This is a genomic window from Streptomyces sp. NPDC026659, from assembly GCF_040638245.1.
Classification (GTDB): domain Bacteria; phylum Actinomycetota; class Actinomycetes; order Streptomycetales; family Streptomycetaceae; genus Streptomyces.
On sequence record NZ_JBEZXY010000001.1, the window covers coordinates 223,486 to 277,870 of the forward strand.

The window sequence follows — 54,385 nt, forward strand, 5'->3', positions numbered from 1 at the left end:
GCGGCGGGCGAGCCGGGCGTGCACGACGGAGGCGCGGACGGCAGCGCCGAAGGTCCCGGCGACGGCGGTGCCGCGGGCGAGCCCGGCCACCACGACGGAGGCGCCGACGGCAGCGCGGACAGCGGCGCCGAGGGACCGGCGGACGGTGGCGCGGCCGGGGTACCGGGTGTCCATGACGGCGGTGCCGATGGCGGGGCAGAGGGTCCAGGCGACGGCGGCGCGGCGGGCGAGCCCGGCCACCACGACGGAGGCGCCGACGGCAGCGCGGACAGCGGCGCGGACGGCAGCGCGGACGGCAGCGCGGACGGCGGCGCGGACAGCGGCGCCGGCTCTTGACCGACTTCCGGCCCGGCTCCCGGAATCCCGGCACCCCCACGGGCGCCGGGATTCTGGAGCGCCGGCTGACCGGCCTCGGCTTCGAGGACTTCGCGCGGAACGTCTGGTCGCGGACCGCGCTGCTCACCCGGGGCGCGAGCGACTTCTCGGACGTGTTCGACGCCGGTGCCGTGGACGAACTGGTCTCGCGCCGGGGGCTGCGCACCCCGTTCCTGCGCGTCGCCAAGGACGGCGCCGTGGTACCCGAGTCGTCCTTCACGTCGCCCGGCGGAGTCGGTGCCACCATCTCCGACCAGCTCGACGACACGGCGCTGTGGCGGCTGTTCGCGGATGGCGCCACGCTCGTCCTCCAGGCGCTGCACCGCACATGGGCGCCCGTCGGCGACCTCTGCGCCGCGCTGAGCACGGAACTGGGACACCCGGTGCAGGCCAACGCCTACGTCACTCCCCCACAGAACCAGGGCTTCGACCATCACTACGACGTCCATGACGTCTTCGTCGTCCAGATCCAGGGCAGCAAGCGCTGGCTCGTCCACGAGCCCGTCCACCCGGACCCGCTGCGCGAGCAGCCGTGGACCGATCACCGGGCCGCCGTGGCCGAGGCCGCGAAGGGGCCCGCGTACATCGACACCGTGCTCGAACCCGGAGACGTGCTCTACCTCCCGCGCGGCTGGCTGCACGCCGCCCGGGCGAAGGGCGAGGTCTCGGTCCACCTCACGCTGGGCGTCCACGTGTGGACGCGCCACGCGCTGGCCGAGCAGCTCGCCGAGGCCGCGCTGACGGCATTGCGCGAGGACCCGGAGATGCGCGCCTCGCTGCCGCTGGGCCTGGACGGGACGGCGGAGGCGATCGACGCGGTCCGCGAACGCCTCACCGCCGCCGTCGCCGGAACGGACTCCGCGCCGCTGCTCCACCGGAGCAGACGAAGCCAGGGGCGTCCGGCACCCCTGGGCCCGCTGTCCCAGCTCGCGGCCGTCGAGAGCCTCACTCCCGACTCCCCGCTGCGGCTGCGCGAGGCGCTGGAAACCCGGCTGGAGGGGGAACGCCTGATGACACGGGTCGGCTGGCTCGACTTCCCGGAGACCGACCTGCCCGCCGTGACCGGCCTGCTCGACGGTGAGGTCCGTACGGCCGGTGAACTCGGCCTCGCGCTCGCCGGGCGGCTGCTGCGGGCGGGCGTACTGGTACCCGCCGGACAGTAGCCACTCCGGTGACCGGCACAGACCGCTTCTTCTGCGCGGACGCCGCCCGGATACGCGGCGACTCGCTCGCGGGCACCGCGCCGCGCGGTGCCGTCTGGGTGCTCATCGAGTACCGCGGCGGCTGGCCGTCCAACGGCTTCGACGGCCTCGGCCTCGCCCCCGAGGTCAAGGCCCTCGTCTGGTCCGCCGCCCACGCCGTCCGCGCCCGGATCCTGCTGGTCAGACGCCTCGCCCGCCCCAGACCCGACGGCCCCGGCCGGTGGGCCGTACTGCACTACGAGCGCACCGGCGCGTACCGCCAGCGCTGGGGCACCTGGACCCGCGACGAGGACCTGGCCGAGACGGCCGACGCCCTCCAGAACCCCGGCCAACTCGACCACCCGCCCGTCGTCCTGGTCTGCGTCCACGGCCAGCACGACATCTGCTGCGCCGTACGCGGCCGTCCCGTGGCCCGCGCGCTCAGCGAGCGCTGGCCGAACCTGGTGTGGGAATCCACCCACGTCGGCGGCGACCGGTTCGCCGCCAACGTCGTCCTCCTGCCCGACGGCGTGTACTACGGCCGCCTCGACGCCGCGTCGGCCGTCGAGGTGGTCGGGGAACACCTGGCGGGCCGCGTCCAGGCGGACCACCTGCGCGGCTACACCGACCTCACTCCCCCACAACAGGTCGCCGTCGCGGCCCTGCTCGCCCGCTTCGGCCCGGCCGCCCGGCACGCCTACACCGTCACCGACACCACCCGCGACGGCGACGACTGGCGCATCCGCGTCGAACTCCACGCGCCCCGCCCCACGGCCTTCGACCTCACGCTGCGCGCCCGCCACACGGCGCCGTACCGGCTGACGTGCCGGGGCCTGGCGCCGCACCCGACGGTCGGTTATGAGGTGACGTCGATCAAGTCCGTCTGACGAACAGGGCTGTTACGGCCGGGGCGGCGACGGCGACGGCGACGGCGACGGCGACGGCGTGGAGCGTACGACGCGGAATCCCACGTCGTCGATCCGGAACGTCGGATGACTGCGCCGCCGCACCGATGCCCGGCAACTCCAGTGCTCGTCGGCCCATCCACCGCCACGGAGCACCCGATAGGTGCCGTACACCTCGGCGTCGTAGACGTCCCAGCACCAGTCCCAGACGTTGCCCAACATGTCGTACAGGCCCCAACCGTTGGGCCGCTTGCCGCCGACGGGGCGGAGCTGGCCGCCCGAGTTGCCCTGGTACCAGGCGACTTCGTCGAGCGGGCCGTACCGCGGGCCGGTGGTGTCCGCGCGGCAGGCGTGCTCCCACTCGGCCTCGGTCGGCAGCCGGTAACCGTCGGCGGAGGTGTCCCATTCGGGGGCATCGGCATGGGCATCGGCGTCTACGGGGAGGCGATAGGCAGATGTCAGCCCTTCACTCCGGGACAGCGCGTTGCAGAACCGGACCGCGTCCCACCACGAAACGCCCTCGACGGGCAGCCGGTCACCCCGGGCGCTGCTCGGCCGCCGACCGGTGACCTGCGCGTACCACGCCTGCGTGACCGGGAACGCCGACATCCGAAACGGCGCGACCTCCACCGCCCAACTGCGCCGCGTCCGCCGGTCCGACAGAGTCACCCGCCCCGCCGGGACGGCCACCATCGGACTTTCTGCCCCCATGTCCACGACGGAGCACCCTACCGACGCCGTCGACGGGGATCACGCCCGGCGTTCACCGGGTGAGCTTGAGCCCGATCACGCTTCCGACGATCAGAGCCAGGAACACCAACTTCGGCGCACTCACCGACTCACCCCCGGTGAGCATCGCGTAGAGCACGGTGAGCACGGCGCCGATCCCCACCCACACCGCGTAGGACGTACCGATGGGCAGATCCCGCGTCGCGTACGCCAGCCCGCCCATGCTCGCGGCGAGCGCCACGACGAAGACCAGTGACGGGACGAGTCGGCTGAAGCCCTCCGACTTCCCCAGGGCGGTGGCCCAGACGGCCTCCAGAGCACCCGATACACAAAGAACGAGCCATGCCACGACAGCCTCCCGTGGGCCGTCTTGTCGCACACCGGGTACGGCACCCCTCGTCCGGAAGCTCCCAGTTCGGGGCTCCGGCTCAAAGTTTCACACCGGGCGCGGGTTGGCAATCCGACGCCAGGACCGCTGGAAGCACTCGGCCACCGGACTAGGTTGAGCGCATGACGAGCCTCGCTCACCCCCAGCTGTCCGGACTGGGACGGAACCCGGCAGCCCCTCAGGACGTCCTGGTCCGCCTGGCCGCACACAAGGCCGGCCGGCACGGGATGGCGCTGCGTCAGGGGCGGCTGGCGGACGCCGTGGTCGAGGCCCTGCTGACGCACGGAGACGGCGACACGGCCGTGGGCCTTCACGGTGACCGGATCTCCCCGGAAATGCGCCGAAGGATCGCGGAACATCCCGACCCGGCGATCCGTGACGCGTACGCCGACTTCGTCCGCGACATGGTGGACCGCAAGGTGCCGATGGGCGTCGACGACCTGGAGGAGGCCTACGGCCTGCCCCGGACGGCACTCGTCCGCGCACCGAGTCCGAGCCTGCGCGCCGCGGTCGCACGAGCCTGGCACGACCGGCCTCTCGCCGTACAGGCGGACCTGCTCGCCGACCCGGAACCACAGGTCCGCGCAGCCGCCACCGAGCACGGGCTACCGGGTGTCCCGCCCGAGTGGAGGGAGCGCTGCCTCGCCGACCCCGCCGTGCGCGTCAACGTGGCGCGCTACGTCCCCCTCACATCGGAGCAGTTCGCGCGGCTCATGCGGAGCGAGGACGAAGAGGTCGTTCAGGCTGTCGCCGGAAACCCTCATCTGCCGGCGGAGACGGTCGCTCGCCTACTGGACATCGACGACCCGCTCGTACGGGTCGCGGCCGCGCAGAGCCGCCACGTGGACGCCGAAACCCGGGACCGCCTGTACGCACGCGTGGAGGCGGAACGCGCCGACGGAAACACCGATGCCGAGATCGCCCTGTGGTGGAACTTCGCCGAACCGTCCTGGCTGCGCGAAGCGCCCCTCGACGAACGGCTGACCTACCTGGACTGCCCGCACACACCATTCCGGCGCGTACTGGCCTCCTGCCACGACCTCCCCGAAGAGGCATGGAGTCGGCTGGACAGCGACCCGGACCTCGGCGTCCGCCGTACGGCCGCGCGCCGACCGGACACGCCACCGGAAGTCCTGGAAGAGCTGGTACGCGCACACGGGGACGTATTCCACATCCGACCGCTACTCGTCGACCACCCCAACTTCCCCCGTCACACACTGCGCACGTTCGTCGACGAACCGAACCCGAATGTGCGCTGCGTCGCCCTGCAAGACCCTGCACTGCCTGTGCAGGACCTTCAGCAACTCGCCGCTGCCGCCGAGCCGTTCCTGCGCGGCGGGGTCGCCCGCCATCCCAACATCCCGGACGCGCTGCTGGAGCAACTGCTCTCCGACCCGGACCCCCATGTGGCGGACGATGCGGCTGCCAACTCGGCGCTGGGGCTGGACCGGATGTATCGAATCCTCGCTGCTGCGGACTTGTAACCGCCGGGGCTTCGCTGCGTCCTGGGTGGTCACGTCTGGTCGTCGTCCTCCGGCTCTCCGCCGAAGGGGGGAGGGTCGGATTCAACGAGGGCCGTACTGATCCGCAGGCACCCGTCCGTGCCGAACAGCTCGATCAACTGCGACAGATGGGCTCGGGCCGCGCTGCGACCAGGGGCCACTTCGTCACTCACCCGCGCCCCTCCAGCTCCGCCCACACGACCTTCCCCCAGCGGCGCTCATCCGTCCCCCAGTTCGCCGCCAACGCCGCCACAAGGGCCAGGCCACGCCCGCCCTCCTCGTCGTCCTTCGGCGTACACGGCTCGGGCAGCACGCGCGAGAAGTCCGCCACGGCCACACGAACCGTGCCCGGCGCGGTGCGCTCCACCACCACGCGGATGGACTCCCGCCGGGCATGCCGCACGGCGTTGGCCACCAACTCGGAGACGACCAGGGCGCCGTTCTCGGCCAACTCTTCCAAGCCCCAGCAGGAAAGGGCGGCATTCGTGAGGCGCCGGGCGGTGGCGGCGCTCTCGGGTTCGCGTGGCAGGTTCTCGCTGTAGCCGGGGTGCCCTGTCTGGCGGGCGCGCGTTGTGGGTTGCGGCATGTCGGTCTGCTCCCTGGGGACGGCCGGGCGCCGGGACCGGTCGCACAGCCGCCGGGGCGCTGTCCGCTCATGTAAGCGACATGCAAAGAGCGTTGACAGGGGCGCAACGTCCCACTTTCTCCACTTTATTCGCCGACCCCCAGGAACTCCGCCAACAGCCGTAGCCCCGGCGGGTGGTTGGGGAGTGCCCACAGGTCACGCACGATGGCGACGGCCAGCGTGTGGTGTTGCATCCACGTCGGCGCCACCCGGCGCAGGGACTCCAGGGTCTTCACCGCCCCGGCCGCGTCCCCGATGTCGGTGTGGGCCCGGGCCACGTCCAGCAGCAGCCACGTCCGCCAGGACGGCGGGGTGTCCTTGCTCAACCGCATCCCCTTGGCCAGGGCCAAGGCGTCTTCCGGGTGTCCGTACTGAACGGCGAGACGGACCCGTTCGATGCGTACCGACGACGGGCTGAAGACGCTGACCATGCGGTTGTCGCCACCGTCGGGGAGCTTGGAGACGCGAGCGGCTTCCTTCTCCGCCGTCTCCATCATCGCCGCCGCGCGCTCGTAGTCACCGCTCCGCGCGGCCGACGTAGCGGCGCTCATGATCAGGGCGCCCCACACCTTCAGGCCGTCGGCAGTCTCGTCGCGGCCCGCGTTCACCATGTCGTCAGCGGCACGGAGGGCGATACTCAGCGCGTCCTCCAGGCGTCCCTGCCTCTGATAGGTCCACGCGGTCGAGTTGACGATCATCGGCAGAAGCAGCGGGTCGGACGAACGCCCCGCGGCGTCCATGGCGCGCTCCAGACTCGTCAGCGCAAGGTCCGTCTTGCCCATCCGCACCGCGACATGTCCGGCGAGCTGAAGCGCCTTGCCCAGGGCCGCGAAACCGGCCCCTCGGCCGTCCTCGTCGTCCGACGCCGTGGCAGTGCGCGCATCCGCGAGCAGGTCCGGCAGCGCCTTCATCACCGTGTCGAACTCGGCGGCGTGATACCGCGTCCAGCCCTCCGCGATCCGCTCCCGGAGCCGGTCCAGCGAGAAGTCGGAGCCCGGCGGCTCAGGTTCGGGCCCCCACAGCACGGGCATGACGGCCCTGCGAACAGCCACGAAGCGCGGGCCGTCCGTCTCACCCGTGGAAACGGCGGGCGGGTCACCGAGCAGCGTGGTCAACTCGACACCGAGACCGTTGGCCAGCGCGTGCAGGATGGGGAGGCGGGCCGAGTGCCTCCGCCCCTCTTCGAGTTGGCGAACCACATCGACGGACACCTGGGAGCGCTCGGCCAGCTCTTCTTGCGTCAAGGAGGCCAAATGACGCAAGCGGCGCAGGGTCCGTCCCAGGTCCTCGTTTGCCACGCAGTCACCGTACGCTGCCACGATCGACGGAGAGCGCCGCCGAGGACAACGCCCGCAGCGTCGCCCGTACCGCCCACGCCCCGTCCGCCAGACCGACCGAATGGAGCCAGGCCCGATGACCTCCACAGTGCGCTTACGCCACTACGGCCACGACGACTTGCCCAAGATCCGGCAGACGTTGCTGGACGTGCACGACGATGTCTACGCCGCCGAAATGGAGAACGAGTTCAACCAGCGCTTCGCCTGGTTCGTGGATCACTGGGGTGGTCACCCGGACTTCTCCTGCGTCATCGGCTACGACGGCGACGAGGTGGTGGGCTTCGCCTACGGGGCTCCCGCGACCGACGGCCGGGAGTGGTGGCGGGACCACATGGAGACGGCTCCGGCGCGTACGGCCACCTTCCACTTCTCGGAGCTCATGGTGCGTGAGCAATGGCGGAAGACGGGTACCGCCGAACAACTGCACCGGGCGCTGATGGAGCCCCGGGCCGAAAGCCTGGCGGCACTCCTGGTGGACGTGACACACCCGAAGGTGGAGGCCCTCTACGCGTCCTGGGGGTACCGGAAGGTAGGCGAGCGTCAGCCGTTCCCCGACTCCCCGGTGTACGCCGTGATGATCGCGGACCTGCCGCTGTCCTGAGCGGAGCGGAACGGCTGCACGACGGAAGTGAGCCGCGTTCTCGGTAACGTGATCACCTGCCGCATGGAGTTCCCATGTGCCGGAGATTGACGAGGCCGCGATGAGTGAACCGACGAAACCCAAGGTCGACATCCCGGAGGGCGACGCTCCGACCGAGCTGACCGTCCGGGACCTGGTCGTCGGTGACGGGCCCGAGGTGAAGCCGGGCATGGTGGTCAGGGTCCACTACGTCGGGGTGACCTTCGAGTCCGGGAAGGAGTTCGACGCCTCCTGGGACCGGGGTGAGCCGTACAAGTTCGCCCTGGGCAGCGGCAAGGTCATCAAGGGCTGGGACCGGGGGGTACGGGGGATGAGGGTCGGCGGTCGCCGCGAGATCATCATTCCCCCGCGCCTCGGCTACGGCAATCAGTCGCCCTCGCCATTGATCCCGCCGGGCTCGACCCTGGTCTTCGTGGTGGATCTGCTGGACTCGTACTCCAGCACAACGGGGTGGAGCAAGGGTCAGTAGCCCTGACCGCTCCTGCCGACGACGTGCTGCGCCACCCTCCCGGGGGGGCGCGGCCGCCCCGGCCCTCTGGGCCCGATGGCCACGCCCATACAGATGGCCACGCCCATACAGGGAGGCCATGCCCCGCGGGCCCGCGCCCACGGCCCCGGTCGACGTGCGGCGACGGTCACCGCCCGCCATGCTGGTGACAGGCCCCGCGGCGTCCGGCCGCTCGTACGGCGAAACCCGTACGAGCTGCTCAAGGCTGTGGACGAGAGACAGCTGTCGGTGAGGATCGTTCACCGGCGGGCCCGTTCGCGGTCTCGCACGGAACTCGTCAGCGGGTCGGGGTCGGCATCGACGACGGACCGCGCCCCGGCGGTACTCCGACGTCACGGCCGTGTCCTTGCCGATCCGTCGCGTACCTCGCGCGTGGGGCCGAAGCCGGTTCGTCGAGGAAGGACAGGCCATGCCCCAGGAAGTGCGCGGCGTCGTCGTGCTTGCGAAGAACGATCCCGTTCGGGTCGAGACGATCGTGGTCCCGGACCCCGGGCCCGATGAGGCCGTGGTGAAGATCCAGGCCTGCGGTGTCTGCCACACCGACCTGCACTACAAACAGGGTGCCATCACCGACGATTTCCCCTTCCTGCTCGGCCACGAGGCCGCCGGTGTCGTGGAGTCGGTCGGAGAGGGCGTCACAGAGGTGGCGCCGGGGGACTTCGTCATCCTCAACTGGCGGGCGGTGTGCGGAAACTGCCGCGCCTGTCGGCGTGGCGAGCCCCAGTACTGTTTCAACACCCACAACGCGAAGCAGAAGATGACCCTCGCCTCCACCGGGCAGGAGCTGACCCCGGCCCTCGGTATCGGCGCCTTCGCGGAGAAGACCCTCGTTGCCGCCGGACAGTGCACCAAGGTGGACTCGGCCGCGTCCCCGGCGGTGGCCGGACTCCTCGGCTGCGGCATGATGGCCGGCATCGGAGCCGCGATCAACACCGGAAACGTCGGCCGGGGAGACTCCGTCGCCGTCATCGGCTGCGGTGGCGTCGGTGACGCGGCGATCGCCGGAGCGCACCTCGCCGGTGCGTCGAAGATCATCGCCGTCGACCTCGACGACCGGAAGCTGGAGAAGGCGCGCACACTGGGTGCCACCGACACCGTCAACTCCTCGAAGACCGACCCGGTCGAGGCCATCCGGGAACTCACCGACGGCCATGGCGCCGACGTCGTCATCGACGCGGTCGGCCGCCCCGAGACGTACAAGCAGGCGTTCTACGCCCGCGACTTGGCCGGCACCCTCGTCCTCGTCGGTGTCCCCAGCCCCGAGATGACGCTCGAACTGCCGCTGCTGGACGTCTTCTCGCGCGGCGGCTCCCTCAAGTCCTCCTGGTACGGCGACGCGTTGCCCTCCCGGGACTTCCCGACGCTCATCGACCTGCACCTGCAAGGACGCCTGCCCCTGGACGAGTTCGTCACCGAGACCATCCAGATGGACGAGGTGGAGAAGGCGTTCGAGCGGATGAAGGAGGGTGACGTCCTGCGCTCGGTGGTGGTGCTGTGATGGCTCCCCGCATCGAACGCCTGGTCACGTCGGGCCAGTTCACCCTCGACGGCGGCACGTGGGACGTCGAGAACAACGTGTGGATCGTCGGCGACGACGACGAGGTCGTCGTCATCGATCCCGCCCACGACGCGGAGGCCATCCTCCGCGCCGTCGGCGACCGCAGGGTCACCGACATCATCTGCACCCACGCCCACAACGACCACATCAACGCGGCCCCGGCCCTCGCCGAGCTCACCGGCGCCCCCATCCGGCTCCACGCCGACGACGTGCCGCTGTGGCAGGAGACCCACCCCGACCGCGCCCCCGACTCCCACCTCGTCGACGGCCAGGTCCTTCAGGCCGCCGGCACCGGCCTCACCGTCCTCCACACCCCCGGACACGCGCCCGGCGCCGTCTCCCTGTACGCCCCCGACCTCGGCGTCGTCTTCACCGGCGACACCCTCTTCCAGGGCGGCCCCGGCGCCACCGGACGGTCGTACTCCCACTTCCCGACGATCATCGACTCCGTCCGCGACCGGTTGCTCAGCCTGCCCCCGGACACCAAGGTCCTCACCGGTCACGGCGATTCCACGACCATCGGCGCCGAGGCACCCCACCTGGAGGAGTGGGTCGCACGCGGGCACTGACCGGCCTGGCTACGGCCCCCACGCCCCGGGCGCACGAAAGGCATGGCTCGACGGACGCGACGGCTTTCCGAAGGCGCGCGCAATCAGTCGTTCGCGCTCGGAACGGCCGTCCCCGTGCTCGCCCAGCTGGCGAGCAGGCCCAGGGCCTCCCTCGCCGGGGAGTCCGGTTCGGGGGTGTAGAAGTTGAGGCGCAGCCCGGGATCGGCCGGCAGTTCCATCGCCTCGTAGGGCAGGGCGAGATCGCCGACCAGCGGGTGGTGGAGGTTCTTGACGCCGGTGCGGTGGAACTTCACGTCGTGGCGGGCCCACCGGCGAGCGAAGTCGCCGCTTCTGGAGGTCAGTTCACCGATCAGGTCGGTGAGCGCCTTGTCGTGGGGCGCCCGGCCCGTCTCGGTGCGCAGGAAGGCGACGGCGTCGTCGGCCCCCTTGTCCCAGTCGACCCAGAAGTCCTTGCTCGCGGGGTCCAGGAACATGAAGCGGGCGCTGTTGGCCGGCCCGCGCTGGGCGAACAGCGGCGAGTCGAAGAGAGGTGCGTACAGCGCACGTCCCAGCGTGTTGGCGGCCAGGATGTCGAAGCGCGCGTTGCGTACGTACGCGGGCACGTCGGTCATCGAGTCCAGCAGTCGCAGGATGGTGGGCCGCACACGGGACGCCGTCACCGTGGGGCGCCGGCCCGAGGGCGTCGCCGCGCGGGCCAGGTCGTAGAGGTGGGTGCGCTCGGCCTCGTCGAGTTGCAGGGCGTGGGCGAGGGATTCCAGCACCGAGTCGGAGGCGCCGGAGAGATTCCCGCGCTCCAGACGGACGTAGTAGTCGACGCTCATGCCCGCGAGCAGCGCGACCTCCTCTCGCCGCAGGCCGGCGACGCGGCGGTTGCCGCCGTAGACCGGCAGTCCGGCCTGCTCGGGGGTGATCCGGGCACGCCGGCTGCTCAGGAACTCGCGGACCTCGGCGGCCACGCTCTTCTTGCTGCTGTCTGCCATGGTCAGATCCCTGGGACTTCTTCCCGTAACGGTGTTCACGGACGGCCCCGCGCCTCGGCCCGTCCCCACGTGACGAACCGCCGACCAGTGCCGGGCCCGGGGTCGGCGGCGCGCGAGGACTCCACTCGTCCGGCGCGGGCCTCGCGCTGCCCACTTCACCGTAGATCCGTCGGCGAGGACCTGCGAGGTACTGCCATTACCTGGAAGAGCAGTGACTCTCACCTGCGTGCCGGTGCGCGTTTCCATGGAGAAGGCCGAGGACGGGAAGTCCGGGCCCGAACCCGAATCCGACCCGAAGGAACACCGTGCGCGCAGCACTCATGTACACGGCAGGCGACGTCCGCGTCGAGGACGTGGCCGACCCGGCTCTGAAGGAACCCACCGACGCTGTCGTGCGCATCACCACCGCCTGCGTGTGCGGCAGTGATCTGCACCCCTACCACTCCATGCCGCGCTCCGGCGGCCCGGTCCGCATGGGGCACGAGTTCATCGGAGTGGTGGAGGACATCGGCCGTGAGGTCGGCACGGTGAAGAAGGGTGATCTGGTCGTCGCGCCGTTCGCCTACTCGGACGGCACCTGTGAATTCTGCCGGGCCGGGCTGCAGACCTCCTGCGTGCACGGCGGCTTCTGGGCCAGGGACGGTGTCGACGGCGGCCAGGGACAGGCGGCGCGGGTACCGCTGGCCGACGGCACCCTGGTCAAGCTCCCCGTCGGCGCCGACGACGCGCTCATCCCCTCCCTGCTCACCCTCTCCGACGTGCTGGGCACCGGTCACCACGCGGCCGTACGCGGCGGGGTGAAGCGGGGCAGCACCGTCACCGTGATCGGGGACGGCGCGGTCGGCCTGCTCTCCGTGCTCGCCGCCCGGCGGCTGGGCGCCGAGCACATCGTCCTCATGGGCCGGCACACGGCCCGCACCGACCTCGGCCGCGCGTTCGGTGCGACTGACGTGGTCGCCGAGCGCGGCGCCGAGGGCATCGAGAAGGTCCGCGAGCTCACCCGCGGCGGCAGCGGGATCGTCATCGAGGCGGTCGGACACCGGCCCGCCTACGAGCAGGCCTACGGCGTGGTCCGCCCCGGCGGCACCATCAGCCGCGTGGGTGTACCCCAGTACGAGGAGGCCCCGGTCGGCTTCGGCAGTCTGTTCGGCGGCAACATCACCCTGACCGGCGGCCCCGCCCCGGCCCGCGCCTACATCGACGAGCTCCTCCCCGACGTCCTGGAAGGCCGCATCGAGCCCGGCCGGGTCTTCGACCGCACCGTCGCTCTCGACGACATCGCCGAGGGTTACCGGGCGATGGACGCGCGTGAGGCCCTGAAGGTGCTGGTGCGGCCGTGAGCCACTCGGTGACCACCACCGCACGACGCGTGCCGGGGGCTGCGGCCGACGAGCCGGAGCGGGGACCGGTCCATGCGAAGCTGATCCTGGCGATCATCTGCGTCAGCTACTTCATGGTCATCCTCGACAACTCGATCGTCTTCACCGGGCTGCCGCAGATCCGCTCCGCCATGGGGTTCTCCGAGACCGGCCTGTCGTGGATCACCAACTCCTACGTCCTGGTCTTCGGCGGGCTGCTGCTGCTCGGAGCCCGGGCCGGTGACCTGTTGGGACACCGCAGGGTGTTCGTGTTCTCCCTGGCCGTCTTCGCTCTCACCTCGCTCCTGGTCGGTGCGGCGCAGAGCCAGTGGTGGCTGATCGGCGCCCGGGCGCTCCAGGGCGTCGGGGCCGCGGTCCTGGCCCCGTCCGCGCTGTCCCTGCTCACGCGCAGCTTCCCCGAGGGCCGGGCACGGAACCGGGCGATGGCCGCCTACAGCGCCGTGGCCGGTCTCGGCGCCGCCCTCGGCCTGGTCGTCGGGGGACTGGTCGCGGACCTGATCTCATGGCGCGCCGGGTTCTTCCTCAACGTACCGATCGGCATCGTCATGATGGCGCTGGCTGTACGGTTCCTGCCGGAGACCGACCGCCGGCGCGGCCGCTTCGACCTCCCGGGGGCGCTCCTGGCGACCGGGGGCTCCACCGCTCTGGTCTTCGGCATCGTCGACGCCTCCGACATCGGCTGGACCGCCCCGGCCACCCTGATTCCGTTGGTGGCGGGTGCTGTGATGCTGGGGCTGTTCGTCCGGGTGGAGCGGCGGGCGGCGCAGCCGATCGTGCCGCTGCGGCTGTTCGCGAGCCGGGAGCGCAGCGGCGCCTATGTGATCCGGATGCTCTACATGGGCGCGATGATGGGCTTTTTCTTCTTCACCGCCCAGTTCGTGCAGAGCGTCTACCACTGGACACCGCTCCAGGCCGGTCTCGCCTTCCTGCCGATGACGCTGGTCAACTTCGTCTTCGCCGTCCAGGTACCGAAGCTGCTGGAGAGGTTCAGCAGGCCGCGGGTGCTCACCGCCGGGCTCGCCCTGACCCTGGTGGGCATGGTGTGGCTCAGCCGCCTCGGCCTGCACACCCCCTACCTGACCGGAGTGGCGCTGCCGATGGTGCTCATCGGTGCCGGCCAGGGACTGGCGCTGGCCCCGCTGACCTCCAGCGGCGTGGACGGTGTCGCCCCCGCGGACGCGGGGGCCGGCGCAGGCCTGGTCAACACCGTGCACCAGATCGGCAGCGCCCTGAGCCTGAGCATCCTCACCGCCGTGGCCGCCACCGTGTCCACCGGCCACGCGGCCGCCGACATCGCAGCCCGCTCGGGCGCCGCCCTGACCGGCTCGGCCGTCCTGCTCGCGCTGGCGGTCGTGGCCGTCCTGACCCTCGTCGTCGTGCCCTCACGGGCCACCCGTACCGAAAGGTCCCTGTGATGCAGAATCTCACCCTCAACAACGGCGTCCAGATGCCCGCCCTCGGACTCGGTGTCTTCCAGACCCCGCCGGACGAGACCCGGGCCGCCGTCACCGCGGCGCTCGACCTCGGCTACCGGCACATCGACACCGCCGCCGCGTACGGCAACGAGCGTGAAGTCGGCCAGGCCATCCGCGACTCCGCCGTACCCCGCGACGACATCTTCGTCGAGACGAAGATCTGGATCAGCGACTACGGCTACGACGAGACCCTGCACAGCTTCGACAAGAGCGCCGCCAAACTCGGCGTCGACCGGATCGACCTGCTGATCCTGCACCAGGCCCTCCCGTCGGACTTCGACAGGACCCTCGCCGCCTACCGCGCCCTGGAGAAGCTGCTGGCCGACGGCAAGGTCCGCGCCATCGGCGTCAGCAACTTCATGGTCGACCACCTGACCGCGCTGCTCGACGCCACCACCGTCGTCCCCGCCGTCAACCAGCTGGAGATCCATCCCTACTTCCAGCAGCGCGCCGTCCTCGACTTCGACGACCGGCACGGCATCCTCAACCAGGCGTGGTCGCCCATCGGCGGCATCACCTTCTATCCGGGGTACGGCGAGGACCGCCGCAGCGTCCTGGAGGACCCGGTCGTCACCGCGATCGCCGCGAAGCACGGCAAGAGCCCCGCCCAGGTACTGCTCCGCTGGGGCGTCCAGCAGGGCCGCTCGGTGATCCCCAAGTCGACCAAGCGGCACCGCATCGCCGAGAACATCGACATCTTCGACTTCGCACTCACCACGGACGAGATGGAAGCCCTCGACGCCCTGGAGACCGGCCGTCGGGGCGGCCCCGAACCGGCGGACGTCACCCTCGCCGCCTACGGACGCGCCATCCCCGAAGCCTGAAACCTCCCCCTGTCCCACTGAAGGAACCACCATGCCCACCACCGTCAACGCGTTCGGCGCCCACGAAGCCGGCAAGCCGCTCGCTCCCGTCACCATCGAGCGCCGCGATGTCGGTCCGCACGACGTCAAGCTCGACATCCTGTACTGCGGCATCTGCCACTCCGACATCAGCTTCGCCGGCGGCGCGTTCGGCCCGCTGCCCGTCAGCCCGCTCGTCCCCGGCCACGAGATCGTCGGCCGCGTCACCGAGACCGGCGCCGAGGTCACCCGCCACCGGGTCGGCGACCTGGTCGGCATCGGCTGCATGGCCAACTCCTGCCGCGAGTGTGAGAACTGCCAGGCAGGCCAGGAGCAGTACTGTCTCAAGGGCCACACTCTGGTCTTCGGCAGCCCCGACCCCGCCGAGCCCGGTACCCACACCCAGGGCGGCTACTCCGAAGCGATCGTCGCCCCCGAGGACTTCGTACTCCGCGTACCGGAAGGTCTCGACCCGGCCGCCGCCGCTCCCCTGCTGTGCGCCGGCATCACCGTCTACTCCCCCCTCAAGCGCTTCGGCGCCCGGCCCGGCACCAAGGTCGCGGTCGTCGGCCTCGGCGGCCTGGGCCACCTCGGCGTGAAGATGGCCAAGGCCATGGGCGCCGACGTGACCGTCCTGTCCCAGTCCGAAAGCAAGCGCGAGGCCGCAGCGGCACTGGGCGCCGACCACTACGCCGTGACCGGCGACGGCTCGGCCTTCACCGAACTGGCCAACACCTTCGACATCATCCTCAACACCGTCAGCGCACCCGTGTCCCTCCCCGACCACCTCGGCATGCTGCGCCTGCACGGCACCATGGTGAACGTCGGAGTGACGACGAAACCGATGCCGATGGAGGTCTTCCCCCTTCTCCAGAACGGCCGTTCCTTCGCGGGATCGCTGTTCGGCGGCATCGCGGAGACCCAGGAGATGCTCGACTTCGCCGCCGAGCACGGCGTGAGCGCCGACATCGAACTGATCGGCGCGCAGGACATCAACACCGCCTACGAGCGGATCCTCGCCTCCGACGTCCGCTACCGCTTCGTGGTCGACGGCGCGACCTTCGCCGGGCCGTGGCAGGCATGACCGGTCACCCACGTGAACTCCCGTACGAGGGCGCTGAGAGTCGCCCTCGTACGGGAGTGACCTGCGGCGGCGGTACCTCGGAGCGAAGCGCTGCACGCGGCGCGTGACCGCGGCGCCCGAGTGAGACTGACGGCATGGGTGCTCATACGCCCACCCCCTGGCAAGGAAACGAACATGGCAGTACAACCCCTGACCGTCCTGGTGGTCGGCGCCACCGGCAGCATCGGACGGCTCGTCGTGGCCGAGGCGATCGCCCGCGGACACGCCGTCCGGGCACTGGTACGTGACGTCGCGAAGGCCACTCAGGTGCTTCCCGCCGACGCCGATTTCGTCGCCGGCGACGTCACCCGGCCCGGGACACTCCCCGACGCGGTGGCCGGTGCCGACGCGATCGTGCTCACCCTCGGCTCCTTCGGCACAGGCGAGTCCTCGCCGGAGACGGTCGACTACGCAGGCGTACGCAACGTACTCACCGCCGTGACCTCCCTTGCCGACCCGCTGCCCCGCGTGGCGCTGATGACCTCCATCGGCGCCACCACCCGCAGCAGCGGCTACGGCCACCTGCTGGAGTGGAAGCGCCGCTCGGAGCGTCTGGTACGGGCCAGTGGTCTCGTCTACACCATCGTGCGGCCGGGCTGGTTCGACATGAACGGACCCGACGAACATCGGATGGTGTTCCTCCAGGGCGACCGCCGCCGCTCCGGCGGCCCCGCCGACGGACGTGTCGCGCGCACCGACATCGCACGGGTGCTGGTGGCAGCCCTCACCGCTCCCGGGGCGGCCGGCCGAACGTTCGAGATGGTGGCCGAACAGGGAGGCATGCAGGGCAACTTGGGGCCACTGTTCGCGGCACTGGACCAGGACCCGCCCGGCTCCCTGGACGCGGTGCGGGACGAGGCCAACATGCCGCTCGACGCCGAGCCGCAGCGGGTCCGCGACGACCTCGACGCCGTCCGGGCGCGCACCGCGTCCTGACGACAGCCCGGTCCTGCCGCGCAACACCCGCCACACAACAAGGAGTCAGCATGCCCCCCACACCCAGCCGGACGGACCGGGAGGACATCCTCCAGGTCCACCGCGCCTACCTGGACGCCATGGCCGAAGGAGACACACCGTCACTGGACGCCCTGCTCGACGACGGTTTCACCCTCACCCACATGACCGGATACGTGCAGCCCAAAGCCGAGTGGCTGGCCGGGATGAGGGCCGGGCAGTTCGTCTACCACTCCATCGACGAGGTGGACACGGCGCTCGATGCCGGCAACGAGGACGGCACGGCCCGGCTGACCGCCCGGACCGTGACCGACGCCAAGGTGTACGGAAGCCGGGCCCACTGGCGGTTGCTCCTGACCACCGAGTACGCGCGCCGCGACGACACGTGGATCCCCCTGAGAACGGTCGCCACGACGTGGTGAACGCCGACGGGCAACGATCCGTCGAATCCGGTGGACCCTTCCCCGACCGCGACACCATCGGCTGCGGGCCCAGCTGGATGCGGACGAGGTCCGCCCGGTCCCGGTGACAGATCGTGGTCGCAGACAGCGAGCAGCACGGCCACCCCCAAGAACGATCAAGGGGCCGTTTCAGATCTCCTCTGAAACGGCCCCTGAACCGCGACTTCGTAAAGTCGGGACGACAGGATTTGAACCTGCGACCCCTTGCCCCCCAGGAGTGGGGGCCAAGGGTATTTTCTGGATATAACAGACTTAATCAGGGTGGACAACGTGTGCAGCAGGCGCCGTCGTGCACCGTCGCGCACACCGTGTGGTCCCCAACTGGTCCCCACACGCGGCATGGCCGCAAGCCTGTACAGCCCTCCACCTGGCGCCGGACATCGAGGGATCCCTTGTCCAGGTCGGCCAGTCCGGCTGAGCGGCCGGCCCGGACGGCAGACCGTGATCCGTCGGGACGGCGATCGAGGGCTCAGAGGGGAAGGGACCCGATCTGCTGGCGGGCTCCGTCGAAGAGCATGCGGGCACGATTCCGGCGGAATTCCATGCCGATACGGTCGAGGTAGCTACGCCCGAGCGCGGAGGACCCCACGAGGAGCGATGCGGCGAGGTTCTTCGCGATGACGGCCGGCACCACCCACGGCAGCGCGACGGGGAGGCGGAGGTCCTCCAGACTCCGCTTGCCCAGGAAGTACCTCAGCATGCTCAGCAGGCGGGCCTGTGCATACCGTGCGCGCAGTGAGGTCAGCCGGCCGTGGTCAAGGTGTCGTTCACCGTCGACGATCGCCGCAGTCAGGGCCGCACCCGCCGGTGTCTGACCGTCCTGGGCGAGCAGCACGTGGTAGTTGAAGACGTTCTGCTCGCGCTCGGTGTCGAAGAGCCAGTCCTCGTTCACGCCGAGGAGCCAGCCGACGTATTTCCACAGGTGCATCACGGCGAGGGAGTCCTCGGCGCTGACGTGCCAGCCGAGGAAGCGGGCACCTAGGAGGAGGGTGCTGTTGAACAGTCCCAACGTGCCGGCCTGGTCGGCCTGGTTGATGGGGAGCCCCCATCGGTCGTTGTCCCAGCGGCCGTTGGTCTCGAACCGGTCGTTGATCAGGGCGTGCATGGCCCGGACGTGGACGGTGAGCTTGAAGCCCTCTCCACCGCGCCGCATCGCACCCGGCTCAACGACCGCGCGTGTCCAGGTCTCGGTCTCTCCGAGCCGCCGCATGGCCGTCGATCCCGACAACCCGCCCGTGGCGACCAGCAGTTCAGGGGGTCCGCCGTACCGGTAGCCGCCGATCAGGGACAGCTGCAGCAGGACGTCCGTCGCGGTGCGCCCCATGCGCCGGACCACCCCAGCACCCCGCTCCAACAGATCGAAGTCGACCCAGTCCGGCACCTCGTCGACCATCGCGAAGAACCGCACCAGGGCGGGCGGCGCGTCGGGAACGGCCTCGACGCCTTCGTCCAGTGCCTTCCTGAACTGGGCCATGGTGACGCGTTCCGCGTCTGTCCCGGTGACGCCGCCCGCGCGCATGGCGCGGACAAGGGCGGCACCCTGCTCGTCGCGGGCGTACAGGCGTCGGCCGATCAGGTCGAGCAGCCCTTCGTCGACCTCCTCGACGCCGGCTACGCGCCGCAGCACTCTGCCGATGCGGAGATTACGCTCCGGTGCGCCGCGGAAGCGTCGCGGATACGGCGAGGCATCGCGCTCGTCTTGTGCGTGCAGTGGAATCACGTTTGGATGCTGACACGAGCGATTATTCGCGTTCAATTCGCGTTCCGGGAGCGGACCATGACCTTCGGCTCACAGCAACGTGCGGCCAGACGGACGCCCCGACAGGACCGGTCCCGTGCCATGGTCGAACGGATCCTCGCGGCGGGTCGTGAGGTTCTCCTGGTGCGGGGATACGAGCGCACCAGTACCAGCCGGATCGCCGTCAAAGCCGCGATCAGTCCGGGGTCTCTGTACCAGTACTTCCCGGACAAGGAGGCGATCCTGGATCAGGTGCTGGATCGCTACGTCGATCAATTGCACCTTCGCATCACCGACGCGTTCGTATCCAACCTCGAGGCCACCGACAGCGTGCGGAGCACGATCGGGGCCCTGCTGGACGCCCTGGAAGGCGACGCCGGTCTGCTCCGTGTGGTCTACGAGCAGCTGCCGCGCAACGCCAGCCCGCAACGGGCCGAGTTCGTCCGGCGCATCGACGACCTGGTCACCACCGCGCTCCTGTTCCAGGGCCGTCCCGCCGTGAGGCCGGTGCGTGCGGCCGCCTGGATCCTCGTGCGCACCATCGAGTCCGTGACGGTCGGCTACGTCCTCGATCCCCCGCCGATCGACCGCGAGTCGGTCATCGACGAACTCACCCGACTCATCGAGGGCTATCTCATCGCCCCTTCCGCTACCTGAGTCTATCTAGCGTTCGTTAGAATGCGGTCGGATGTCCGTCGACAGCGGTGGCGAGGAGTGGTGGGACTGATGGCGACGAAAGCGCCTCGCGCGGCCAAGCAGAACTCGGCACCCGACTCCGGGGCTCGGATCGACGACTGGCGCGCGTTCGCACCACTCGACCTGCACCCGATCCTGGCGGCCGCCCTGGAGGAGTTCCGCGAGCACGGCTACCACGGGACGTCGGTGCGGGACGTGGCACGTCGGGCCGGCGTCAGCCTGCCGATGATCTACTACCGCTTCGACAACAAGCAGGGCCTGCTCGTGGCGCTGCTCGAGGGCGCAATGGGCGAGGTGCTGCGGCGGGCGCGGGCGGCGGACGCGGAGGCCAAGGGCCGGGTGCTGGACCGGTTCGCCCACGTCGTCGAGTGCATCGTGCTGCACATGACCCACCGGGCGGCGACGGCCGGACTCGACGCCGAACTGCGCTATCTGGAACCGGAAAACCGGAAACAGTACGCGGCGCTGCGGAAAGAACTGGAGGAACTGCTCCTGGAGATCGTCGAAGAAGGCGTGGCCCAGGGGCTGTTCGAGGTGGACAGTGCACCCGACACCACACGGGCGCTGCTCGGAATGTGCCAGGCGGTGACAGGCTGGTACCGCGTCGACGGATCGCTGCCGCCCGAAGAGATCGCCGACCGTTATGTGGGGATCTCGCTGCGCACCGTGGGGGCCCGGGTGCGACCCGCTCCGCACGGCCACGCGAAGTGAGCGATCAGGTCCGGTGAGTACTCAAGTCCGGTGAGTACTCAAACCACTCGGCCTCCGTACTTCGTCGCCCTGTTCATGCCGGCCAGGATCGTGTCCACGAGTTCGTCGAGGTAGTCGTCCGCACGCTCGCGTGCCTTCTCGCGCATCGAGACCGGTGTGACCGTGGCGTGCATCATCGTGGCGCCGAAGAGGAGGTCCATGAGGACGGTCGGACTGCTTCCGGGTGGCAGGTCTCCCCGGTCCACGGCGTTGTGCACCAGGCGCCGGGCGGCGAGCACCGTAGGGCTGCCTTCACGATGGCGGGAGCCGAAGACCTCGGGGTGGACGGTGGCGTCGACGACGCGTCGCATGAACGCGAGCCCGATGTCGCTCCAGAACATCTCCAGCATCTGCTGCGCCAGGCGGCGCAGGTCGGCCCGTAGGTCCCCGGTGTCGATGTGGGTGTCGAGCACGATGCGCGCGCCGAGCGCCTCCCTCAGCAGGGTCTCCCGGTCGGGCCAGCGCAGGTACAGGGATGCCTTGCCCACCCGGGCACGGCGCGCGACGGCTCCGATCGAGAAGCCGTCCAGCCCGGCGTAGCCGTAGACCTCCACCGCCGCGTCGTAGACCCGGTCCTCGAAGTCCGGATCCCGGGGCCGTCCGCGCTGCGCGCCCTCACCGGTCGTGGCGGCCATGTCCCGCTTCCTCCTGACGGATAGATGCCTCTTGCACACAGTGGTTGTCCACGCCATCATGGCATCGCCATTTTGAGACCGATGCGGTCTGTATTTCGGGAGGGCTGCTGCAGGCCCTCCTGTCCCCACTTTCGGGAGTACGTCCATGAGCTCATCCGGTGCCGCCTTCACGCCGCCGCCCGAGTCACCTGCGCCGCCCGCCGCTCTCGCCGAGCGCCACGGGCGCACGCTGCTCGTGACGCTGAACCGCCCGCACGCCATGAACGCCGTCGACGCAGCCCTCAGCGCCGCCGTCGGCGCCGCGCTGGAGGAGGCCGAGCACGACCCCGACGTGCGGGTCGTCGTCCTCACCGGCGCCGGGGACCGCGCCTTCTGCGCGGGCGCCGACCTGAAGGCGCTGGCCCGCGGCGAGTCCCTGCACGCCCCAGGCCACCCGGAGTGGGGCTTCGCCGGCTACGTACGGCACGCCATCGGCAAGCCCACCATCGCCGCCGTCAACGGCTTCGCCCTCGGCGGCGGCACCGAACTGACACTGGCCAGCGATCTGGCCGTCGCCGCCGACACCGCCGTCTTCGGGCTGCCCGAGGTCTCGCGGGGGATCTTCGCCGCGGCGGGCGGAGTCTTCCGCCTCGCCCAGCAGGTTCCGCGCAAGGCCGCCATGGAGATGATCCTCACCGGCGAGCCCGTCACCGCCGCCCGCGCCCTCGAACTCGGCCTGGTCAACCGGGTCGTGCCCGCCGCCGAGGTGGTCGACGCCGCCCTCGCCCTCGCCGAGCGGATCTGCGCGAACGCCCCGCTCGCCGTGCAGGCGAGCAAACGTGTGGCCCTCGGCATCCTCGACGGCCGCATCCCCGACGAGGAGAGCGCGTGGGCGCACAGCGACCGTGAGATCCGCGCGCTCCTCGCCACCCACGACGCCCAGGAGGGCCCGCGCGCCTTCGCCGAGAAGAGGAGCCCGCAGTGGCAGGCCCGCTGAACGTACGTCCCGCACGCCGGCCGGCCATCGCCGGGCTCGGCATCACCGAGATGGGCCGCGTCTACGGCCGTAACGCCGAGGACTTCGCCGCCGAGGCCGTCCGCCTCGCCGTCGCCGACGCGGGCCTGAACCTGGCCGACGTCGACGGAGTGCTCACCAACACCGGCCTGGCCGGCGGGGTGGGCATCGGCCTGCAACGCCGGCTCCAACTGCGCGACCTGCGGCTGCTGTCCGAGATCCAGTCGTACGGCGCCTCGGCGGGCGCCATGGTGAGCTACGCGTCCATGGCCGTCCAGGCCGGCATGGCGGAGACCGTCGTCTGCGTCTTCGCCGACGCACCGTTGACCGAGGGCAAGCGCAGCTCGGCCGCGTACGCGGGGCGGCGCGTCCCTGTCGGCTTCGACGCCCTGCTCCCGGCCGCCGGGCTGACCAGCGTCAACGCGCTGTACGCCCTCGCCGCACGCCGCCACATGGAGGCGTACGGCACCACCTCCGAGCAACTCGGCGCCATCGCCGTCGCCCAGCGGCAGTGGGCGGCCATGAACCCGCGGGCCCAGTTGCGCGATCCGATCACGCTGGACGACCATCAGAGCTCGCGGTGGATCGCCGAGCCCCTGCGGCTGCTCGACTGCTGCCTGGTCAGCAACGGCGGTGTGGCCGTCGTCGTCACCACCGCCGAGCGCGCCGCCCACCTCCCCGAACCGGCGGTGCATGTGCGTGGTTGGGCGCAGAGCCACCCCGGCTATCCCGAACACCGCGACAGCGAACTGGGGTTGAGGAGCGGCGCCGCACAGTCGGGCCCCGCCGCCCTGAAGATGGCGGGGCTGAGCATCGCGGACGTGACCGTGGCCGAACTGTACGACTGCTACACCTTCACCGCGCTGCTCTCGCTGGAGGACTACGGCTTCTGCGAGAAGGGCGAGGGCGGCCCGTTCGCGGCCTCCGGGGCGCTGGCTCCCGGCGGGGGACGGCTGGCCGTGAACACCGGGGGTGGCCAGCTGTCGTCGTACTACATGTGGGGCATGACGCCGCTCTCGGAGGCCGTCATCCAGGCCCGGGGGCATGGCGGTGACCGACAGGCGCCCGCCAACGACGTGGTCCTCGTCAGCGGCAACGGCGGCATCCTCGACCATCACTCGACGCTCGTCCTCAGCCCCCATGCCGACAACGACTGACCGCCGAGAGGTTCCTGTGCCCACCCTCACCGTCACCCGTGACGACGCCTCGGCGCCGTTCTACGACGCCACCGCGCGCGGCGAACTGCTGCTTCGCCGCTGCGCGGACTGCCCCGCCTGGGCCGCGCCGCGCACCCGCGCCTGCCCCTCCTGCGGCGGCGACCGGCTGACCTGGCAGCCTGCCTCCGGCTCCGCGGCCCTGGTCGGCTGGACCGTGGTGCACGGCCGTCCCCCCTCCGACGGCGGCGAAGTCCCGCGAGCGATCGCCGCGTTGGTGGAGCTGGCGGAGGGGCCGTGGCTGCACGGCCGTCTCGTCGGCGCCGAGTCGGCCTCACTCGCCACCGGACAGGAGCTGACCCTCGCCTTCGAGCAGCCGGGGGGCGGTGAGTCCGTCCCCGTCTTCCGTCCCGCCGACTGACCGTCCCGCCGACAGGAGAGCCGCATGACCGACAACCCCCGCCCGCTGGACGGCTACCGCGTCCTCGACTTCACGCAGAACGTGGCGGGCCCGCTCGCCGGAACCGTCCTCGCCGATCTCGGCGCCGAGGTCGTCAAGATCGAGGCACCCGGCGGTGAGGCCGCCCGCCGGATCACCTCCACCACGCCGGGCCTGGAGCACATTGCCCCGTACTTCCTGCCGAACAACCGCGGCAAGAAGTCGGTGATGGTGGATCTGCGCTCGGACGAGGGCCGGGAGCAGGTCCTCGCCCTGGCCGACACCGCCGACGTGATCCTCGACGCCTTCCGCCCCGGCGTGCTGGACCGCCTCGGCCTGGGCGCACGCGCCGTCCAGGCGCGAAACCCTCGCTGCGTGTACGCCTCGCTCTCGGCGTACGGCGGCGACGGCGAGGAAGGGCGCCGCCCCGGTATCGACATCCTCGTCCAGGCCGAATCGGGCCTGATGACCGGGCTGACCGCGGAGGACGGCCGCCCGCTGCCGGTCCGCTCCACCATCATCGATGCCGCCAGCGGGCACGTGCTGGCGCAGGCGGTACTCGCCGCGCTGCTGGGACGGGAACGGCACGGCACGGCGGATGTCGTCCGCGTCGCGATGTACGACGTGGCGTGCAGCCTCCAGTCGAACAGCCTGACCATGGCGCTGAACTCCGCCGGTGTGTCCCGGCCGCCGGCTGACGGGCGCACGCCGTACGCCACCGCGCCCTCCGGCGTGTTCCCGGCCGCCGAGGGCACCTACCTGATGGTCGCCGCCTACGTCCCCAAGCACTGGACGCTGCTCACCGAACTCCTGCAACGCCCCGACCTGGCCGCCGACCCGCGCTTCGCCGACCAGGCACAGCGCTCTCTGTACAACGCGGACCTCACCCGGGAGCTGAGCGCGACCTTCGCCACCCGCACCGCCGCGGCCTGGGAGAAGCTCCTGCGCGACGCCGGGCTGATGGCGGCCAAGGTCAACAACTGGAGCGAGGCGGTCGAGTCCGAGGTCTTCGCCGAAAGCTCTCTCGCCGTCACGGTCACGGTCACGGACGGCGGCCGGTCCGAGACCGTGGTGCGCACCCCGGCCCGGTACGCGGGTTTCGGTCCGGCAGGTGTCACACCCACACCGCTGCCGGGGGAGCACAACGAGGAGCTGCTCAACCTCGGTTGACCGCACGGCACATGCCGGAGCGGGCCCTGCCCTCGGGGAGGTCAGGGCCCGCTCCGTGCGTGACGTGCGTGGCGGTCAGAAGACGAGGACCGGCTTGACCGTGACCCCCGAACGCGAGTCGGCCGCGGCCCGGTCGATCTCCGCGAACGGATAGGCCGTGGTGATCTCTTCTAGCGGAAGCAGTCCCTTGGCGCGCATCTCCAGCAGGCGCGGGATGAACTCATGGGGCCGGGCGTCGCCCTCGATGCAGCCGCGCAGCGTCTTGCCGCCCCGCATGATGTCATCGACGTCCACGGTGAGTTGCGGCTTGCCCAGGCCGACCAGGACGAGGGTGCCGGCCCGGCCGAGCGCGAGGGCGGCTTCGGCGATCACGGACGGAAGGCCCGAGGTGTCCAGCGCGTGCGAGGCGCCCCCGCCCGTCAACTCCCTGACCGCCTCGACGACATCGACGGCGCCGGGGTCCAGTGCGGCCGTCGCGCCCAGGCGGAGCGCGAGTTCGCGCCGGGCTGGCACCGGGTCCACGGCGACGATCGTGCCGACCTCCTCGGCACGCGCGGCCATCAGCGCGGCACACCCCACCGCACCTGCCCCGTACACCACGAAACTCGAACTCCGCTGCGGTCGAAGTACGTTGAGCACCGAACCCGCACCGGTCTGCACGCCGCAGCCCAGCGGTGCGGCGGTCACCAGGTCGGTGTCCGGGTTGACGACCACCGTGTTGTCGACGGACGCGAGCGCATGCGTGGCGAAGCTGGACTGCCCGAAGAAGGTGCCCGCGACGGGGGTGCCGTCCTGGTGCAGGGTGTGCGTGCCGTCCGGGCGTGGGCCCGGTGCGTTCAGCTCACCGAGCCGCGTGCAGTACGCGACCCGCCCCGCTCGACAGTGGGAGCAGTCTCCGCAGTGCCGGTAGCTGAGCACCACCCGGTCGCCGGGCCGGATGCCGGTGACGCCAGGACCGGTCCCTTCGACGACGCCCGCGCCTTCATGACCGAGGACGTACGGGCCGCCCGCGGGCGGCAGCACGGACCGGTAGTGGAGGTCGGTGTGACAGATGCCGCTGGCCACCATCCGGACCAGCACCTCGCCCTCACGCGGGACGTCGAGCGTGACGCGCTCCAGCGCGAACGGCTCCTCCGGGTGGCGGGAGAGGGCGGCGGTGACGTCCATCATGCTTTCGGTGCCTTCCTTGGGTTCCTGGAACCGCGCTCAGGACCGCCGCGGGTCCGCGCCGACCTGTACTGCAGAGATGTACGACGGAGATGTACGACTCAACGGCGCCCGCCGGATGCCGGTCACTGTGCGCGCCCCGAGCGGCGCGAGACGGTCACGGGGTGTTCTCCTCGGCGCCGGACACGCGGGCCTCGTGCGGTACGGGGCAGGTGCCTGGCGCGAACGTGCCGAGTTCCGCGAGCCGGTATCCGTTCTTGTAGCTGCGCACGTTGGGCGAGCGGCGGGCGGGGAACGGTTCGCGACGCGGTGGCAGCAGGCGTACCGCCCGGCCGCGCAGGCGCATGCCGCCACGCACGGCTGCCCGCAGCAGCGGGTTCGGGGTCCGGTAGCCGAAGGTCTTCAGCAGCGGGTCGTCCATGAGGCAGACGGACGCCGTGCGCATGACCTTCCCGAGCGGGCCCGGGTACCAGGAGGCGATCAGGTCCAGGGTGGCGTCGGAGACGGCGACGGCGCCCTCGTCGTACGCGAAGTGCTCACGCTCGTATTCGTCGAGGAGGCGTTCGAACTCCTCGTACGTCTCCGGGATGTCCTGGATGTTCATGTGCCGGCCGAGCGCCCGGTAGTAGTTGGTCATCGCGCGTACCTCGTGCGGGCTGTGAGGGCGCCAGCCGTAGCTGTCCATCCAGCGTTTGGGGACGACGACGAAGGTGGCGAGCACGTAGCGGAAGTCGTCGTTGGAGATGTCGTAGCGCTTGTGCATCTGGTTCATCCTGCGCAGTGCCTCACGGGCCTGCTCCGAGGTGAAGCCGTGTTCGACGACGGCGTCGAGGATGAGGACGGTGTCGTCGTACCGCTTCTGCGAGCGTTCCGTGAGTTCCGCCGTCTCGGCGAGGAGCCGGCCGATGCTGGGCACGGCGTAGGTGCGGTAGAGGGCGAAGCCGAGTGCCTGGACCGTGTCCCAGGGGAACTCGTGGAAGACGGAGATGCGGTGGATCTCCTCGAAGTCCCGGTCGGGGTCGAGCCGTTCGATGTGCCTCAGCCAGTGGTCGCGCTTCATCCCGCCGCCTTTCCGCTGGTCCCCAGGGACCGTCCGATGATCTCCTTCATGATCTCGGTGGTCCCGCCGTAGATGGTCTGGATGCGGGCGTCGAGGTAGGCGCGCGCGATGGGGAACTCGGTCATGTAGCCGTATCCGCCGTGGAGTTGGAGGCAGCGGTCGACGGTCTTCGTCTGGAGTTCGGTGGCCCACCACTTCGCCTTGGCCGCGTCGATGGGCGTCAGCGTGCCGTCGTTGAGGGCCTCAATGGCGCGGTCGATGTAGACGCGGGTGACGTCGGACTGGGTGGTCAACTCCGCCAGCAGGAACCGGCTGTGCTGGAAGTCGGCGACCGGCTTGCCGAAGGCGGTGCGCTCGGTGCAGTACTCCAGGGTCTGTTCCAGCGCCGTCTCGGTGACGCACTGGGCCCACACCGCGATCGCCATGCGCTCGCGGGGCAGCCGCTCCATGAGGTGCATGAAACCGCGCCCCTCGGTGCCGAGCAGGTTGGCGGCCGGGACGCGCACGGAGTCGAAGAACAGCTCGGCGGTGTCCTGGGCGTGCAGGCCGATCTTGTCGAGCTTGCGACCCCGGGTGAAGCCGGGCATGCCACGCTCGACGACGAACAGGGTCATGCCGCGCGCGCCGGCGGCCGGATCGGTGCGGGCCAGGACGATGACGAGGTCGGCCTGGATGCCGTTGGTGATGAAGGTCTTGGCACCGTCGAGCACCCAGTGGTCGCCGTCGCGTACGGCGGTGGTGCGGATGCCCTGGAGGTCGCTGCCCGCGCCGGGCTCGGTCATCGCGATGGCGGAGACGGTCTCGCCCGTGCACATGCCCGGTACCCAGCGCCGCTTCTGCTCCTCGGTGCCGAGGTCGAGCAGGTACGGCAGCACGATGTCGTCGTGGACGCTGATCGCCGACTCCAGCGAGGCGGCGCCGATCCTGGCGAACTCCTCCATCATCACGGTGCGATAGCGGAAGTCCGCCTGTCCGCCCCCGCCGTACTCCTCCGGGGCCGCGAGCCCCAGCAGGCCCTGCTTGCCGGCGGCGGTCCACGCCTCGCGGCCGATGAGGCGCTCGGCCTCCCAGCGTTCCTGGTGCGGGACGACCTCGCGGGCGACGAACTCCCGTACGACGTCCCGGAAGTCCTCGTGGTCCTGGTCGTAGAGCGTGCGCTGCACGATGACTCTCCTCGAATGCTCAGATGTTCGCGCGGTCGAGCGCTTCGGCGACGGTGGCGAGCGTGGCCGCCTTCTCCTCGTAGGTGTCGCCGTACGGGATGACGGACAGAGTGGTGACACCGCTCGTGGCGAAGGCGGCGAGGCGGTCGGCGATCCGGTCCACCGGTCCGAGCAGGCTGGTCTCGTCGATGAACCCGAACGGCATCTCGGCGGCCGCCGCCTTGGGATCACCGGATAGGTAGAGGTCCTGGACGGTCCGGGCCTCCTTCTCGTAACCGAGCGCGCATGCCTGGGCGTTGTAGAAGTTCTTCTCCCGGCTGCCCATGCCGCCGACGTACAGCGCCGCGTAGTCGCGCACCCTGTCGGCACAGGCGCCGAGGTCGTCACCGACCGACACCGGCACGTTCGCGACCACATCGAAGCCGTCGAGCCCGCGCTCGCCGCGCCCCTCGCGCAGCTGCGCGAGGTTGCCGTCCGCGTGGGACGGGGCGTGGAAGAGGGCCAGCCAGCCGTCGGCGATCTCGCCGGCGAGACGGATGTTGCGCGGCCCGACAGCCGCCAGGTAGACGGGGATCTCCGCCCGGACGGGGTGGATGATCAGCTGGATCGGCTTGCCCGGACTGCCGTCGGGGCCCGGCAGGGGCAGTGGGTAGTGCTCACCCTCATGGCGGACGCGTTCGCGGTGTACGACGGCCCGTACGACGTCGATGTACTCGCGGGTGCGGGCCAGCGGCTTGGAGAACGCGACGCCGTGCCAGCCGGCGGAGACCTGGGGGCCCGAGACGCCGAGACCCAGGTGGAAACGGCCCTCCGAGAGGGCGTCCAGCGTCGCGGCCGTCATGCCGGTCATCGCCGGGGTGCGGGCCGGGATCTGCATCACCGCCGAGCCCAGTCCGATGCGCGTCGTCCGGGCGGCGAGCCAGGACAGCACGGTGACGGCGTCCGAGCCGTACGCCTCCGCCGCCCACACCACGTCGTAACCGAGGCGTTCCGCTTCCAGGGCCAGCCGCAGCGGTTCGACTCCGCCGTCACGGCCCCAGTGGCCCATGCTCAGGCCCAGTCTCATCGCTTCTCTCCTGTGCTCTCACGGGTGTTGGCGCCTGTGTTCTCGCCTGTGTACGGGTGCTGGACGACGGCTGCCGAGGCGAGCAGGCGGTCGCCTTCGTGCACGTCGACTCCCCAGTCCACAAGGGCGCTACGGCTGTCCTGCCCCGGCACCGGCGGCGGCCCCTGGATCTCCCCCGGGGTGCGTTCGAAACGGGGTGCCGGCGCCGGCTGGCGCATCCCGCCCGACTCGGTGAAGACCGAACGGGCCGCGTTGTGCTGGTGGTTGTGGGCTTCCCAGGGACTCAGTACGGGGGCCACGCAGGCGTCGGTGTCGTCGAAGACGGCGGTCCATTCGTCGCGCGTGCGCCCCTTGAACGCGGCGGCCAGCCGCTGCCGCAGCTCGGGCCAGCGCGCGCGGTCGTACTGCGCGGGCAGGTCTGGGTCCTCCGCCAGGCCGAGGCCGGCCAGGAGCTGGGCGTAGAACTTCTCCTCCAGCGGGCCGACCGCCACGTACCCGCCGTCAGCGGTCTCGTACGTCGTGTAGAAGGGCGCCCCGCCGTCGAGGAGGTTCTCGCCCCGGCCGCCCTGCCACTGACCGGCCGCGCGCAGGCCGTGCAGCGCGGTGGTGAGCAGCGCGGCTCCGTCGACCATGGCGGCGTCGACGACCTGGCCCCGGCCTGAGCGCTCCCGTTCGTACAGCGCGGCGAGGATACCTACGGCCAGCAGCATTCCTCCCCCGCCGAAGTCGCCGACGAGGTTCACCGGGGGCACCGGCGGCCGGTCGTGCGGGCCGATCAGTCCGAGGGCTCCGGAGACGGCGGCGTAGGTGATGTCGTGCCCTGCGCGTGGGGCGAGCGGCCCGTTCTGCCCCCAGCCGGTCATCCGCCCGTACACCAGGAGCGGGTTGACGGCGCGGCAGTCCTCGGGGCCGATGCCCAGGCGCTCGGCGACGCCGGGGCGGAAGCCCTCCACCAGTACGTCCGCGGTACCGGCGAGCCGTCTGACCAGGGCGGCGCCGTCGGGGTGCTTGAGGTCGACGGCGATCGAGCGCCGCCCGCGGGCCAGGGGGTCGGTGGAGCGGTACGTCTCCGGGGCGACGTCCGAGGCGCGGTCGACACGCAGTACTTCCGCGCCGAGGTCAGCCAGCAGAGTGCAGGCGAAGGGTGCCGGGGCCATGCTGGCGATCTCGAGCACGCGCAGACCGGCCAGCGGGCCGCACGCGGGCTGCTTTCGGGACGCATGCCGCTGTCGGGGAGTGCTCACGCGCCCGCCGTCCCGTCGCTCTCGACGGGCAGTTCGCCGTCGTGGAACATCCGCCGCACGGCGCGCTTGTCGTACTTGCCGACACTGGTCTTGGGAACTGCCTCCAGGAACGTCCAGCGCTCCGGGATCCACCAGCGAGCCACCCGCCCCTCCAGGAACTCCCGCAGATCGGCGGGGGTGACGGCGGCGCCTTCGGCCAGGGCGACGACGGCCAGCGGGCGCTCGTCCCATTTCGGGTCGGGTACGCCGACGACGGTGGCCTCGACCACGTCCGGATGCTCGGCGATGGCGTTCTCCAGCTCGACCGTGGAGATCCACTCGCCGCCGCTCTTGATGCCGTCCTTGAGCCGGTCGCGTACGACGATCCAGCCGCCGGGCTCGATGATGCCGAGGTCGCCGGTGCGCAGCCAGCCGTCGTCGAACTTGTCGGGGGTGTTCTCGGTGTGCAGGTAGGAGCCGGTCACCCAGGGCCCGCGCAGCTGGAGTTCACCGACCGAAGCCCCGTCCCAGGGCTGCTCGGTACCGTCCATGCCCATGATGCGGACGTCGACCAGTGGCATCACCCGGCCGCTCTTGACCAGCCAGTCGACGTCGTCGTCCCCGTTCTCGGCCGCCTGGCGCGGCGGGGCCGACCAGCTGGCGAGCGGGCTGGTCTCGGTCATGCCCCAGCCCTGGATCAGCTGGACGCCGTAGCGCTCCTTGAGCGCGGCGACCAGGGCGCGCGCGGGGCTGGAGCCGCCGCAGCCGGCCAGCCGGACGGAGGAGAGGTCGAGGGGGTGTTCCTCGCCGTGGCGCAGGAGGCCGTTCCAGAGGGTGGGGACGGCCGCGACGGCGGTGGGCCGCTCCTCGTTGATGATGCGGGCCAGGTCCGGGATGTGCAGGTGACGACCGTTCATGATGAGGTCGGCACCGGCCAGCCAGGCGGCGTACGGCCAGCCCCAGGCGTTGGCGTGGAACATCGGCACGATCGGCAGCACGCGGTCGCGGTCACCCATCGCCGCTCCGCCGCCGCCCGAGATGCCGAGCGTGTGCAGCACGATCGAACGGTGGCTGTAGGCAACGCCCTTCGGGTCGCCGGTGGTACCCGTGGTGTAGCACAGGGCGGCGGCGGAGCGCTCGTCGACCGTGGGCCACGCGAAGCCGGGCCGCTCGGCGGAGAGCAGGTCTTCCCAGCGGTGGACGGCGATGTGGCCGGGCAGCTCCGGCAGTTCGCTGCCACCGCCGGCATCGCCAGCATCGCCGCTGACGTCGCCGATGACCACGATGTGCCGGACGGTGCCGAGCCGCTCACGGACCAGGCCGAGCAGCCCGAGCAGGGTGGAGTCCACCAACAGGACGCGGTCCTCGGCGTGCTCGATGATGTAGCCGAGCTGGTCGGGGTGGAGGCGCAGGTTCAGGGTGTGCAGGACGGCGCCCATGGAGGGGATCGCGAAGTAGGCGGCCAGGTGCTCGGCGGTGTTCCAGGACAGGGTGGCGACGCGGTCGCCTCGACCGACGCCGAGCCGGGTGAGGGCGGCGGCCAGCAACTCGGCCGTCTCGGCGGTCTCGGCGAAGGTCCCGTGTTCGGAGCCGTCCTGCGAGCAGCGCACCACGCGGCTGTTCGCGTGCACCCGCTGTCCGTGCCGGAGCAGGTCGCTCACCTGGAGGTCTCGGTCCATCATCGTGCTCTTCATCGGCCGGCTCCTTCGAATGTGCGCAGCGCCCGGCGGGCGATCGACCAGCGGTGGGTCTCGGACGGACCGTCGTAGATGCGGAAGGGGCGCACCTCGCGCAGGTACGCCGCAAGGGGAAGGTCTCCGGAGACGCCGAGCGCACCACACACCTGCACCGCACGGTCGACGATCCGGCCGACGGCCTCGGCGGTGAAGGTCTTGGCCACGGACGACTCGTGCTTGCCGGAGCGCCCCTGGTCAAGGGTCCACGCGGCCTCGCGGATCAAGGCGCGGGAGGCGGCGAGGTCGATCTCGTTGTCCGCCAACTGCTGCTGGACCATCCCCAGTTCACCGAGCCGGCTGCCGAAGGCGGTGCGCTCGGCCGCGTAGCCGAGGGCGAGGTCGTGCGCCCGGCGGGCGAGGCCGAGCCAGCGCATGCAGTGCGTGAGCCGGGCCGGGGCCAGCCGCACCTGCGCGTAGGCGAAACCCTTGCCGACCTCGCCGAGGACGGCGTCGTCACCGACCTCGCAGCCCTCCAGCTCGATCTCGCAGTGCCCGCCGGTGAATCCCTGGTCGAGGCTCGGGACGTGCCGGACGACGCGGAACCCGGGGGTGTCCGCCGGTACGAGGAACATGGTCGCGGCCGGCTGCGTACCCGTGCTCGTCCGCGCCATGACGATGGCGAAGGCCGCTCCGTCGGCGCCGGTGATGAACCACTTGCGGCCGTCCAGCACCCAGCCGGCGTCCGTCCGGCGGGCGACGGTGGTCAACTGTGAGGGGTCCGAGCCGGCGCCGGGGGCCGGCTCGGTCATCGCGAAGCAGGATCGCACGTCCCCGGCTGCGAGCGGCTTCAGGAAGCGGTCGCGCTGTGCGGCGTCGGCGACCTTCTCCAGCAGCAGCACGTTGCCCTCGTCGGGCGCCGCGCAGTGCAGGGCGAGCGGCCCGAGGAGGCTGTACCCGGCCTCCTGCAGGATCACGGACTGCCCGCGCAGATCGAGGCCGAGACCCCCGAGCTCCTTCGGGACGGTCGGGGCGAAGACCCCGGCCTCACGAGCGGCCCGCTGGAGCGTGCGGCGCAGGGTGTCGTCGGGCGCGCCCGGCCCCCGCAGCATCTCCGCCTCGGCGGGTAGCACGGTTGCCCGGATGAACTCGGCGGTTCTTTCGCGAAGTTCCTCGAGTTCGGGCTCAAGGGTGAAATCGATCGCCATGCGGTCCTCGCGGCTCTGGGAGAGGCGACTACTTAACGCTCGTTAGAAACTAAGAGCGAGGCCGCGTGGGGTCAATACGCCGCGGGGATCGTTTTTACCCTTCGGGGCGCCCACCCGACATACCCACCAGACGCCCGAAGAGTGAAGAGTGAAGCGTGAAGCCCGACGAAACAGGTAATCCCACACCACCCAACCGCTTGACGCATCACCGCCGCCGACCTAACTTCCCTAACGTTCGTTAGATGCGGCTGTGAGCAGTGCGCAGCGAGCCAAGGAGGCGAGCCCATGCCGGACGGAACACCACCGGCCACGCTGGAACGGCGTGGCACCACCGCTCTGATCACTTTCAACCGACCCGATGCCCTGAATGCGGTGAACGCCGAGGTCTCCGCCGCCGTCGGCGCGGCCCTGGAGGAGTTCGCCGCCGACCCGGACCTGCGGGTCGCGGTGGTGACCGGCGCCGGGCGTGCCTTCTGTGCCGGCATGGACCTCAAGGAGGCGGCGGCCGGTCGGGCCGTCCTGGATCCGCGGCACCCCGAGTGGGGCTTCGCGGGTCTGGTCCGCCATCCGCTCGACAAGCCGCTGATCGCCGCCGTCAATGGCCCGGCGCTCGGCGGCGGCGCCGAGGTCGTCCTCGCCTGCGACCTCGTCGTCGCCGACGAGAACGCCACGATCGGCCAGCCCGAGGTGCGCCACGGCCTCTTCCCGGCCGCCGGTGGGGTGCTGCGGCTCCAGCAGCGCGTTCCGCGCAACATCGCTCTGGAGATCGCACTCACCGGCGCCCCTCTCGATGCTGCCACGGCCGCCCCGCTGGGGTCTGGTCAACCGGGTCGCCCCGGCGGGCAAGTCGGTCGATGTCGCCCTGGAGCTGGCCGAGCAGGTGGCGGCCGGCGCACCCCTGGCCCTGCGCGCCGTCAAGCACCTCATGACCTACGGCGAGAACGCCGACGAGGCGCGGGCCTGGGCGGAGAACGAACGCGTCTGGCAGGAGATCAGCGCGAGCGACGACGCATTGGAAGGCCCGCGCGCGTTCGCCGAGAAGCGCGCACCGCGCTGGACCGGCCGCTGACTCCGGCCTCAGGAGCCCCGGCCCCACGGGCTCATGCCTCACCAAATCCACTGTGGGCCAGTCGACTTGAGCAGTGAAGGAACCCGAATGCCCAGCATGAACGACGCCGTCATCGTCGACGTGGTGCGCACCGCGTCCGGCAAGGGCAAGCCCGGCAGCGCGCTGTCCGGCCACCACCCCGTGGACCTCCTGGCCACGGTGCTCACCGCACTCGTCGAGCGCAACGGCCTCGACCCGGCCCTGGTCGACGACGTGATCGGCGGCTGCGTCTCGCAGTCCGGCGAACAGGCCCTCAACATCACCCGCAGCGCGCTGCTGGCGACCGGTTTCCCCGAGTCGGTGCCGGCGACGACCGTCGACCGGCAGTGCGGCTCCAGCCAGCAGGCGGGTCACTTCGCGGCACAGGGGGTGCTGGCGGGGGCGTACGACATCGTGATCGCCTGCGGAGTGGAGTCGATGAGCCGGGTGCCGCTGGGCGCGAGCGCGGCCGGCGCCGACACCTCCGGCGAGGGGCTGCGCCGCCGCTACCCCGAGGGGCTGATCCCGCAGGGCCTGTCCGCCGAACTGCTGGCCGTGCGCTGGAAGTTGGAGCGCGATGAGCTGGACGCGTTCGCGGCCCGCTCCCACCAGCGCGCCTCGGCGACCGCGGAATCGGGCGGCTTCGCAAACGAGATCATCCCGGTCGGCGGTCACACGGCGGACGAGACCGTGCGGGCGACGACCACGACCGCGAGCCTTGCCGCACTCAGGCCCGCGTTCACCGGGGCGCCCGGCGCCGAGCGCTTCCCGGAGATCGACTGGCGTATCACGCCCGGCAACTCCTCCCCCCTCACCGACGGCGCCTCCGCCGCCCTCATCATGAGCGCGGCCACGGCCGATCGCCTCGGTCTGCGCCCGCGGGCCCGCTTCCACTCCTTCGCGGTCACCGGCTCCGACCCACTGCTCATGCTCGACGGGGTCGTCCCCGCCACCCACAAGGTTCTCGAACGGTCCGGGTTGTCCCTCGACGCCATCGACGCGTACGAGGTCAACGAGGCGTTCGCCCCGGTACCGCTGTTGTGGCAGCGGGAGTTCGACGCCGACCCCGAGCGCCTGAATCCGCGCGGCGGCGCCATCGCCCTCGGTCACCCGCTCGGCGCATCCGGTACCCGACTCCTCGCCACACTCGTCAACCACCTGGAGGCGACGGGCGGCCGCTACGGCCTCCAGACCATGTGCGAGGGCGCCGGCATGGCCAACGCCACCATCATCGAACGTCTCTGACGACACGTCACTCGTCACCAACTCGGTTCAGGAGAACACCGACCATGGACATCGCAGGCAGCGTCGCACTCATCACCGGTGGCGCCTCGGGCCTCGGACTCGCCACCGCCCGACGGCTGCTCGCCGCCGGAGCGTCGGTGGTGCTCGCCGACCTCCCCTCCTCCGACGGCAAGGCGGTCGCCGCCGATCTGGGCGACCGGGCCGTCTTCGCGCCCACCGACGTCACCTCGGAAGCCGACGTCACCGCCGCCCTCGAAGCGGCGTCGGCGCTCGGCGAGCTACGGATCGTCGTCAACTGCGCCGGCATCGGCACCGCCGCCCGCACCCTCGGCAGGAACGGCCCCTTCCCTCTGGCCGACTTCACCCGCACCATCCAGATCAACCTCGTCGGCACCTTCAACGTCATCCGGCTGGCCGCCGAACGCATGGCCGCGCAGGAGCCGGTCGCGGGCGGCGAGGAGCGCGGTGTCATCGTCAACACCGCCTCCGTGGCGGCGTACGACGGACAGATCGGGCAGGCCGCGTACTCCGCCTCCAAGGGCGGCGTGGTCGGCCTCACCTTGCCCGTCGCCCGGGACCTGGCGAGCAGCCGCATCCGCGTCATGACCATCGCCCCGGGACTGTTCGAGACGCCGATGCTCGCCGGCCTGCCCGAGGATGCGAAGGCCTCGCTCGGCGCGCAGGTCCCGCACCCCAGCCGCCTGGGCCGCCCCGCCGAGTACGCCGCCCTCGTCCAGCACATCGCCGAGAACCCGATGCTCAACGGCGAGGTCATCCGGCTCGACGGCGCCATCCGCATGGCACCCCGCTGACCGGCCCCTCCCGCCTCACCGAGCCGACCGCCCGACCGACCCCAGGGACACCGACATGGACACGTACACAGAGCACACCACTCTCTACATCGACGGCGACCGGCAGCAGCCGCTCAGCACGGACACGTACACCGTCGTCTCGCCCTCCACCGAGGAGGAGATCGGCCGCGTGCCCGTGGCGGGCGCGAAGGACGTCGACCTGGCGGTGGCCGCGGCCCGCCGCGCCCTCGACGCCCCGGGTGCCGCCTGGGCCGTCTCGACCCCGGCCGAACGCGCCGCCGCCATGGAGCGGTTCGCGGCCGCCATCGAGGCCCGCGCCGACGAATTGGGCCGCCTGGTCAGCCGCCAGAACGGCATGCCCATCGCCATGTCCCCGCTGGTCAACGCCTACAGCCCGGCCGCGATCCTGCGCTACTACGCGGGCCTCGCCCGCACCCTGGAGTGGGAGGAGCGGCGCCCCTCCTTCACCGGCACCACCACCCTCGTACGCCGCGAACCGGTCGGTGTGGTGGCGGCGATCGTGCCGTGGAACTACCCGCAGGCCCTCGCGATGATGAAGATCGCCCCCGCCCTGGCCGCAGGCTGCACGGTCGTCCTCAAGCCCGCACTGGAAACCTCCCTGGACGCCTACGTCCTCGCCGAGGCAGCCACCGAGGCGGGGCTGCCGCCCGGTGTGCTGAACATCGTGCCCGGCGGCCTCGAAGCGGGAGAGGCCCTCGTCTCCCACCCCGGCGTCGACAAGGTCGCCTTCACCGGCTCCACGCCGGCCGGCCGCGCCATCGCGGAGGTCTGCGGACGGCTGCTGCGCCCGGTCACCCTGGAGCTGGGCGGCAAATCCGCGGCCATCGTCCTGGACGACGCGGACCTGGAGGCACTGATTCCGGGCCTCGCGGGCGCCTCGTTCGCCAACAACGGCCAGACCTGCTACCTCAGCACCCGCATCCTGGCCCCGGCCGGCCGCTACGACGAGGTCCTCGAAGCGGTCTCCGCCCTCGCTTCCAACCTCCCGGTCGGCGATCCGCTCGACCCGGCCACCGCCGTCGGCCCGCTCGTCTCCGCCCGCCAGCGCGAGCGCGTGGAGGGCTACATCGCCTCCGCCCGTTCCGACGGGGCCCGTCTCACCGCGGGCGGCGGCCGCCCCGCCCACACCGAGCACGGCTGGTATGTCGAACCGACGGTCTTCGGCGACGTACGCCCGGAGATGGCCATCGGCCGCGAGGAGATCTTCGGCCCCGTCCTCACCGTCACCCCGTACGCCTCCGACGACGAGGCGGTCGCCCTCGCCAACGACTCCGAATTCGGCCTCGGCGGCACCGTCTGGACCGCCGACCAGGAGCGCGGCACGGCCATCGCCCGCCGGGTCCGCACCGGCACCATCGGCGTCAACTGCTACGGCCTCGACTTCCACTCCCCCTTCGGCGGCCGGGGCGCCAGCGGACTCGGCCGCGAACTCGGCCCCGAGGGCCTCAGCGCCTACCTGGAATGGAAGTCGGTCTACCTGCCGTCCTGACCTGCCGGCCTTCCGACGCACCGTGAAGCGATGAAGGTCCGACCGCCCTGCACGCTCTCGAAGTCGAGGTCCAGGAACGGGAACCATCCCAGGGACAGACAACACGCTCCCCGCCTTGACCGGGTCAAAGTGCGCTGAATGCAGTCAAGTGCGCCGGTCCCCAAATGGTCCCCAAGAACGATCAAGGGGCCGTTTCAGATTTCCTCTGAAACGGCCCCTGACCCGCGACTTCGTAAAGTCGGGACGACAGGATTTGAACCTGCGACCCCTTGACCCCCAGTCAAGTGCGCTACCAAGCTGCGCCACGTCCCGATGCGCTTACTCGCGGTGACCCGCGTGATCGCGCGAACAGCACTTTACCCCACGGAGGGGGCTGGGCCGAAGCCGGTGGGGGTGGGGAGGGGACAATCGGTCGTATGGGAGACGCGGACGCGAGGCCGGTGGGCGACGGGCGGGACCGGGACATGGAGGGGCGGGCCCGGAATGCGCGGCCCCGGGACGGGCTGGGGCGGCCGTTGCCGTACGGCGCGGACGGGGTGGAGCGGCAGCCCGAGGGGGTCGTGCGGTCGCCGGAGGAGACGGTCGTGGAGGCGCAGGCGCTGCTGGGCGCGGGGAAGCCGTTCCACGCACACGAGGTGTTCGAGGACGCCTGGAAGTCGGGGCCCGAGAGTGAGCGGGGGCTGTGGCGGGGGCTGGCACAGGTCGCGGTGGGGCTCACCCATGCGGCTCGGGGGAACGTGAAGGGCGGTGCCCGGCTGCTGCGGCGCGGTGCGGGGGCTGTGCGGGAGTGGGGGGTGGAGAGCGGGGAGCCCCGGCCGTACGGGATCGATCTCGGCGGGGTCGGCGAGTGGGCCGTAGCGCTGGCCGAGCGGGTGGAGAAGGAGGGTGGAGTTGTCGACGCCGGGGTGGAGGCGCCCAGGCTCAGGCCGTGAGTACGGTCCGGGCTTGGCAGCCTGCGCGTACTCGGCAACCGGCTCCGCGGCGACCGTCCCACGCCTGAATCCGTCCCCGGGCCGCAGCTCGGCCCGGCCCGACCCCTTACGCACTCGTACGGCACACTCGACCCGTGCGAAAGATTCATGTCATCGGGATCGGTGCCGGCGACCCCGACCAGCTGACGTTGCAGGCGGTCAACGCGCTGCGCGGTACCGACGTGTTCTTCCTGCTGGACAAGGGGGAGGCGAAGAGTGATCTGACGGGGCTGCGCCGGGAGATCCTGGACGCGCATCTGGAGCCGGGGTCGTACCGGGTCGTGGAGGAGCGTGACCCGGAGCGGGACCGGAAGGCGGGCGGGGCGGGGTATTCGCCGGCGGTCGGGGACTGGCGGAGCGCGCGGGCCGGGATCTACGAGCGGCTCATCGGGCAGGAGGTCGGCGCGGACGGCACGGGGGCCTTTCTCGTCTGGGGCGATCCGGCGCTCTACGACAGCACGCTCGCGATTCTGGAGGAGGTGCTGGAGCGGGGGGCGGTGGAGTTCGCGTACGACGTGATACCCGGGATCAGCAGTGTCTCCTCGCTGGTCGCCCGGCACCGTACGGGGCTGAACCGGGTGGGGCGGCCCGTGCAGATCACGACCGGGCGGCGGCTTGCGGAGGGTTTTCCCGACGGGGTGGACGACGTCGTGGTGATGCTGGACGCGCACCAGACCTTCCTGCGGTACGCCGGGGAGGACATGGACATCTACTGGGGGGCGTACATCGGCACCCCGGACGAGATCCTGGTCTCCGGCCCTCTCGGCGAAGTCGCCCCGCGTATCGAGGAGTTGCGGGCGGCGGCTCGGGAACGCAAGGGCTGGATCATGGACACGTATCTGCTGCGCAGGCACGGGAGCGAGGGCTGACTCCGGGAGGACGAGGGGGCCTTCCGCTCAGCGCGGTTGGAGTGCGTCGAACCAGGCCAGCGCGCTCTGTACGTCCGGCACCGTCATCGCGTCCTCCGGCAGCGGGGGGCGTTCCACGACCACTACGGGCAGGCCGAGTTGGCGGGCCGCCGTCAGTTTCGGGGCCGTCGCCTCGCCTCCGCTGTCCTTGGTGACCAGTACGTCGATCCGATGGGCGCGGAGGACGTCCAGCTCGTCCGCGAGGGTGAACGGGCCGCGCTCCAGGAGGAGTTCGGTGTGCGGGGGCAGGGGTGGGGCGGGGGGTTCCACGGAGCGTACGAGGAAGTGGACGTGCTCCAGCGCGGCGAAGGCCGACAGGCCCAGGCGGCCGGTGGTGAGGAACACGCGGTGGCCGAGGGTGGGGAGGGTCGCTGCGGCCGCCGTCAGGGTGGGGACGGGGTGCCAGTCGTCGCCGGGGGTCGGGTGCCAGCCGGGGCGGCGTAGGACGAGCGCCGGGATGCCCGCGTTCCGTGCGGCCTGGAGGGCGTTCGTGGTGATCTTCCGCGCGAAGGGGTGGGTGGCGTCGATCAGGGCGTCCACGTCGTGGGCGCGGAGCCAGTCGGCGAGGCCGGCCGGGCCGCCGAAGCCGCCGGTGCGGGTGTCCCCGGTCAGCGGGCTCGGCCGGGTCACGCGTCCCGCGAGGGAGGTGGTGACGCGTATGGCGGGGTCGGCGGCCAGCGCGGCGGCCAGTTCTCGGGCCTCCGTCGTGCCGCCGAGGATCAGGAGGTGCGGGGGCATGGGGCGAGCGTAGGCGAGGGGCGGGCCGGGGCGGTTATCGTCCGGGTATGGCTTCCCTTGCGGATGTACGGGGCGTGCGGGGCGTACGGGGCGTGCTGGTCGACATCGACGGGGTGCTGACCGTCTCCTGGCGGGCGCTGCCCGGGGCAGTGGAGGCGCTGCGGGTGCTGCGGGACGGGGGGCTCGGGGTGGTCCTGGTGACCAACACCACCTCCAGGACGCGGGCCTCGGTCGCCGCCGCGCTCGCCGAGGCGGGGTTCGCCGTCGACGCGGACGACATCCTCACCGCACCCGCCGCCACCGCCGCGCACCTGGCGGGCGCCCGGTGCGCGCTGCTGAACAGCGGGGACATCGAGGAGGATCTGGCCGGGATCACCCTCGTCGGCGAGGACGACAGGGGCGACGGGGGCGACGGGGACACGCCCGATGTCGTGCTCGTCGGGGGTGCGGGTCCGGAATTCAGCTACGCGGCTGTGAACCGAGCTTTCCGTCATCTTCGCCGTGGCGCGCGTCTCGTCGCCCTGCACCGAAACCTCACGTGGCGGACCGACGCCGGGCTCCAGCTCGACGCCGGGGCGTACATCGCGGGGCTGGAGGCGGCGGCCGGGACCGAGGCCGAGGTCACCGGGAAGCCGTCGGCCGCGTTCTTCCGGGCGGCGCTCGACCGGCTGGGCGTGGCCGCGGCCGAGGCGGTGATGGTCGGGGACGACGTGGAGTCGGACGTGCTGGGGGCACAGCGCCTCGGGATCACCGGAGTGCTGGTGCGGACCGGCAAGTTCCAGCCGGACACCCTCGACCGGGCGAGCGGTACGCCCGACCGCGTGGTGGACTCGTTCGCGGACGTGCCCGCGCTGCTGGGGCTGACTCCGTAGGACTGTCGGCCCGGAGTCTGTCGGGGGTTGTGATCCGTGGGGTCGGGGCGAGGTTGGCAGCCCGCGTACCGGCGCTGGAACAATGCCCGGATGACTGGTGACCCCGCTGTCGAAGTGTCGGCCCTGGCGATCAATGTCCGGGTGCCGGAGGAACTCTGCTGGACGGACACCCGGCGGGGGCAGGAGTTCCGGCTGACCACGTTGAACGTGCGGCTGCTGCCGGACGGCGGACTGGCCGCGAAGGCGTACGGACGGCCGGTCGACGGCGGGCGTGGCGCGTACGTGTCCTTCGCGGTGCCGGACCGGCCCGAGCTGGCCGCGCTCATCGAGCGGGCGGCGGGCCGCGCGGCGGAACTGTGGGGTGCACACCGGGGGTTGTGAGCCCCGCAGCGGGGCTTCCGATCGCGGCGGCGTGGACTTGCCCTAGCTCAGCAGGAGTTCCAGTGCGCCCACGACGGTCGCCGCGACAACCAGTCGGTCGAAGAGTTGCTGGTTGATTCTGTTCACAGCCCATTTGCCGATGAACGCGCCGGGCACGACGAACACCAGCAGTGCGGCGTCAAGCAGCAGTGAACGGCCGTCGATCAGTCCGAGCGCCGCGCTGAACGGCACCTTCGACACGTTGACGATCAGGAAGAAGAACGCCGAGGTGCCGAGGAAGCCGAGCTTGCGGAAGCCCGCCGAGAGGAGATACATCGACATCACCGGGCCGCCCGCGTTGGCGACCATGGTGGTGAAGCCGCCGAGCACGCCGTAGGCGCCCGCCGTCGTCCGTCCGGCGCGGGTGGTGACCGCCGAGCCGTTGGCCTCCGGCCCGTGGGTCCCCGCCTCGCCGTCGGCCGCCGATCCGTCGGTTCCCGTCTCGCCGTCCGCCGCGCCCTCCGTCTCCGGCCGCGCCGCCGCCCGTCGCCGCCACAGCGTGATCCCCGTCATCAGCAGCAGAATCGCGCCGATCGAGGTGCGGACGATGCCGTCCCCGGCGCGGACCAGGAAGAGCGTGCCCGCCACGACACCGACCCCGACCGCGGGGAACAGCCGCCACAGCGTGGGCCAGTGGGCGTGCCGACGGTAGGTGAGGACGGCGAGGATGTCGCCCGCGATCAGCAGCGGCAGCAGTACGCCGGTGGAGGCGCGGGCGGGGAGTACGGCCGCGAAGACGGCGAGACTGACCGTGTTGGCCCCGCTGACCGCGGTCTTGGAGAAGCCGACCAGGAGGGCGGCGAGGGCCAGGGCGGCGAATTCCCAGCCGGGTATGTGCCAGAGCGTCATCATGTTCATGCGGGGACTGATGCTATGCGCACGCATTCAGTGGCTCGTGGGCCGCCCTGGCCACGGAGCCCTCCGAGGGTGCCCGCACCACGGACACGCCCCGGAGTCGGTGCCCGACGGGCCACGTACAGGCTCAGGAGTCACGGGGCGCCCGAGCCCGTACGGGTGGAGCTGCGCAACACTGAGCGCCGAGCACCCCGCGACCACCCGATCGGGACTCCCGCTCGACGGACTCCGCTCGGGACCGGAACGACAACAGCTGCTTACGTTGCATCAATGCCCCACCGTGTGGTGCGGTTCAGAGCTCCGGGTCGGTGGGGGTCAGCTGCCAGCCGGTCCGGGTGCCGTCCCACGCGTACAGGTTGCGCCATGGCCGGCCGTCCTCGCCGTCGGCGCCGATGACGAACTCGATATTGCGGTACGCCGGGTACGACCCGTTGATCTTGATGAGGTCGATGCCGCTCCGCCACTTTCCGCCCAGGGAGGACCAGTCGGTCCAGTTGGTGGTGGAGGTCCTGGTGCGGGCGTAGGCGGCGAGGTCGGTGCCGATCGCGAACTCGTACTGGACACCGCGCTGCGTGCTGACGGTGGCGACGCCGTACTCGCAGATGATGATGCCGGTACCGCGGTTGCAGTGGTTGAGGGCCTGTGCCGGGGTGGCCGCGAGAACAGTGCCCGCGACGACTGCGGCCGTCAGGACGGCTGCCTTGATTCTCTTCATCGTGTTTCTTTCTCTGCCGGTGAGGATGGTGCGCCTGAGGCGAATGGAGCCGATCTCCCGTCCCGCTCCATCGGCCTCGTCGCAACCACTCCACCACCTGCCGCATGACCGTCACCAGGCAGTCCCACCGGCAGAAATAGCGTGCTCCGTACTTCTTCCGGCCCGCGTATCGGTACCTCCGTCCTGGAGGGTCGGTACTGCGCGCCGCGTGGCACCCCGCCGCCCCTACGGCCGCTCCACCAGCACCGCGCTCCCCTGCCCCACCCCCACGCACATGGTCGCCAGCCCGCGCCCCGAGTCCTCGCGTCGCATCCGGTGCAGCAGTGTCGTGAGGATGCGGGCGCCCGAGCAGCCCAGCGGGTGGCCGAGGGCGATGGCGCCGCCGGTCGGGTTGACCGACTCCGGGTCGATGCCGAGCTGGTCCACGCACGCGAGGGCCTGCGCGGCGAACGCCTCGTTGAACTCGGCCTCGTCCAGGTCGGTGACCGACCAGCCGACGCGGGCGAGGGCCTTGCGGGTGGCCGGGACCGGGCCGAGGCCCATCACATCGGGGTGGACGCCCGCCGAGGCTCCGGCGACGTAGCGGCCGAGGGATTCGAGGCCCAGGTCGTTCAGGGCCTCCTCGCTGACCAGGAGCAGTCCGGCGGCGCCGTCGTTCATCGGGGAGGCGTTGCCCGCGGTGACCGTGCCGTCCGCGCGGAAGACCGGCTTCAGACGGCTCAGCTTCTCCAGTGAGGTGTCCTCGCGGACGCACTCGTCACGCTCGACCACGATGCCGTCGGGGCGCTCCACGGAAAGGAGTTCGTCGTCGAAGGTGCCGTTCTTCTGCGCGGTGGCCGCGAGTTGGTGGCTGCGCAGGGCGAACTCGTCCTGTCGCGCACGGGAGATGCCGTACCGCTCCGCGACCTCCTCGGCGGTCTCGCCCATGGACAGTACGCCGTGGAGCTCCTTCATGGCGGGGTTGACCAACCGCCAGCCCAGCCGGGTGTCGTACGTCTCGATGCGGTGCGGCAGCGCCTCGTCGGGGCGGGGCAGGACGAAGGGGGCGCGGCTCATCGACTCGGAGCCGCCCGCGATCACGACGTCGGCCTCGCCGGAGGCGATGGTGCGGGCGGCGGCGGTGACGGCTTCGAGGCCGGAGGCGCACAGGCGGTTGACGGTGGCGCCGGGGACGGTGTCGGGCAGGCCCGCGAGGAGGGCGGCCATGCGGGCGACGTTGCGGTTGTCCTCGCCGGCCTGGTTGGCGGCGCCCCAGTACACGTCGTCGATCCTGGCCGGGTCGAGGGCGGGGGCGTCGGCCACCAGGCGCCGGATCACGGTCGCCGCGAGGTCGTCGGGCCGGATGCCCGAGAGGGCGCCGCGCAGCTTGCCGATGGGGGTGCGGCGGGCGGCCGCGAAGTGGACGGGACGCACGGCGGGGCTCCTGATCTACGACGGATCCACGACGGATCTGCGGCTGGCCTGGCCATTAATTAGCACTGCTAGTTTCGGACTATAGACCGGCTTCCCGCCCCTGGGAAGGATCCCCGCCGCGCCCCTACGACCCCCTACCCGTCGAGCCCCAGCACCCGCGCGATCGTCCGCGGCACCCCCTGCTCGTTGTTGGACGGCGCCATGTGCCGGGCCCGCCGGGCGACCTCCGGGTGGGCGTTGGCCATGGCGAAGGACCACTCGGCGGCGTCCATCATCTCGAGGTCGTTCAGGTAATCGCCGAAGACCATCGTCTGCGCGGGCGTGATGCCCAGCTCGCGCTGGAGTCCGCGCAGGGCGGCGCCCTTGTTGGCGGTGCGGTTCATGACGTCGACCCAGTGCTCGCCGGAAACGACGACCTGGTGGGTGTCCGCGAAGCCGGCCAGCGCCGGAGCGGTCCCGTGCTCGGCCGAGCCGAAGTCGAACAGCGCCACCTTGATCACCTCGTCCTCGACCGCGGTCAGGTCGGGGACGACGCGGTGCTCGACGTAGTACTTGCGGACCTCGGCGAGGAACGGCTCGTCGGTGCGCTCGACGTACGCGGCGCGCTTGCCGCAGACCACGGCACCGCTGTCCACGCCCCGCTCCACCAGCCGCCGTGCCGTACGGGCCAGTTCCGCGGCCACCGAGCGCTCCAGCGGGTCCGAGCTGAGCTCCACCCCGTCGCGGACCACGTACGTGCCGTTCTCCGCGATGAACACCATCCCCTCGGAGACCTCCGCGAACTCCTTGGCCAGTGTCGCGTACTGGCGGCCGCTGGCGGGGCTGAACAGCACGCCCCGGCGGCGCAGTTCGGCGAGGAGGTCCCACATGCCCTCGGGCATGGCCTTGTCGTCGTCCAGCAGTGTGCCGTCCATGTCGGTGACGATCAGGCGTATGTCGGCCGGGACGGCGGGCAGGTCGGGGGCGGTGGTCAGGGACGCGGGCGTGGCGGTCATGTCCTTCTTCCTGGTCGGGGCGCGAACCCTCCCAGTGTCCTTCATGCCGCCGGAGGCATCGGAACCCCATTCCCGGGACACCGCGCCTCCCGACCCCGCACAATGACGCCAGGCAGCGTGATCACGAAGCGGCACCGGCCGCACGTGGAGACGCATGTGGAGACGCACGCGGAAACGCGCACGGAAAGGGGCGGAACGGTGGGCGGACACGACGCGGGGACGACGGCGGACCGGCTGGACACCTCCGTCGCGCACAACGCGCGGGTGTGGAACTACTGGATCGGCGGCAAGGACCACTACGAGGTGGACCAGGCGGTCGGTGAGCACGTCGCCGGGATGTTCCCGGTGATCCGCGACGTGGCCCGCGCGGACCGGGAGTTCCTGCGGCGGGCGGTGCGGTACCTCGCCGCCGAGCGCGGGGTACGCCAGTTCCTGGACGTCGGCACCGGGCTGCCCACGGTGGACAACACCCACGAGATCGCGCAGTCGGTCGCGCCCGAGTCGCGGATCGTGTACGTCGACAACGACCCGATCGTGCTGGCCCACGCCCGCTCGCTGCTCACCAGCTCCCCCGAGGGCGTGACGGACTACATCGACGCCGACGTGCGCGACCCGGAGACGATCGTGCGGCGGGCCGCCGAGACGCTCGACCTGAAGCGCCCGGTCGCGGTGATGATGCTCGGCATCCTGAACTTCGTCCTGGACGACGACGCGGCCCATGACATCGTCCGCCGGATCATGGCGGCCGTGCCGTCCGGCAGCTTCCTGGTGCTGACCCACCCGACCTACGACGGTGACGTGGGCGGCGAGGGCAACGTCGCCGCGATGGAGTTCTGGAACGCCAACGCCACCCCGCCCATCACCGCGCGCGGCCGGGCCGGCATCGCCGGGTTCCTGGACGGTCTTGAGCCGGTCGAGCCGGGCCTCGTGCCCTGCTCCCTGTGGCGTGCCGGGGCCGACGCGGCCGCCGTCGTGCCGCAGTTCGGCGCGGTGGCCGTGAAACCCTGAGCGCGACCACGCGGGAGCCCGACCGTCGAGGAGTACCCATGGCCACCCTTGCCGACCCCGTGCCCGGCGGCCGCCCCGGTGAGACCCGGCGGGCCGCCGCCCGCGCCGCCGAGCTGACCGCGCGAGGCGTCCACGGGATCGTGCTCGCGTACGTGGACACGGCGGGCGTCGGGCGGGTCAAGGCGGTCCCGGTGGCCCGGCTGACGGCCGCGGTGACCCGGGGCGTCGGGATGTCGCCCGTCTTCGACACCTTCCTGTCCGACGACTCGATCGTCACCACCGACGTGCTCGGCTCCCCCGACGGCGACCTGCGGCTCTTCCCCGACCTGGACGAGCTGGTGGTCCTGGCCGGGCAGCCCGGCTGGGCGTGGGCGCCGGTGGACCGGATCACCCAGGAGGGCGCGACGCACCCCGGGTGCTCGCGGACCTTCCTGCGCCGGATCGTCACGGAGGCCGCCGAGCGGTACGGCCTGACCTTCCGGGCGGCGATCGAGGTCGAGTGGACGGTGGGCCTGGACTCGGCGCCCGCCGGGGAGTTCGTCCCGGCGGTGTCCGGACCGGCGTACGGCGCGATCCGGCAGGTCGAACTGGGCGACCTGGGTGCCGAGTTGCTGGCGGCGCTCGCCGCACAGGGCGTGGACGTGGAGCAGCTCCACCCCGAGTACGCGCCCGGGCAGTTCGAGCTGTCGGTGGGGGCGCTGGACCCCGTGGCGGCAGCCGACCGGAGCGTGCTGGTGCGGCAGACGATCCGGGCGGTCGCCCGGCGGCACGGTCTCCGCGTGTCCTTCGCCCCGGCCGTGGTGGCGGACGGCGTCGGCAACGGCGGCCACCTCCATCTCTCCTGCCACCGCGACGGGGTGAACCTCCACACCGGCGGCGAGGGCCGGTACGGCATGACGGCCGGGGCGGAGTCCTTCGTGGCCGGGGTGCTTTCCCGGCTGCCCGCGCTGACGGCGGTGACCGCGCCGAGCCCGGCCAGTTACCTGCGCCTGAAGCCGTCCCGGTGGGCCGGGGTGTTCACCGCCTGGGGCCGCGAGACCCGCGAGGCCGCGCTGCGGATCGTCACCGGCACGGCGGGCCACACCGGCGAGGGCGCCAACCTGGAGATCAAGCCCGTCGATTTGGCCGCCAACCCGTATCTCGCCCTCGGCTGCGTCATCGCCGCCGGACTCGACGGCCTCGCCGCCGCACTGCCCCTGCCACAGGAGATCACCGGCGACCCGGTCCGGTACGGCGCCGAGGAGGCGGCCGCGCTCGGGGTACGGCGGCTGCCGCAGTCGCTGACCGAGGCCGTCGAGGAGTTTCGCGCCGACCCGGTGCTGCGGTCGGCCCTCGGCCCGGTCCTCGCGGACGCGGTGACGGCGGTACGGCTCGGGGAGGCGGCGGCCGTGGAGGGCCTGGACGACGCCGAGGTGGCCGCCGCCCACCGGTGGAGGTACTGACGATGACCGCACCTGAGACTCTCCAACAGGCCCTGTCCGAGCTGCCGTTGGTGGACCACCACTGCCACGGCGCGACCACCCGCGACCTCACCCGGGCCGAGTTCGAGTCGCTCATCACCGAGGGCGAGGCGTGGCCCGGGATCTCGCCCTTCGACAGCCCGGTCGGCATCGCCGTACGCCGCCACTGCGCACCCCTCCTCGACCTGCCCCGGCACGCCTCCCCCGATAACTACCTGGCCCGGCGTGCGGAGTTGGGCGCGGCAGAGGTCAACCGGCGTTTTCTGACCGCCGCCGGGGCCGAGGCGTTCTGCGTGGACACCGGGTTCGCCCCGGACCCGGGGACATCGCCGGACGAACTGGCCGCGGCGTCAGGGGGCTTGGCCTACGAGGTCGTACGGCTCGAACGGGTCGCGGAGGAGGTGGCCGCGCGGGGCGTGGAGCCGGACGCGTACGCGGAGGCGTTCCGCGCGGCGGCCGGGGAGGCGGTGCGGCGGCCCGGGGTGGTGGCGGTGAAGTCGGTGGCGGCCTACCGTACCGGTTTCGCCCTGGACCCGGCCCGCCCCGGCGACGCGGAGGTGACACGTGCCGCCCGGGAGTGGTTCGCGCGGGGCGGGCGGTTGAACAACCCTGTGCTGGTACGGCAGTTGCTGTGGACCGCCGTCGATCTCGGGCTGCCGCTCCAGCTGCACACCGGGTTCGGCGACGCCGATGTGACCCTGCACCGCGCCGATCCCACGCTGCTCACGGACTGGCTGCGGCTGACGGCGGGCACGATTCCCGTGGTGCTGCTGCACTGCTGGCCGTATCACCGCCAAGCCGCGTATCTGGCAGCGGTGTTCGAGCAGGTGTACCTGGATGTCGGTCTCGCGCTGCACTACGCGGGACCGGCCCGCTCGCGAGCGGTCCTGGAGGAGGCGCTGGAGATCACCCCGTTCCGCAAACTGCTGTACAGCTCCGACGCCTACGGAGTGGCCGAATTCCATCACCTGGGCGCGCTGTGCTTCCGGCGCGGACTGGCCGACCTGATCCAATCCCGCGTCGACAGCGACGAGTTGAGCCTCGCGGACGCGCTGCGCATCGCATCCTGGACGGGCCGCGAGAACGCCCGCCGCCTGTACGAACTGCCCGAACCCGCCCGCGATCCCGGCGAGCGCCCCACCCGGAAAGTATGATCAAGCAATGTCTGACATGACCGAGACCACGCCCGGCTGGCTGACCACGGACGAACTGGAAATGGCCAGGGCCCGGATGCCGATCCTGTATGTCGAGGCCGTGCCGGTGCGCGTGGACGACAACGGCGAAGTCACCAGTATCGGGCTGCTGTTGCGGATCGGGCCGGACGGCACGGTCAGCCGGACCCTGGTCTCCGGACGGGTGCTGCACCACGAGCGGGTCCGTGACGCGCTGCTGCGCCATCTGGAGAAGGACCTCGGCCCGGTCGCGCTCCCCCGGGTGCCCGCCTCGATGCAGCCGTTCACGGTCGCGGAGTACTTCCCGACGGCCGGGGTCACGCCGTACCACGACCCGCGTCAGCACGCGGTGTCGCTCGCCTACGTCGTGCCGGTCTCGGGCGACTGCCGGCCGCGCCAGGACGCGCTGGACCTGGTGTGGTTCTCGCCGCAGGAAGCGGCGTCGGCCGCCCTGGAGAGCGAGATGCCGGGCGGGCACGGGGTGCTCCTGAAGCAGGCGCTGGCGCATCTGGGTCTGGTGTTCTGAGGACCTCCGCGCCCGGGCCCGGTGTTTCCGGGAGCACCCGGGCCCGGTGATCCACAAGCCCTCGGGCCGCTGGATTCGGACGGGACCGAACGGCCCCGGCCGGGTCCGAGTGGCCCGTGGCGGGGTCGTGGTGCCCGCGCGAACCTGGAGGGAGAGCAGTCCCGAAGGGAGCCGGTGCGATGACCACGACCACCATGACCACGGCGCTCGAGCCCGTGTACCGCGAGCGGCTGATGCGGTTCGCCCGCGAGGTCTCCTTCCCGGCCGGTGTCCGGCTCTTCGAGGAGGGCGGGCGCGCCGACCGCTTCTGGATCGTGCGCACCGGCACGGTCACCCTGGATCTGCGGGTGCCCGGCCGCCGTCCCGCCGTCGTCGAGTCGCTCGGGCACGGTGAACTGGTCGGCTGGTCCTGGCACTTCGGGCCGGGCGTCTGGCATCTGGGCGGCGAGGCGATGAGCCCCGTACGGGCCTGGGAGTTCGACGCGGCCCCGGTGCGGGCGCTGTGCGCGGCGGACCCCGAGTTCGGCCGGGCGGTGGCCGTCTGGGTCGGCCGGGTGGTGGCCCACCGGCTGCACGCCTCGCGGGTCAGACTGCTCGACCTGTACGCCCCGTACGGCAGCGGGGGCCTGCTGTGACCTCGGCTGCGGCACCCGGGCCGCGCCCGGTGGAGCCGGTGCCGGGAGACGGGCCGTACCGGGTGGGCGACGTGATGACGCGGGCCGTGGTCGCGGTGGGCAGCGGCACGCTGTTCCGGGACGTGGTCGAGCGGATGGAGCAGTGGAAGGTCGGCGCCCTGCCCGTCCTGGAGGGCGACGGCCGGGTGATCGGGGTGGTCTCGGAGGCCGATCTGCTGCCCAAGGAGGAGTTCCGCGACGGCGAGCCGGACCGGCTGACCCAGCTGCGCCGGATGGCCGACCTGGCGAAGGCCGGGGCGGTGACCGCCGGGGAGCTGATGAGCACCCCCGCCGTCACCGTGCACGCGGACGCGACGCTGCCCGAGGCGGCCCGGATCATGGCCGTCAAGGGCGTCAAACGACTGCCCGTCATCGACGCCCAGGGCGCGCTCGTGGGCGTCGTCAGCCGGGGCGACCTGCTGAAGGTGTTCCTGCGCTCGGACGGCGAACTGGCCGACGAGATACGGCGGTCCGTGGTCGACGTGCTCTTCCCCGCGCCGGTCGAACCGGTGCACGTCATGGTCGCCGACGGCGTCGCGACGCTCACCGGGTGCGTGCGGGACGCGGAGCGGATCGAGCTGGCGGCCCGGATGACACGGGGTGTGGAGGGCGTGGTGGGCGTGGACTGCCGGCTCACGGCCGAACCGGGCTGAGCCGCCGCGTCACGCCGAATCCCGCCCGCCCCGAGGGTAGTTCAGTGCGCCGGACGCTCCTCCGCGCCCGTGCCCGTACCCATGCTCTGGTCCAGCTGCGAGGCGATCACGGCCGCCTGGACCCGGCGCTGGACGCCGAGCTTGGCCAGCAGCCGGGAGATGTGGTTCTTGACCGTCTTCTCCGACAGATAGAGCCGCTGCCCGATCTCCCGGTTGGTCAGGCCGTCCCCGATCAGCGCGAGGATGTCCCGCTCCCGGGGCGACAGCGCCTCCAGCTCGGGCGGCAGCGAGGGCGCGGTCTCGGCGGGGTCGGAGCGCAGCGAGCGCATCAGCCGGGCGGTGGTGGCGGGGTCCAGCATGGACTGGCCCGAGGCGACGGTGCGTACCGCCGAGATCAGGTCGGAGCCCTTGATCTGCTTCAGTACGTACCCGGCGGCGCCTGCCATGATCGCGTCGAGCAGCGCGTCCTCGTCGTCGAACGAGGTCAGCATCAGGCAGGCCAACTCGGGCATGCGGTCGCGCAGTTCGCGGCAGACGGTGATGCCGTCGCCGTCGGGGAGGCGTACGTCGAGCACGGCGACGTGCGGGCGCAGGGCGGGGCCGCGGGCGAGGGCCTGCTGCGCGGAGTCGGCCTCGCCGACGACGGAGATGTCCGGTTCGGAGTCGAGCAGATCGGCCACGCCCCGGCGGACGACCTCGTGGTCGTCCAGCAGGAACACCCGGATCGGGTGCTGCTCGGTGAAGACGCGTGTCTCGGGCATGACGACCTCTCGTTTCCCGGGGCCGGACGGACAGGACCGGCCCACCAGCCGGATCATGACCCGCCGGTCCCGTACAGACTAGGGCCGAACGGGCCCACCTCGCCCCTCACCTGCGGAATCAGGTCCGCGCGTCACCTGTGGAACCGAACCGGGCCCGCGCGTCATCCGCCGGATCAGGTCCGCGGGCCGTCGGCGCGACCCGGCGCGGGCGCGAGGTCGAACTCCACGTCCACCACGCCCTCGACCGCGCGGACCAGCCGGGCGGCCACCGGGACCAGGGCCGTGTCGCGCAGCGAGCCGGTGAGGGTGACCACGCCGTCGTGCACCTCCACGTGGATCAGGGAGTCGGGCGGCGGGAGGATCCAGGAGACGATGTCGTGCCGTACCTCGCGCTCGATGTCCTGGTCGCCGCGCAGGAAGACCTTGAGCAGGTCGGCGCGGCTGACGACGCCCTCCAGGACGCCCCGGTCGTCCACGACGGGCAGCATCCGCACCCCGGACCGCGCCATGCGCCGGGCCGCCTCCGCGAGCGTGGCCCCGGAGTGGACGGTGACGGCGGGCGCGGACATCAGCTCGGCCGCCGTGGCCGCCTCCGCCTTCGCCAGGTCGGCCGGACGGCGGCGCCCGGTGTACGCCTCGCCGGGCGCGTCGCGCAGCTCCTCCATGGGCAGCAGGTCGGACTCGGAGACGACACCGGTCACCTTGCCGCCGACGAGCACGGGGAGGCTGCCGACCTGGCGGTCCCGCAACATCCGCGCGATCTCCTTGAAGGACGTCTCCGGACCGACGACCGCCACGGTGCGGGTCATGACGTCGCCGACGCTGCGCGGGGTTGCGTACATGGTGACTCCGTAGGTTCACGGGGACGGTTGCGTACGTCGCCTTCCTGATTCCGGTTTCCCTTCCAGCGTGCGCCGGGCCGGGGAGACCGCCTAGGGCCGGTCGGCCCCGCGCAGGGACCTGCGGCCCCTGATCCGGCGGGCGGGGTGCCGCGAGGCTGGGGGCGGAGGTGGAGACCATGTCCCGAACCGTCACCGTGGGCTTCGACGGCTCGCCCGAGAGCCGGGCGGCCGCCGACTGGGCGGCCCGCGAGGCCAGGCTGCGCGCCCTGCCGCTGCGGGTCGTGCACATCTGGGAGCCGGTGCCCGAGCCGATGGCCCAGGCGCCGCTGCCCGGCGCCGAGACCCCGCAGCCCTGGACCGAGCAGGTGCCCCGCGAGAGCGCGGAGCGCCTGCGTCTGCGCCACCCGGGTATCGAGGTGGTCGTCGAGCAGTACACCGGGAACCCGGTGGACATCCTGTGCGAGGCCGCCGTCTCGGCCGAGCCGCTGGTGCTCGGCTCACGGGGGCTCGGCGGGATCGGCGGCTTCGTCGCCGGGTCGGTCGGCCTCGCCGTAATAGCCCGTACCGAGCGTCCCGTGGTCGTCGTCCGGGCGGACGAGCCGACCGTGGGCCGGCACGGGCCCGGCCCGGCGGCCGGGGACGTGCCCACCGCGCCCGTCGTGCTCGGCCTGGACACCGGCGAGCCGGACGAGACGCTGCTGGGCTTCGCCTTCGACGCGGCCGCCCGCCACGGCGTCCCGCTGCGAGTGGTGCACGCCTGGCGTCCGCCGCCCGCGTACGCCTACGAGCTGTCCGCCTACGCCTACGACCTGGCCGGGCCCGGCGACGGCCCCGGTTCGGTCGGGGAGCTGGAGGCGGAGGGCCTGGCCAAGGTGCTCCAGTCCTGGCGGCAGTCGTTCCCCGGCGTCGAGGTGGCGGAGGAGAGCAGGGCGGGCAGCGCGGCGCGGGTGCTGGTCGAGGCGGCGCGGGAGGCCGGTCTGGTGGTGGTCGGGCGGCGGATACGTGCCGGGCGGCTGGGTGCGCACATCGGGCATGTGACGCACGCGGTGCTGCACCACGTCGCCGCTCCGGTTGCCGTCGT

General features: G+C 71.6%; 57 protein-coding genes, 1 tRNA gene, 1 pseudogene and 1 riboswitch (2 of these 60 running past the window's edge). Of the genes and pseudogenes, 36 read left to right on the forward strand and 23 right to left on the reverse strand.

Annotated elements, in window-relative coordinates:
• The 3 genes in view from AB0E91_RS01025 to AB0E91_RS01035 are tightly spaced (at most 8 nt apart) and all read left to right on the forward strand, a layout consistent with a single transcriptional unit that may run on beyond the window.
• A protein-coding gene (locus AB0E91_RS01025) for a BatC protein (RefSeq protein ID WP_361773199.1) crosses the window boundary here: on the forward strand, positions 1-336 show its 3' portion. Its footprint begins 45 nt before the window's first position; 336 of the gene's 381 nt are visible here — the last part of the coding sequence; its start codon lies beyond the left edge, outside the window; the stop codon is at positions 334-336.
• Positions 333-1,538: a cupin domain-containing protein gene (locus AB0E91_RS01030; RefSeq protein WP_361773203.1), complete on the forward strand. Its 1,206-nt coding sequence runs from the start codon at positions 333-335 to the stop codon at positions 1,536-1,538. Before AB0E91_RS01025 ends, AB0E91_RS01030 begins: the two co-directional genes overlap by 4 nt.
• Before the next feature lie 8 nt (positions 1,539-1,546).
• Positions 1,547-2,443, forward strand: coding sequence for a sucrase ferredoxin (locus AB0E91_RS01035; RefSeq protein ID WP_361773206.1), 897 nt, complete (start codon positions 1,547-1,549; stop codon positions 2,441-2,443).
• A gap of 12 nt (positions 2,444-2,455) precedes the next feature.
• Here AB0E91_RS01035 and AB0E91_RS01040 read toward each other — a convergent pair whose 3' ends face one another.
• Both AB0E91_RS01040 and AB0E91_RS01045 read right to left on the reverse strand, forming a co-directional pair.
• Positions 2,456-3,154 carry an SUMF1/EgtB/PvdO family nonheme iron enzyme gene (locus AB0E91_RS01040; protein WP_361775080.1) on the reverse strand — a complete coding sequence of 233 codons (699 nt, stop codon included), beginning with the start codon at positions 3,152-3,154 and terminating at the stop codon, positions 2,456-2,458.
• A gap of 70 nt (positions 3,155-3,224) precedes the next feature.
• Positions 3,225-3,539, reverse strand: a complete 315-nt coding sequence (locus AB0E91_RS01045) for a multidrug efflux SMR transporter (RefSeq protein ID WP_361773210.1) — start codon at positions 3,537-3,539, stop codon at positions 3,225-3,227.
• Positions 3,540-3,549: 10 nt separating this feature from the next.
• A riboswitch (guanidine-III (ykkC-III) riboswitch) is annotated at positions 3,550-3,617 on the reverse strand.
• A gap of 83 nt (positions 3,618-3,700) precedes the next feature.
• Here AB0E91_RS01045 and AB0E91_RS01050 point away from each other — a divergent pair.
• The gene (locus AB0E91_RS01050) at positions 3,701-5,062 is read left to right on the forward strand and encodes a hypothetical protein (protein ID WP_361773213.1); all 1,362 of its coding nucleotides are present in this window, start codon (positions 3,701-3,703) and stop codon (positions 5,060-5,062) included.
• A 29-nt stretch (positions 5,063-5,091) separates the two neighbouring features.
• Here AB0E91_RS01050 and AB0E91_RS01055 read toward each other — a convergent pair whose 3' ends face one another.
• The 3 genes from AB0E91_RS01055 to AB0E91_RS01065 all read right to left on the reverse strand — a co-directional run bounded on the left by AB0E91_RS01055 (position 5,092) and on the right by AB0E91_RS01065 (position 7,003).
• Positions 5,092-5,253: a hypothetical protein gene (locus tag AB0E91_RS01055; RefSeq protein ID WP_361773216.1), complete on the reverse strand. Its 162-nt coding sequence runs from the start codon at positions 5,251-5,253 to the stop codon at positions 5,092-5,094.
• Complete coding sequence (locus tag AB0E91_RS01060) at positions 5,250-5,666, reverse strand: ATP-binding protein (RefSeq protein WP_361773219.1); 417 nt, start codon at positions 5,664-5,666, stop codon at positions 5,250-5,252. The genes AB0E91_RS01055 and AB0E91_RS01060 overlap by 4 nt, the downstream gene beginning before the upstream one ends.
• Before the next feature lie 125 nt (positions 5,667-5,791).
• Positions 5,792-7,003 (reverse strand): helix-turn-helix domain-containing protein, encoded by a 1,212-nt coding sequence (locus AB0E91_RS01065; protein WP_361773222.1) that lies wholly within the window; start codon positions 7,001-7,003, stop codon positions 5,792-5,794.
• A gap of 115 nt (positions 7,004-7,118) precedes the next feature.
• Between AB0E91_RS01065 and AB0E91_RS01070 the strand changes: the two genes are divergently transcribed.
• From AB0E91_RS01070 to AB0E91_RS01085, 4 genes are all read left to right on the forward strand, one after another.
• Complete coding sequence (locus AB0E91_RS01070; RefSeq protein WP_361773226.1) at positions 7,119-7,643, forward strand: GNAT family N-acetyltransferase; 525 nt, start codon at positions 7,119-7,121, stop codon at positions 7,641-7,643.
• Positions 7,644-7,743: 100 nt separating this feature from the next.
• Positions 7,744-8,151, forward strand: coding sequence for an FKBP-type peptidyl-prolyl cis-trans isomerase (locus tag AB0E91_RS01075; RefSeq protein WP_361773229.1), 408 nt, complete (start codon positions 7,744-7,746; stop codon positions 8,149-8,151).
• 448 nt (positions 8,152-8,599) lie between these two features.
• A complete protein-coding gene (locus AB0E91_RS01080) occupies positions 8,600-9,688 on the forward strand; it encodes an S-(hydroxymethyl)mycothiol dehydrogenase (RefSeq protein WP_361773232.1) in 1,089 nt (362 codons plus the stop codon).
• A complete protein-coding gene (locus AB0E91_RS01085; RefSeq protein WP_361773235.1) occupies positions 9,688-10,317 on the forward strand; it encodes an MBL fold metallo-hydrolase in 630 nt (209 codons plus the stop codon). The genes AB0E91_RS01080 and AB0E91_RS01085 overlap by 1 nt, the downstream gene beginning before the upstream one ends.
• Positions 10,318-10,400: 83 nt before the next feature.
• On the opposite strand, the gene AB0E91_RS01090 is transcribed toward AB0E91_RS01085, so the two are convergent.
• The gene (locus tag AB0E91_RS01090; RefSeq protein WP_361773238.1) at positions 10,401-11,297 is read right to left on the reverse strand and encodes a helix-turn-helix transcriptional regulator; all 897 of its coding nucleotides are present in this window, start codon (positions 11,295-11,297) and stop codon (positions 10,401-10,403) included.
• A gap of 305 nt (positions 11,298-11,602) precedes the next feature.
• Between AB0E91_RS01090 and AB0E91_RS01095 the strand changes: the two genes are divergently transcribed.
• From AB0E91_RS01095 to AB0E91_RS01120, 6 genes are all read left to right on the forward strand, one after another.
• Positions 11,603-12,637: an alcohol dehydrogenase catalytic domain-containing protein gene (locus tag AB0E91_RS01095; RefSeq protein ID WP_361773241.1), complete on the forward strand. Its 1,035-nt coding sequence runs from the start codon at positions 11,603-11,605 to the stop codon at positions 12,635-12,637.
• On the forward strand, positions 12,634-14,091 hold the full coding sequence (locus AB0E91_RS01100; RefSeq protein ID WP_361773244.1) for an MFS transporter: 1,458 nt from the start codon (positions 12,634-12,636) through the stop codon (positions 14,089-14,091). Before AB0E91_RS01095 ends, AB0E91_RS01100 begins: the two co-directional genes overlap by 4 nt.
• Positions 14,091-14,975, forward strand: coding sequence for an aldo/keto reductase (locus tag AB0E91_RS01105; RefSeq protein ID WP_361773247.1), 885 nt, complete (start codon positions 14,091-14,093; stop codon positions 14,973-14,975). The genes AB0E91_RS01100 and AB0E91_RS01105 overlap by 1 nt, the downstream gene beginning before the upstream one ends.
• Positions 14,976-15,006: 31 nt before the next feature.
• Entirely contained in the window at positions 15,007-16,077 is a 1,071-nt protein-coding gene (locus tag AB0E91_RS01110; protein ID WP_361773250.1) for an NAD(P)-dependent alcohol dehydrogenase, read from the forward strand.
• Positions 16,078-16,251: 174 nt separating this feature from the next.
• Positions 16,252-17,052, forward strand: coding sequence for an SDR family oxidoreductase (locus AB0E91_RS01115; RefSeq protein WP_361773253.1), 801 nt, complete (start codon positions 16,252-16,254; stop codon positions 17,050-17,052).
• A gap of 50 nt (positions 17,053-17,102) precedes the next feature.
• Positions 17,103-17,492, forward strand: coding sequence for a nuclear transport factor 2 family protein (locus AB0E91_RS01120; protein WP_361773256.1), 390 nt, complete (start codon positions 17,103-17,105; stop codon positions 17,490-17,492).
• A gap of 508 nt (positions 17,493-18,000) precedes the next feature.
• On the opposite strand, the gene AB0E91_RS01125 is transcribed toward AB0E91_RS01120, so the two are convergent.
• The gene (locus AB0E91_RS01125) at positions 18,001-19,158 is read right to left on the reverse strand and encodes an oxygenase MpaB family protein (protein WP_361773259.1); all 1,158 of its coding nucleotides are present in this window, start codon (positions 19,156-19,158) and stop codon (positions 18,001-18,003) included.
• 213 nt (positions 19,159-19,371) lie between these two features.
• Between AB0E91_RS01125 and AB0E91_RS01130 the strand changes: the two genes are divergently transcribed.
• Both AB0E91_RS01130 and AB0E91_RS01135 read left to right on the forward strand, forming a co-directional pair.
• Positions 19,372-19,926, forward strand: a complete 555-nt coding sequence (locus AB0E91_RS01130; RefSeq protein WP_361773262.1) for a TetR/AcrR family transcriptional regulator — start codon at positions 19,372-19,374, stop codon at positions 19,924-19,926.
• A 69-nt stretch (positions 19,927-19,995) separates the two neighbouring features.
• A complete protein-coding gene (locus AB0E91_RS01135) occupies positions 19,996-20,676 on the forward strand; it encodes a TetR/AcrR family transcriptional regulator (protein WP_361773265.1) in 681 nt (226 codons plus the stop codon).
• 38 nt (positions 20,677-20,714) lie between these two features.
• Here AB0E91_RS01135 and AB0E91_RS01140 read toward each other — a convergent pair whose 3' ends face one another.
• Entirely contained in the window at positions 20,715-21,350 is a 636-nt protein-coding gene (locus AB0E91_RS01140; RefSeq protein ID WP_361773268.1) for a TetR/AcrR family transcriptional regulator, read from the reverse strand.
• A gap of 145 nt (positions 21,351-21,495) precedes the next feature.
• Here AB0E91_RS01140 and AB0E91_RS01145 point away from each other — a divergent pair, with 145 nt between their 5' ends.
• From AB0E91_RS01145 to AB0E91_RS01160, 4 genes are read left to right on the forward strand one after another with little or no spacing between them, the layout of a single operon-like run.
• Positions 21,496-22,326 (forward strand): crotonase/enoyl-CoA hydratase family protein, encoded by an 831-nt coding sequence (locus AB0E91_RS01145; protein ID WP_361773271.1) that lies wholly within the window; start codon positions 21,496-21,498, stop codon positions 22,324-22,326.
• The gene (locus AB0E91_RS01150) at positions 22,311-23,501 is read left to right on the forward strand and encodes a thiolase family protein (protein WP_361773274.1); all 1,191 of its coding nucleotides are present in this window, start codon (positions 22,311-22,313) and stop codon (positions 23,499-23,501) included. The genes AB0E91_RS01145 and AB0E91_RS01150 overlap by 16 nt, the downstream gene beginning before the upstream one ends.
• A 16-nt stretch (positions 23,502-23,517) precedes the next feature.
• Positions 23,518-23,919, forward strand: a complete 402-nt coding sequence (locus tag AB0E91_RS01155; RefSeq protein ID WP_361773277.1) for an OB-fold domain-containing protein — start codon at positions 23,518-23,520, stop codon at positions 23,917-23,919.
• A 24-nt stretch (positions 23,920-23,943) separates the two neighbouring features.
• The gene (locus tag AB0E91_RS01160; protein WP_361773280.1) at positions 23,944-25,107 is read left to right on the forward strand and encodes a CoA transferase; all 1,164 of its coding nucleotides are present in this window, start codon (positions 23,944-23,946) and stop codon (positions 25,105-25,107) included.
• Positions 25,108-25,182: 75 nt separating this feature from the next.
• Here AB0E91_RS01160 and AB0E91_RS01165 read toward each other — a convergent pair whose 3' ends face one another.
• The 7 genes from AB0E91_RS01165 to AB0E91_RS01195 form a co-directional block, all read right to left on the reverse strand.
• Positions 25,183-26,277 carry an NAD(P)-dependent alcohol dehydrogenase gene (locus tag AB0E91_RS01165; protein ID WP_361773283.1) on the reverse strand — a complete coding sequence of 365 codons (1,095 nt, stop codon included), beginning with the start codon at positions 26,275-26,277 and terminating at the stop codon, positions 25,183-25,185.
• A gap of 154 nt (positions 26,278-26,431) precedes the next feature.
• Positions 26,432-27,334: an oxygenase MpaB family protein gene (locus tag AB0E91_RS01170; RefSeq protein ID WP_361773286.1), complete on the reverse strand. Its 903-nt coding sequence runs from the start codon at positions 27,332-27,334 to the stop codon at positions 26,432-26,434.
• On the reverse strand, positions 27,331-28,497 hold the full coding sequence (locus AB0E91_RS01175; protein ID WP_361773288.1) for an acyl-CoA dehydrogenase family protein: 1,167 nt from the start codon (positions 28,495-28,497) through the stop codon (positions 27,331-27,333). Before AB0E91_RS01175 ends, AB0E91_RS01170 begins: the two co-directional genes overlap by 4 nt.
• Before the next feature lie 19 nt (positions 28,498-28,516).
• Entirely contained in the window at positions 28,517-29,563 is a 1,047-nt protein-coding gene (locus tag AB0E91_RS01180; protein ID WP_361773291.1) for an LLM class F420-dependent oxidoreductase, read from the reverse strand.
• Positions 29,560-30,807 carry a CaiB/BaiF CoA-transferase family protein gene (locus AB0E91_RS01185; RefSeq protein ID WP_361773293.1) on the reverse strand — a complete coding sequence of 416 codons (1,248 nt, stop codon included), beginning with the start codon at positions 30,805-30,807 and terminating at the stop codon, positions 29,560-29,562. Before AB0E91_RS01185 ends, AB0E91_RS01180 begins: the two co-directional genes overlap by 4 nt.
• Positions 30,804-32,480 carry a long-chain fatty acid--CoA ligase gene (locus tag AB0E91_RS01190; RefSeq protein ID WP_361773296.1) on the reverse strand — a complete coding sequence of 559 codons (1,677 nt, stop codon included), beginning with the start codon at positions 32,478-32,480 and terminating at the stop codon, positions 30,804-30,806. The genes AB0E91_RS01185 and AB0E91_RS01190 overlap by 4 nt, the downstream gene beginning before the upstream one ends.
• The gene (locus AB0E91_RS01195) at positions 32,477-33,667 is read right to left on the reverse strand and encodes an acyl-CoA dehydrogenase family protein (RefSeq protein WP_361773299.1); all 1,191 of its coding nucleotides are present in this window, start codon (positions 33,665-33,667) and stop codon (positions 32,477-32,479) included. The genes AB0E91_RS01190 and AB0E91_RS01195 overlap by 4 nt, the downstream gene beginning before the upstream one ends.
• Positions 33,668-33,952: 285 nt before the next feature.
• Here AB0E91_RS01195 and AB0E91_RS01200 point away from each other — a divergent pair.
• The 5 genes and pseudogenes from AB0E91_RS01200 to AB0E91_RS01220 form a co-directional block, all read left to right on the forward strand.
• Positions 33,953-34,423 (forward strand): annotated as a pseudogene (locus AB0E91_RS01200) (enoyl-CoA hydratase-related protein); the annotation flags it as partial.
• Between the two features lie 34 nt (positions 34,424-34,457).
• Positions 34,458-34,736 carry an enoyl-CoA hydratase-related protein gene (locus tag AB0E91_RS01205; protein WP_361773302.1) on the forward strand — a complete coding sequence of 93 codons (279 nt, stop codon included), beginning with the start codon at positions 34,458-34,460 and terminating at the stop codon, positions 34,734-34,736.
• A gap of 96 nt (positions 34,737-34,832) precedes the next feature.
• Positions 34,833-35,999: an acetyl-CoA C-acyltransferase gene (locus AB0E91_RS01210; RefSeq protein ID WP_361775083.1), complete on the forward strand. Its 1,167-nt coding sequence runs from the start codon at positions 34,833-34,835 to the stop codon at positions 35,997-35,999.
• Positions 36,000-36,043: 44 nt separating this feature from the next.
• Entirely contained in the window at positions 36,044-36,811 is a 768-nt protein-coding gene (locus AB0E91_RS01215) for a 3-hydroxyacyl-CoA dehydrogenase (protein WP_361773305.1), read from the forward strand.
• 55 nt (positions 36,812-36,866) lie between these two features.
• Entirely contained in the window at positions 36,867-38,321 is a 1,455-nt protein-coding gene (locus AB0E91_RS01220) for an aldehyde dehydrogenase (protein WP_361773308.1), read from the forward strand.
• 238 nt (positions 38,322-38,559) lie between these two features.
• On the opposite strand, the gene AB0E91_RS01225 is transcribed toward AB0E91_RS01220, so the two are convergent.
• Positions 38,560-38,633: transfer RNA gene (locus tag AB0E91_RS01225), tRNA-Pro, on the reverse strand.
• A gap of 104 nt (positions 38,634-38,737) precedes the next feature.
• Here AB0E91_RS01225 and AB0E91_RS01230 point away from each other — a divergent pair.
• Both AB0E91_RS01230 and cobF read left to right on the forward strand, forming a co-directional pair.
• Positions 38,738-39,253, forward strand: coding sequence for a DUF309 domain-containing protein (locus AB0E91_RS01230; RefSeq protein WP_361773311.1), 516 nt, complete (start codon positions 38,738-38,740; stop codon positions 39,251-39,253).
• A gap of 134 nt (positions 39,254-39,387) precedes the next feature.
• A complete protein-coding gene (gene cobF / locus AB0E91_RS01235) occupies positions 39,388-40,161 on the forward strand; it encodes a precorrin-6A synthase (deacetylating) (RefSeq protein ID WP_361773314.1) in 774 nt (257 codons plus the stop codon).
• A gap of 27 nt (positions 40,162-40,188) precedes the next feature.
• Here the strand turns inward: cobF and AB0E91_RS01240 are convergent, their stop codons facing one another.
• On the reverse strand, positions 40,189-40,938 hold the full coding sequence (locus AB0E91_RS01240) for a cobalt-precorrin-6A reductase (RefSeq protein ID WP_361773317.1): 750 nt from the start codon (positions 40,936-40,938) through the stop codon (positions 40,189-40,191).
• Positions 40,939-41,012: 74 nt separating this feature from the next.
• Between AB0E91_RS01240 and AB0E91_RS01245 the strand changes: the two genes are divergently transcribed.
• On the forward strand, positions 41,013-41,810 hold the full coding sequence (locus tag AB0E91_RS01245; RefSeq protein ID WP_361775086.1) for a TIGR01458 family HAD-type hydrolase: 798 nt from the start codon (positions 41,013-41,015) through the stop codon (positions 41,808-41,810).
• A 90-nt stretch (positions 41,811-41,900) separates the two neighbouring features.
• Positions 41,901-42,191 carry a hypothetical protein gene (locus AB0E91_RS01250; RefSeq protein ID WP_361773320.1) on the forward strand — a complete coding sequence of 97 codons (291 nt, stop codon included), beginning with the start codon at positions 41,901-41,903 and terminating at the stop codon, positions 42,189-42,191.
• A gap of 42 nt (positions 42,192-42,233) precedes the next feature.
• Here the strand turns inward: AB0E91_RS01250 and AB0E91_RS01255 are convergent, their stop codons facing one another.
• From AB0E91_RS01255 to AB0E91_RS01270, 4 genes are all read right to left on the reverse strand, one after another.
• On the reverse strand, positions 42,234-43,088 hold the full coding sequence (locus AB0E91_RS01255; RefSeq protein ID WP_361773323.1) for a sulfite exporter TauE/SafE family protein: 855 nt from the start codon (positions 43,086-43,088) through the stop codon (positions 42,234-42,236).
• Between the two features lie 289 nt (positions 43,089-43,377).
• Entirely contained in the window at positions 43,378-43,800 is a 423-nt protein-coding gene (locus AB0E91_RS01260; protein ID WP_361773326.1) for a hypothetical protein, read from the reverse strand.
• Between the two features lie 225 nt (positions 43,801-44,025).
• Complete coding sequence (locus AB0E91_RS01265; protein ID WP_361773329.1) at positions 44,026-45,213, reverse strand: thiolase family protein; 1,188 nt, start codon at positions 45,211-45,213, stop codon at positions 44,026-44,028.
• Between the two features lie 134 nt (positions 45,214-45,347).
• Positions 45,348-46,208 carry a Cof-type HAD-IIB family hydrolase gene (locus tag AB0E91_RS01270; RefSeq protein WP_361773332.1) on the reverse strand — a complete coding sequence of 287 codons (861 nt, stop codon included), beginning with the start codon at positions 46,206-46,208 and terminating at the stop codon, positions 45,348-45,350.
• 198 nt (positions 46,209-46,406) lie between these two features.
• Between AB0E91_RS01270 and AB0E91_RS01275 the strand changes: the two genes are divergently transcribed.
• The 6 genes from AB0E91_RS01275 (at position 46,407) to AB0E91_RS01300 (ending at position 51,701) form a co-directional block, all read left to right on the forward strand.
• The gene (locus AB0E91_RS01275; protein ID WP_361773335.1) at positions 46,407-47,216 is read left to right on the forward strand and encodes an SAM-dependent methyltransferase; all 810 of its coding nucleotides are present in this window, start codon (positions 46,407-46,409) and stop codon (positions 47,214-47,216) included.
• 38 nt (positions 47,217-47,254) lie between these two features.
• Entirely contained in the window at positions 47,255-48,658 is a 1,404-nt protein-coding gene (locus AB0E91_RS01280; RefSeq protein WP_361773338.1) for a glutamine synthetase family protein, read from the forward strand.
• A gap of 2 nt (positions 48,659-48,660) precedes the next feature.
• Entirely contained in the window at positions 48,661-49,830 is a 1,170-nt protein-coding gene (locus AB0E91_RS01285) for an amidohydrolase family protein (protein WP_361773341.1), read from the forward strand.
• A 16-nt stretch (positions 49,831-49,846) separates the two neighbouring features.
• On the forward strand, positions 49,847-50,374 hold the full coding sequence (locus AB0E91_RS01290; RefSeq protein WP_361775089.1) for an NUDIX hydrolase family protein: 528 nt from the start codon (positions 49,847-49,849) through the stop codon (positions 50,372-50,374).
• Between the two features lie 179 nt (positions 50,375-50,553).
• Entirely contained in the window at positions 50,554-51,009 is a 456-nt protein-coding gene (locus AB0E91_RS01295) for a cyclic nucleotide-binding domain-containing protein (protein ID WP_361773344.1), read from the forward strand.
• A gap of 74 nt (positions 51,010-51,083) precedes the next feature.
• Positions 51,084-51,701, forward strand: coding sequence for a CBS domain-containing protein (locus AB0E91_RS01300; protein WP_361775092.1), 618 nt, complete (start codon positions 51,084-51,086; stop codon positions 51,699-51,701).
• Positions 51,702-51,742: 41 nt separating this feature from the next.
• On the opposite strand, the gene AB0E91_RS01305 is transcribed toward AB0E91_RS01300, so the two are convergent.
• Together AB0E91_RS01305 and AB0E91_RS01310 are read right to left on the reverse strand one after the other, a co-directional pair.
• On the reverse strand, positions 51,743-52,462 hold the full coding sequence (locus AB0E91_RS01305; RefSeq protein WP_361773347.1) for a response regulator transcription factor: 720 nt from the start codon (positions 52,460-52,462) through the stop codon (positions 51,743-51,745).
• Between the two features lie 173 nt (positions 52,463-52,635).
• Positions 52,636-53,304, reverse strand: coding sequence for a CBS domain-containing protein (locus AB0E91_RS01310; protein WP_361773350.1), 669 nt, complete (start codon positions 53,302-53,304; stop codon positions 52,636-52,638).
• A 176-nt stretch (positions 53,305-53,480) separates the two neighbouring features.
• On the opposite strand from AB0E91_RS01310, the gene AB0E91_RS01315 reads away from it, so the two are divergent.
• Positions 53,481-54,385, forward strand: partial view of a universal stress protein gene (locus AB0E91_RS01315; protein ID WP_361773353.1) — the 5' portion only. Its footprint extends 13 nt past the window's final position; only the first 905 of its 918 coding nucleotides appear in the window; it begins with the start codon at positions 53,481-53,483; its stop codon lies beyond the right edge, outside the window.

Bases quoted from the DNA above. Each gene is read 5' to 3' on its own strand.
- AB0E91_RS01040 (WP_361775080.1), bottom strand. From the start codon at position 3,154: ATGGTGGCCGTCCCGGCGGGGCGGGTGACTCTGTCGGACCGGCGGACG.
- AB0E91_RS01050 (WP_361773213.1), top strand. From the start codon at position 3,701: ATGACGAGCCTCGCTCACCCCCAGCTGTCCGGACTGGGACGGAACCCG.
- AB0E91_RS01060 (WP_361773219.1), bottom strand. From the start codon at position 5,666: ATGCCGCAACCCACAACGCGCGCCCGCCAGACAGGGCACCCCGGCTAC.
- AB0E91_RS01070 (WP_361773226.1), top strand. From the start codon at position 7,119: ATGACCTCCACAGTGCGCTTACGCCACTACGGCCACGACGACTTGCCC.
- AB0E91_RS01075 (WP_361773229.1), top strand. From the start codon at position 7,744: ATGAGTGAACCGACGAAACCCAAGGTCGACATCCCGGAGGGCGACGCT.
- AB0E91_RS01080 (WP_361773232.1), top strand. From the start codon at position 8,600: ATGCCCCAGGAAGTGCGCGGCGTCGTCGTGCTTGCGAAGAACGATCCC.
- AB0E91_RS01085 (WP_361773235.1), top strand. From the start codon at position 9,688: ATGGCTCCCCGCATCGAACGCCTGGTCACGTCGGGCCAGTTCACCCTC.
- AB0E91_RS01090 (WP_361773238.1), bottom strand. From the start codon at position 11,297: ATGGCAGACAGCAGCAAGAAGAGCGTGGCCGCCGAGGTCCGCGAGTTC.
- AB0E91_RS01105 (WP_361773247.1), top strand. From the start codon at position 14,091: ATGCAGAATCTCACCCTCAACAACGGCGTCCAGATGCCCGCCCTCGGA.
- AB0E91_RS01110 (WP_361773250.1), top strand. From the start codon at position 15,007: ATGCCCACCACCGTCAACGCGTTCGGCGCCCACGAAGCCGGCAAGCCG.
- AB0E91_RS01115 (WP_361773253.1), top strand. From the start codon at position 16,252: ATGGCAGTACAACCCCTGACCGTCCTGGTGGTCGGCGCCACCGGCAGC.
- AB0E91_RS01120 (WP_361773256.1), top strand. From the start codon at position 17,103: ATGCCCCCCACACCCAGCCGGACGGACCGGGAGGACATCCTCCAGGTC.
- AB0E91_RS01130 (WP_361773262.1), top strand. From the start codon at position 19,372: ATGGTCGAACGGATCCTCGCGGCGGGTCGTGAGGTTCTCCTGGTGCGG.
- AB0E91_RS01135 (WP_361773265.1), top strand. From the start codon at position 19,996: ATGGCGACGAAAGCGCCTCGCGCGGCCAAGCAGAACTCGGCACCCGAC.
- AB0E91_RS01140 (WP_361773268.1), bottom strand. From the start codon at position 21,350: ATGGCCGCCACGACCGGTGAGGGCGCGCAGCGCGGACGGCCCCGGGAT.
- AB0E91_RS01145 (WP_361773271.1), top strand. From the start codon at position 21,496: ATGAGCTCATCCGGTGCCGCCTTCACGCCGCCGCCCGAGTCACCTGCG.
- AB0E91_RS01160 (WP_361773280.1), top strand. From the start codon at position 23,944: ATGACCGACAACCCCCGCCCGCTGGACGGCTACCGCGTCCTCGACTTC.
- AB0E91_RS01165 (WP_361773283.1), bottom strand. From the start codon at position 26,277: ATGATGGACGTCACCGCCGCCCTCTCCCGCCACCCGGAGGAGCCGTTC.
- AB0E91_RS01170 (WP_361773286.1), bottom strand. From the start codon at position 27,334: ATGAAGCGCGACCACTGGCTGAGGCACATCGAACGGCTCGACCCCGAC.
- AB0E91_RS01180 (WP_361773291.1), bottom strand. From the start codon at position 29,563: ATGAGACTGGGCCTGAGCATGGGCCACTGGGGCCGTGACGGCGGAGTC.
- AB0E91_RS01190 (WP_361773296.1), bottom strand. From the start codon at position 32,480: ATGAAGAGCACGATGATGGACCGAGACCTCCAGGTGAGCGACCTGCTC.
- AB0E91_RS01195 (WP_361773299.1), bottom strand. From the start codon at position 33,667: ATGGCGATCGATTTCACCCTTGAGCCCGAACTCGAGGAACTTCGCGAA.
- AB0E91_RS01205 (WP_361773302.1), top strand. From the start codon at position 34,458: ATGCTGCCACGGCCGCCCCGCTGGGGTCTGGTCAACCGGGTCGCCCCG.
- AB0E91_RS01210 (WP_361775083.1), top strand. From the start codon at position 34,833: ATGAACGACGCCGTCATCGTCGACGTGGTGCGCACCGCGTCCGGCAAG.
- AB0E91_RS01215 (WP_361773305.1), top strand. From the start codon at position 36,044: ATGGACATCGCAGGCAGCGTCGCACTCATCACCGGTGGCGCCTCGGGC.
- AB0E91_RS01220 (WP_361773308.1), top strand. From the start codon at position 36,867: ATGGACACGTACACAGAGCACACCACTCTCTACATCGACGGCGACCGG.
- AB0E91_RS01230 (WP_361773311.1), top strand. From the start codon at position 38,738: ATGGGAGACGCGGACGCGAGGCCGGTGGGCGACGGGCGGGACCGGGAC.
- AB0E91_RS01240 (WP_361773317.1), bottom strand. From the start codon at position 40,938: ATGCCCCCGCACCTCCTGATCCTCGGCGGCACGACGGAGGCCCGAGAA.
- AB0E91_RS01250 (WP_361773320.1), top strand. From the start codon at position 41,901: ATGACTGGTGACCCCGCTGTCGAAGTGTCGGCCCTGGCGATCAATGTC.
- AB0E91_RS01255 (WP_361773323.1), bottom strand. From the start codon at position 43,088: ATGAACATGATGACGCTCTGGCACATACCCGGCTGGGAATTCGCCGCC.
- AB0E91_RS01260 (WP_361773326.1), bottom strand. From the start codon at position 43,800: ATGAAGAGAATCAAGGCAGCCGTCCTGACGGCCGCAGTCGTCGCGGGC.
- AB0E91_RS01270 (WP_361773332.1), bottom strand. From the start codon at position 46,208: ATGACCGCCACGCCCGCGTCCCTGACCACCGCCCCCGACCTGCCCGCC.
- AB0E91_RS01280 (WP_361773338.1), top strand. From the start codon at position 47,255: ATGGCCACCCTTGCCGACCCCGTGCCCGGCGGCCGCCCCGGTGAGACC.
- AB0E91_RS01285 (WP_361773341.1), top strand. From the start codon at position 48,661: ATGACCGCACCTGAGACTCTCCAACAGGCCCTGTCCGAGCTGCCGTTG.
- AB0E91_RS01290 (WP_361775089.1), top strand. From the start codon at position 49,847: ATGACCGAGACCACGCCCGGCTGGCTGACCACGGACGAACTGGAAATG.
- AB0E91_RS01295 (WP_361773344.1), top strand. From the start codon at position 50,554: ATGACCACGACCACCATGACCACGGCGCTCGAGCCCGTGTACCGCGAG.
- AB0E91_RS01300 (WP_361775092.1), top strand. From the start codon at position 51,084: ATGACGCGGGCCGTGGTCGCGGTGGGCAGCGGCACGCTGTTCCGGGAC.
- AB0E91_RS01305 (WP_361773347.1), bottom strand. From the start codon at position 52,462: ATGCCCGAGACACGCGTCTTCACCGAGCAGCACCCGATCCGGGTGTTC.
- AB0E91_RS01310 (WP_361773350.1), bottom strand. From the start codon at position 53,304: ATGTACGCAACCCCGCGCAGCGTCGGCGACGTCATGACCCGCACCGTG.